This window comes from Massilia agrisoli (assembly GCF_020831365.1).
Lineage (GTDB): Bacteria > Pseudomonadota > Gammaproteobacteria > Burkholderiales > Burkholderiaceae_D > Telluria_A > Telluria_A agrisoli.
The window spans coordinates 1-56782 of the sequence record NZ_JAJHPV010000022.1 but is presented as its reverse complement, the minus strand read 5'-3'; the positions used below and the strand labels follow the sequence as shown (position 1 = coordinate 56782).

Below are 56782 nucleotides of genomic sequence, written 5' to 3'. Positions count from 1 at the left end.
CGCGACCTCGGTCGGCTTCATCGCAGGACTGGTTTTCAATTACGGCTACCATGCCACCGTCACCTTCACGGCACCGCCGTCGGGACGCAGCATGGGCCGCTACCTCGCGGTGGTGGCGATGAACTACCTGTTCACGCTGGCCTGCGTGGCCTTGTCGGTGCACCTGCTTGGGCTGGCGGTCGTCGGCAAGCTGCTGTCGCTGCCGCTGGTGGCCATCAACGGCTTCATTCTCGGCAAACACTGGATATTCAAATAACGTGGACCAGGACAATCTCGAACGCGAAGCCGCGCCGCCCCTGGTGGTCGACCTTGACGGCACGCTGATTCATTCCGACCTGCTGTGGGAAGCGCTGCTGCTGTTCATCCGCACCCGCTTCCTTGAGCTGTGGCGCCTGCCGTTCTGGCTATTGTCCGGCAAGGCGGGCTTCAAGCAGAAGCTGGCGCACGCCGTCATCCTTGACCCGGCCGCCCTGCCCTACGACCAGACCTTGCTGGCCATGCTGGCGGCCGAGCGCAGCCAGGGCCGCATCCTGGTGCTGGCCACCGGGTCCGAACGCCGCTTCGCCGACAGCATCGCCGCGCACCTCGGGCTGTTCGACCACGTCCACGCGACCGGCGACGGCATCAACCTGACATCGCACAACAAGGCGCGCCACCTGGCCAGCATCTACGGCGACAAGGGCTTCGACTATGTCGGCAACGCCAACGCCGACCGCGCCGTCTGGCTGAAAAGCCGCGCCGCCTACTCGGTGACCCAGCGGCCCTTCCACCTCGGCGACGGCCGTTCGACCGAGCAGATGGGCGCCGTGCGCGGCGGCTGGGGCATGGCCCTGGTCAAGGCGATGCGGCCGCGCCAGTGGTTGAAGAATTTGCTGGTGTTCGTGCCAATGCTGGCCGCGCACGAGATTACCGCCGTGGCGGCGCTCGATTCGCTGCTGGCCTTCGTGGCGTTTTCGCTATGCGCGTCCAGCGCCTACCTGCTCAACGATGCGCTCGACGCCACCGACGACCGCCTGCATGCGACCAAGCGCACCCGCCCGATCGCGGCCGGCACCTTGCCAATCTCAGTCGCGATGGTCGCCAGCCCGCTGCTGGCGGCCACCGCGCTGCTGCTGTGCGCCACCTTCAATCCGCTGCTGCTGGCGGCGGTGTTCCTGTATTTCGCGGCCACCTTGTGCTACTCGCTGTATCTGAAGCGCATCCTGATGATCGATATCGTCACGCTGGCGATCCTGTACAGCATGCGCATCCTCGGCGGCAGCGCCGCCACCGGTATCGAACCGTCGTTCTGGCTGCTGGCGTTCTCGTTCTTTATCTTCCTCAGCCTGGCCCTGCTCAAGCGCTTCAGCGAGCTATACAACCTCGAGCAGCAGGGCAAGCACAAGACGGCCGGGCGCGGCTACACCACCGCCGACAAGGGACCGGTCGGCATCATGGGCATCAACAGCGCCTTCGTGTCGGTGCTGATCTTCATCCTGTACGTGGAGTCGCAGAACGCGCTGCTGCAATATGAAACCCCGGCCTGGCTGGCCGGGATCGTGCCGCTGCTGGTGTTCTGGCTGGGGCGCCTGTGGACGCTGGCCTACCGCGGCCAGGTCAATGAAGACCCGGTCCTGTATGTCAGCCGCGACAAGGTCAGCCTGGCCGTATTGGCGCTATGCCTGGCGCTGGCCACCGCCGCGGCATTCTAGAAAGAGACCCAATGACTCCAGCCATGACCGGCTACCTGTGGTGCGCACTGGCGGCGCTTGCAAGCGCAATGGCCACCTTCTTGATCAAGCTGTCGAATAACCACGGGGCCGACTGGAACCTGGTGCGCCTCGCCTTCCTTGGCGGCGCCGGCGCCACCTACGCGCTCGGCTTCGTCTGCTATTCCGTGGCGCTGCAAAAGCTCGACATGAGCCTGGCCTACCCGGTGATGACAGGCATTGCGATGGCGATGGTGGCCGCGCTGGGCATCGCGGCCCTCGACGAGCCGCTCACCATCAGCAAGGTCGCGGGCATGGTGCTGATCGCGCTCGGCGCATTTGCGCTGTCGCGCTAGGCACAATCGTCGTTCCCGCCAATCGTCGTTCCCGCGAAGGCGGGAACCCATAGCATCCAAGCGCAGCTGGGCTATAGATTCCCGCCTTCGCGGGAATGACTTGGATAGTGCCTAGCGAGTACCTAATTCCAGGCTGGTGAAGGCGATGCCGAGCAGGCGGTCGTCCGTTCCGTAGCCGAGGGAACGCGGGGCCACCGGCTTGGGAATCTCGATGGTCACCAGCTGCTGCGCGCCATCGGTGTCGAACTGGAAGAAGCGGTCCTGCGCAGTGCCCGACAAGCGGAACGGCCTGCGCTGGCCGCCGACCACCAGCACAAACTCCTGGTCCGCATTCGGCGGGAAGGCATTGGCCCGCAGCAGGATGTTGAGCTTTTGCGGCAGCGGCCTGGCAAAGTGCAGGCGCACCAGCGGGCCATCCGACCACACGCCCCACGCCTCGGGATTGGCCAGGCCTTCGGTCTTTGCCAGCAGGCTGCGGTCGGGGCGCGCAAATTCAATTTTCGCCAGCGGCTTGTGATCCACCTTGACCTTGACCAGCGCGAATTCGGCGGTCTGCACTTCGGGCTTGATGTCGGCCGGCAGCGGATGGTCGCCCACGATCAGGACCCAGTCGCGCCCGGGAGCAAGGTCTTCGCGCGCGAACGGCACGCCTGGAAGCAGGTCGTGCGTCAGGGTGTCCGGGTTATCGATGTGGAACAGCGCGCGGGTCAGCCCGGCGCCCTCGCCCGCCACCGTCAGCTTGCTGGTTTGCTGGCGGTCGAGGTAATGGCGCGTCATCATGGCCGCCTTGTCGTAGTCATTGGGTGCCTGTGAACGCGCCTGGATGGCGCCCACGCTACGGTAGGCGTTCAGCGCAGTGAGCGGCAAGGCGAAGAACACGAACAGCAAAATGCCGGCCCTGCGCTGCAAGGTCCACACAGCCAGCGTCAGCACGGCCAAGCCGGCGGTCAGGTTCAGCAGCTGGGGAAACTCCTTGAGCACGGCCAGTTCGGGCGAGTCGACCAGGCCAATCGAGTACTCGGCCGGCAGCACGCGCGCGGCGTACAGCACCAGCGCGGCCAGCGGCAATGCCGCCACGGCGCGCAGCAGCAGGCCCTGGCGCGCGGCCGGCAGCGCCAGCGGGGCCGCGGCGATCAGCAGCAGTAGCGGAAAAGTGAAGTCGTAGTAGCGCTGGTGCAGCCGCACGCCTTCGAGCGGACCGGCCGACGCGATACTGGCGGTGAACATCACGGTCAGCGCACCGGCCGCGCACAGCATCAATACCCCGAAGACCTGGAGCGCGCGCTGCTGCGGGCTGGCTTGCGCGCGGGTGCGCGCATCGACAAGGTGCAGCACCAGCGTGGCCAGCGGCAGGGACATCAGCAGCGCCAGCGCCAGCATGTGCCCTTTCAGGCTCACCAGCGCGGCCGGCAGGATGCGCAGCAGCGAGTCCAGGTTCGATGCGCTGTTGGTCGCATGGGCGCCGTAGAAATTACCGAGCAGGTTCAGGCCCGCGCGGCCGGCCACCGCGTAGCCGATCGCCAGCCTGACCGCCACCATGGCGACGGCGGCCATCACCATCATCGTCAGCGCGCGCCGCAGCCAGCCGTCGTTGCGGTGGCGGGCGAGGCACAGGTAGAGCATGAAGGCCAGGTGCGCCGGCAGCAGGAACAAGGCGTGCACCTTGATGCCGCTCATCAGGCCGAGCACCGCGCCGGTGGCCAGCCCGTAGTGCAGCGGCGGCAGCGATGCACGCGCCAGCGCCACCCAGGCAAATACGCAGAAGACGAGGAAATACATCGTCTCGGGCATGAAGTAGGTCGTGAACGAGCTGATTGGCGCGAGCACGGCGGCCAGCGCCAGCACGGTGGCGCTGGCGCGGCCGCAGACGGTGCGCGCGGTCAGGTAGATGAAGGGGGCCGCGGCCACCAGCAGCGCGGCATTGAGGATGCGCGCGCAATCGAGGAAACCGGGGCCGCAGGCATTGGTCAGGCGGTACACGCCGAGGAACAGGTAGGAAGGCAGGATCGACTTGTCGAATGGCAGCAGGCGCGCGGCGCTGCTGTACAGCCACTCGTCGGCAAACACCATCGGGTACAAACCGGCATTGCGCCAGACCAGCTGCAAGAACACGGCGGCAAGCCCCAGCGGCAGCGCGTAACGGCCTATCCATTGGGTGATTTTCGTGTCCGGCCAGCGTGCTGTCATAAGGTTCCTCGAATCGATCGTGGATTCTATACCAACAGGCAACATCTGCGCACTGGCGACGGTCAATGCAGTACACTCCCGGTTCTGCAATTTTGCCAAATTCTTAATGAAACTCTTTTCACGCGCGTGGCACTTCCACCTGCTGCTGGCACTCATGCTGGCCGGCCTGTTTGCAGTGACGCCGCCCCGCATGGGTGGCGACGTGGTCGAGTATTCGCTGACCACCATCGCGATCGCATCGCATGGAACGGCCGACATAAGGCTGGAGGACATTGCGCGCGGGCGCGAGCTGCTGCCCCGCCTGAAAGAGCCGTACGACCTGCTTGAAAAAGGCATGCGCGAGAACGCGCAACAGCTGTACGCGGCCTTCACCCGGGGACGCGAGGGCAAGGTCTACGCGATCCACTTCTGGGGTTATCCGGCGCTGGCCGCGGGCCCGTTCAAGCTGCTGGGCGCCGTCGGCGCGTCGCCGCTCAAGGCCCTCCAGGCCGTGAATCTGGCCGCGATCTTCATCCTCGGGCTGGCGCTGAACCGCCTGTTCCGCTCGCCCGGCAAAGCCTTGTTCGGCGTCGGGTTGTTCATGCTGTGCGGCGGGGGCCTGTACTTCAACTGGTCCAGCCCCGAATGCCTGAGCGCCGCCTTCCTTCTCGCAGGCCTCGCCCTGTACATGAGCGGCGCGCCGCTTGCCGGCGCCGTGCTGGCCGGCCTGGCCGCACAGCAGAATCCGACCATCCTGGTGTTCTTCGGCTTTGCGCCGCTGCTGCACCTGCTGCTCGACTACGATGCGCGCCGCAGCCTGCGCGCCAACCTGATGCACGTGCTGCAGCGCCGCTACCTGCTCGGTATCGCAGCGGGCGTGGCGGTGTTTGCGCTGCCGATGCTGTTCAACCTGTACCAGTTCGGCGTCCCGAACATCATCGCCAAGCTGTTCTCCGACCCCGGCCTGATTGGCCGGGCGCGCCTGTTCTCGTTCTATTTCGACCTCAGTCAGGGCATGATCGTCGGCATCCCCGGCCTGGCCATCGCACTGCTGGCATGGGGCTGGCGCGCACATCCGGCCGGGCCGCGCCGCGAGCTGCTGATACTTGGCGCCGCCGCCCTGTTCACGCTGGCGCTGGCGGTGCCGGCGCTGGCGGTATTGAACTGGAACTCGGGCGCCGCCGGCGTGATGCGCTACGCGTTCTGGGCCGCGATGCCTTTGCTGTTCGTGTTCCTGCTGCGGCTGTCGCACCGGCCACGCTGGCCGGCATGGGTGATCCTGTTCGTCGTACTCGTGCAAAGCATCGCCATGCTCAGCGCGCGCAGCTACGACTATATCGAGTTCAGCCCGCCCGCAAAGTGGGTGATGCAGCATGCGCCGCGCATGTACCACCCGGAGCCGGAAATCTTCGCCGAGCGCCTGGGACGCCACGACAACTACATCTACCCCGACCAGATCCACCTGCGCACCAGCGCTGGCGCACCCGTGCAGACCCTGTACCACGGCGTCCACCCCGGCGTCGAACAGCGGCTGTGCGGGGTCGATGGCCAGCTGGCGCCGGATAACGACATCACCTACACCGCGCGCCACTGGCGCTATATCGATGGACAGGTACGTTGCATCTCGCAAGGCATGCCGCAGCAGTCGTTCCAGTACGAGCAGATCAGGGCCGGCGCCGGCGTCGCCCTGGTGTCAGGATGGGGCGGCGCGGAGGCGAATGGCGGCGACTGGAACGGCGCCTGGTCGCACGGCCCGCGTTCGGTTGCCGTGATCAGGCCAGCGATGGGAATGAAGCCGGCGACGGTGCTCATCCTCGGCCATTATTTCGAGGGCAATGCGCGCACTCGTGTCAGCATCAACGGGGTCGACCTCGGATGGCACGACCTGGCGAAGCCGCAGCGCCTGGCGCTTCCGGCGGGGGTGGCGGGCGACATCCGCATCGAGCTGGCCCACGAAGCGCCGCGCAAGCCCAGCGCGGCCGACGCGCGCGAGATGGCCTTGTTCCTCCGCCAGATAACCCTGCGCTGACCAGATGAAAAGATTAACTGCACTGCTACGCAACCGGCTTTGGGAGACCGGATTCGGCCTCGCCCTGCTGCTGGTGTTCGCGTACATCGCTGCGCGCCATGCCGGCACCTACCCATCGGTGTTCGCCGATGAGCAGATCTACAGCCATTTCGCCCGGCTGGTGCGGCTGGAGGACGTAACGATTCCGTCTTACCTGTACCTGTCGGCCTACGGCCTGACAAATGCCTGCGGCGATGCGTTCCTGTCCTGTGCGCGCTACCTCAACCTGCTGTTCTTCGTCGGTTCCGCGCCGTTCATCTACCTCGCTACGCGGACGGTTGCGCCGAAACCGGTAGCGATGCTGGCGGCGGTGCTGTGCGTCGCCGCGCCGACCAGCACCTACACCGGCTACTTCATGCCGGAGTCGATGTACTTCTTTGGATTTGCGGTACTGACCTGGCTGGCCCTTGCCCAGGACCGGATGCATTGGGCGGCGCGTGCTACGGCTGCCGGCGCGGTGCTCGGCCTGATGACACTGGTGAAGGTGCACGCGCTGTTCCTGGCGCCGTCGCTGGCGCTGTTCATGGCCTGGCTGGGCTGGAACCATAGCCGCGATGGCGCGGGCCTGGGACGCGGCGTGGCCGCTGCCGTGTTGAGCGTGGCGGCGGTTTTCGCCGCCAAGTTCATCGCCGGCTTCCTCTTTGTCGGCAAGGACGGGCTCCAGGTGCTGGGCAGCTTCTATGGCAACCAGGCCAGCGAGGGCGTCAGCGCCGGCGCCACCTTGCTAACCTTGCTTCCCGCAGCCTGGTTCAGCCTCCAGGGACACCTGATGTCGCTGGTGCTCTTGTTCGCGCTGCCGCTGGCCGCGCTGGCGTGGCACGGCGCCAGCCGCAACGCGCGCGCGGCCGCCGGACCGCAGGCCAGCGCCCTGATGGTCTACACGGTGCTGATGCTGGGCGCGGCGCTGGCGCTGACCGTGTTCTACACTGCGTCGACCGCCAGCTTCGGCCCGTTCGACGGCAAGCGCCTGCACGCGCGCTACTACACGTTCGCACTCATCCTGCCCGTGATGATCGCCGCGGCGCACAGCGCGGGCAGCTGGCGTCCTTCGCGCGCGGCGCTGCCGTGGGTGCTGGCGGCGCTGCTTGCCGCAGCCATCGTGTACGCCAGCGCGGCGCTGCCCGCTTCCTACCTGTTCCTGGTGGCGGACGGTCCGGAGATCGTGGCGCTTGGCCTGGGCAAGCCCGGCTCGATGGCGACCATGGTGCTGGCGGTTGAAATCGCGGTGCTGGCGCTGTGGGCGATGAGCCGCCGGCTCGGTAGCCTGGCCTTCCTGCTGGTGTTCATGCCGCTATATATCGTGAATGGCGAAATGACGTTTTCCACCTGGATGTCGCAGTACCGCCAGGCGAACGCCTACGACAATGCGGGACGCTACGCGCGCGAGCACCTGACGCAAGAGCAGCGCAACGGCGTGCGCATCGCCGGCGACAACCTGGGCGAACTGCTGCGCGCGCGCTTCCATGTGGATGCGCCCCAGGCCGACACCATGGTGCTGCCGGCCGGCTGGGAGATCGCACCCTATTCGCTCCCGGGCCGCAAGAGCTGGCTGCTGGTGGTTGGCGATTACAAGCTGCCGGCGGGCGTGGCCACTGTATTCAAGAATGCGCAGTTCGCGCTGGTGGCTGCGCCGTCGAACAACCGCGCGCTGGGCGAGGCGAAGCTGTCCGCACCGTTCGGCAATGGCCTGCTGGCCGGCGCCGACGGCCTGGCCGGGCCCGAAGGCTGGGGGCGCTGGTCCAACGACGACCAGGTGCGCCTGCATTTCGCGCAGCCGCTGCCGAAGCGCCTCAACCTGTTCCTGACGATGCAGGCGTTCGGCCCGAATGTGGGCAAGGATTTCGTGGTGCGCGTGGGCGGCGCGGAACAGCGCGTGAAGCTGGCGCCGCTGCGCCATGAGATTTTCCTGCAGTTCGATACGGATGGCCTGCAGAAGACCGTGACGATCGACGTGCCGCAAGCGGTGTCGCCAAAAGAGCTGGGATGGTCGGGCGATACGCGCCGGATTGGACTGGGACTGGAACGGGTGGAAATCGGAACGCCGGCAGACTGACGCAAGCAACTCCGTCGCTCCCGCGAAAGCGGGAGCCTATGCTTCACTTGCGGCTCAGGCGGGCCATGGGTTCCCGCATGAGCGGGAACGACAGTGGCTTACTTGGGGATGCCGCCCAACAGCGCGGCCAGCTTCTGCTTGGCCGGCTTGATCGACGAGGACGATGGCGTGGCCGCCTTGACCGGCTCAGGCGCTGCCGCTGGCTCGTACGGCTTCAGGAACCATGGATCGACCTTTTCGCGGCGCGGCATTGGCCCGCTCGAACGGCCGGCCGGACGCTCGGACGAAGAACGTCCTGCGCCTTCCGGTTCGCGGCGTGCACGGCGCTCCGGCGCGGCGTCGCGCGATGGACGCGCAGAACGTGGCGCAAAGCCTTCCAGCGTGCCGCGCGTGACGGTTTGCTTGATCAGCTTTTCGATATCGGCCAGCAGGCGCTCGTCCTTGTCCGAGTACACCGACAGCGCATCGCCCGACGCGCCGGCGCGGCCGGTACGGCCGATGCGGTGCACGTAGTCTTCCGCGTTGTACGGCAGGTCGAAGTTGATCACGCAAGGCAGGTCGGTGATATCGAGGCCGCGCGCGGCGACGTCGGTGGCGACCAGCACTTCGATCTCGCCCTTCTTGAACGAATCGAGCGCCGCCATGCGTTCCTGCTGCGTCTTGTCGCCGTGGATCGCGACGGCATTGATGCCGGCCTGCTCCAGGTGGCGCGCCAGGCGCGAGGCGCCGATCTTGGTGTTCGAGAACACGATGACCTGCTTCAGGTTGCGCTGGCGGATCAGGTGTTCGACCACATCACGCTTGGCGTCTTCGTCGACCTTGTAGACCACCTGGGTGACCTTGTCGGCGGTCGCATTGCTGCGCGCGACTTCGATGGTCACCGGGTTGGTCAGGAAGCTGTTGGCCAGCTTTTTGATTTCGGTCGAGAAGGTGGCCGAGAACATCAGGTTCTGGCGCTGCTTCGGCAGCATGTTGATGATGCGCTGCAGGTCGGGCAGGAAGCCCATGTCGAGCATGCGGTCGGCTTCGTCCATGACCAGGATCTGGACCTGGCCGAGGCTGACGTTCTTCTGTTCGACGTGGTCCAGCAGGCGGCCCGGCGTGGCGATGACGATCTCGACGCCGTTGCGCAGGATGACGGTCTGCGGCTTCATGTCCATGCCGCCGAAGACGACGGTCGAACGCAGCGGCGTGTGGCGGGCGTAGGCCTTGACGTTTTCCGCCACCTGCACCGCCAGTTCGCGGGTCGGGGTCAGGATCAGCGCGCGCACCGGGTGGCGCGCCGGCGACATGCTCGGACTGGCGTGCGCCAGCAGCAGCTGGATGATCGGCAGCGAGAAGCCAGCCGTCTTGCCGGTGCCGGTCTGGGCCGCGCCCATCACGTCGCGGCCTTGCAGCACCACGGGAATCGCTTCGGCCTGGATCGGGGTCGGGTGGACGTAACCCTGGTCGGACAGCGCGCGCAGGATCTCCGGCGACAGGCCGAAATCGGCAAAGCGCACGGTCGGCGCGCTATCGGGTTCTACGGTAATCGGTGTTTCAGACATAGCTCTCTTGTGCGATTGATGAATGTGCTCTGCGTCCGGCAATGCGGCGGGCACTGCCCTGGATGAAGGCCAACGTGGGGAACTCCAGAATGGGCGGGGACCTGGCCGCCGCCAAATGACGGGCCGGGGGCCGGCTTGCGTAGTGCCACGATCGCGCCAGCTGGGCAGGCGCTCGGACGTAGATACAATAGCAGCGCCCTAAACGATACCCTAATTCCCATCAACTGTATATCGAATCGTGTATTTTGAAAGAACCATTGCTTTAAGGATAACTTGGTTTACACTGCCCGTTTTGCTGTCCAGGCTGCTGTCTCCATCCTTATGTCATTCAAGCTCAAGGTTCCGCGTACCCTCGGCAACGCGATCGATTCCCACGATAACGGCTTCAACCTCGTCCGGCTGGCCTGCGCGCTGCTGGTGGTGGTCTTCCACGCTTTCCAGATGAACCTGGTCGCGCCGCGGCCCGACCCGATCAGCGCGCTGACAGTGCCCAATGCCGACCTGGGCAACATCGCGGTGGGCATCTTCTTCATTATCAGCGGCATGTTCATTACGCAAAGCTGGATGCGTGACCCGCACCTGCTGCGCTTTGCGCTGCGCCGGGTGGCGCGCATCGTGCCGGGGCTGCTCTTCTGCATGCTGGTCACCGTGATCACCGCGGTGGCGTTTTTCTCGGAACAGGGCTGGCGCGGCTTGCTGGGCGTGGAGCCGTGGCGCTATATCTTCGGCAATACGGTGCTGCACTGGCTGCAGTACAACATCCCGCCGGAGGAACTGGCGATCCCGGGCGTGCTGGGCGGGCAGTACATCAACGGCCCGCTGTGGACCTTGTACTGGGAAGGCCGGATGTATGTGATGGTCGCGCTGATCGGCCTGTCGGCGGCGATGCCGATGCGCACCTGGATGCGCGGCGCGGCGATCTTCCTGCTGCTGGCCGCCAACCTGTTTCCGACCGTGCTGTCGGGCTATATCTGGGAAGTGCGGATGTGGTCGCTGTTCCTGACCGGGATGCTGCTGCAGACGCTGGCGCCCAACCTGCGTATCGGCCTGCGCCACGTTGCGTGCGCGGCGGTGCTGATCGCCTTGAACTGGACCCGCTCGGAAGCGCTGACGCCCAGCCCGCTGACCTGGTTCGGCATCGCGCTGGCGATGGGCGCCGTGGCGTTGTGGCTGGGCACGGCACGGGTGGAGAAATTTGCGCACCTGCGGCGCCATGATTATTCGTATGGCGTGTATATCTATCACTGGCCGGTGCTGTTGATGATGCGGGCGGCGCTGCCGCCGGTGGATGCGCTGGCGTTGCTGACGGCGTCGCTGGCGGTGATCCTGCCGCTGGCGGTGCTGAGCTGGCATGTCGTGGAACGGCCGGCGATGGCGGCGGTCAGGCGCAGGCTGAAGCGCTAGCCACACGAAGGCGTTGACCGGACGTCGTTCCTGCGAAGGCAGGAACCCATGCACCGTATGAGCTGAGGTGATATGGGTCCCTGCCTTCGCAGGGACGACGTTGGTTTTGTGAGTTCGCGTTCAGGGCTGCTTAGCGTTTCCAGCCCCGGGCGCGGGCGGCTTCCTCCGCCTTGGCGTCCATCGTTTGGCCGGACATCCTTTCGTCGATGGCGTCGAGCACCATTGGCGGCATCGTACTGCCGGCCTGGCGGTACTCGCCCGCCGGGCCCTGGGCGGCCTGCGCCATTACCGGCACCTTCCATTCGGCCCCGTTGCGGCAGGCCAGCCCGGCCGCCGCGCCCATCATGAAGCTGCGGCAGTAGCCGCCATCTTTGGCCTCGAAACTGACGCCGATCTTCACCTTCGCATCCTGCGGCGAGGCGCCGGCCAGCTGGGTCGACAAGGCCTCTGCCAGGTCGCCCTGCGCCAGCAAGGCGCCGCCCGATGTGGCCGCCAGCTGCGGCTGGTCCTGCAGGCCGCTGACCCCAGCCCCGCCCACCAGCACGCCGACCATCAGCGCGGCCGCGATGCCGCCCCACTCTGCCCATGACCAGCGGCGTTTTTCCTGCGTCGACTCGGTGCGCGCGGCGCGCGCGGTGTTGAGCTGGATCACCTTGCCGGAGCGGGTTGCGTCCTTCAGCCGCTGCGGCACGGGTTCATCGGCAATCGGCGCGAACGCGGCAAACACGTTCGAGCGCATGGCCGAGTGCTGGCGGACCTTGGCGGCCAGGGTCGGGTCGGCGCGGATGGCGCGTTCGACCGCGCTGCGGGTGACGGGGTCGAGTTCGCCATCGGCATACGCCATCAGGGTTTCGTCGGAAAACTTCATGATACGTTCCTCGCTTGATCGGATAACAAACCCTGCAGGGCTTCGCGTGCGCGCGCCAACCGGCTCGTCAGGGTCCCCATCGGTACTTCCAGCACTTCCGCCGCCTCCTTGTAGGGCAGCCCGTCCACCAGCACCAGGCCGATCACGATCCGGTGGTCCTCGGACAGCAGGCTGATGGCTTTCTGGATCGCCATGCGCTGCTGGTGGGCCTCGGCATAATCGTCGCCGACGTGCTCGCCCGCTTCTTCGGGGGCGAATACGGCGTCGCGGCGGATACGTGAGCGGACTTCATCAATCCAGGCATTTTTCATGATCCGGAAGATCCAGCTGTCCAGCCGCGTACCCGCTTCCCACTGGTCAGTGCGGTTCAGCGCCCGTTCCACCGCGATCTGCACCAGGTCGTCGGCATCCTCGCGATTGAACGTGATGGTGCGGGCGAAACGGCGCAGGCGCGGCAGCAAGGCGGCAATCTGGGTAGGGAGCGATGTGGCGGTAAAAGTCATGGATAGCAGGTAAACGATCCGGCTAGGGATTTTATTCCCTGTCCCGAACGTTTACTCGTCAGGATTTCCGATTTCTCTATATTATCATCCGACCATGAAGCCCAATTATCCCTTCCGTGCGGCATCGGCTGCGTTAGCACTCACTCTTGCGCTGGGCGGCACCAGCGCTTCTGCGCAACTGCGCGTGCCGTCGCTTAACCTGCCCCTGCCCGACCGCCTCGGTCCGCTCGACACGAATGCGCTGCGCAGCCGCGGCGAACGACTGCTGGGTTCGGCCGACCTCGTCAACCTCGGCGAGTTGCGCCTCGGCCAGATCGGGCGCCTGCTGCGCCAGCACCGCGATGTGCTTGAGGCCGACCCGCGCGGCGAGCCGGTGGTGCGGCGCGAGATACTGGCGTGGGCGCCCAGCCCGGCGGGACTGGCCGCGGCGCGCAAGGCAGGCATGGAGGTGGTACGCGAACAGGCGCTGGACGCGCTCGGCGCGGTGGTGGTGCTGCGCGTTCCGGACGGCGCCGACCTGGCCGCCGAACTGGAAAAACTGCGCGCCCTCGACCCGGAAGGGTCCTATGACTTTAACCATATCTATACAGGCAGCTCAACGCTGCCACTCGATGCTGGGGCAAACGCCGGCACAGCCGGTGCAGGCCCGGCCCGCCAGACTGGCGGCAGCCCGGACCCGGCAAGGCCAGCGAGGGTCGGCCTCATCGACAGCGGCGTCGACGGCGGCCACGCGGTGTTTCGCGACGCAGACATACGGCGCTGGGGCTGCGGCGGAACCGCTCACCCCGCCCCGCACGGCACCGCGGTCGCCGCGCTGATGGTCGGCCAGTCGGCACAGTTTCGCGGCGTCGTCCCGTCCGCGCTGCTGTATGCCGCCGACATTTATTGCGACAGCGCCACGGGCGGTTCAGCAGACAAGATTGCCGGCGCGCTCGCGTGGCTCGCCAGCGAACAGGTTGGCGTCATCAACATCAGCCTCGTCGGGCCTCCTAATATCTTGTTAGAGCGGGTGGTGGCGACGATGGTTCGACGCGGGCATGTGCTGGTGGCTGCGGTGGGCAATGACGGGCCGGCCGCGCCGCCGCTGTATCCGGCAAGCTACCGCGGCGTGGTTGGCGTCACCGGCGTCGACAAGCGCGGGCGCACCTTGCCGGAAGCGGCGCGCGGCCCGCAGGTGATGTTTGCCGCGCCCGGCAACCAGATGGTCAGCGCGGCGATCGGCCGCCCGCCGTACCGCACCATGCGCGGCACCTCGTTCGCCGCGCCCATCGTCGCGGCCCTGCTAGCGCCTTCCGTCCCCGCACCGTCCGGCGCGGCCGCCAGGTCGGCCATCGATGCGCTGGCAAAGCAGGCTGGCGGCGGCGCATCGAATACGGTCAGCAACGAGACCGGTTACGGGGTGGTTGGAATGGCTTTCCGTAACGATCCGTCGGCCTTCCGCTAAATTTTTTAAAAAAATTTTCAAATCGATGGAATAAACCGCTGAGCTCGTACGTTTTCCTTTCAACAGCTGCAGATTGTCTGCGGCGCTTCCAAGGAGAACCAACATGAAACCAGTCACCATCGTCAAACAAGCTGTCCTCGTCCTGTCCATCGGCATGGCCTTCTCTGCCCAAGCGCAACTGCTGGGCCGCGGCGGCGCGCTTGGCGGTTCGGTCGGCGGCATGATCGGCGGCGCCGGCAACCTCGGCGGCCAGGCCGGCGGCATGGGCTCGATGGGCGGACAGGGCTCGCTGATCGGCAGCGCCCGCTCCGCAACCCAGGGACTCGATACCAGCCGGATGCGTCAATCGGCTAACGCTGGCGGCGACGCAAGCGGCAGCGGCTCGGGCAGCCTGGTAGGCAAGGTGGCAGGCGCAAGGCCGGGCGCCGACATGGCCGGTAATGCGGCGAAAGAAGTTGCGGCCGAAGGCAAGGCCAGCGGCAGCGGTTCGGGCGGCCTGTTCGGATGGTTCCGTGGCAGCAAGGACAGCGCAAGCCAGGCGGCCCCGGCGGCCCCGGCGGCAATGGACACCGCGCGCGGCGCGCAGGGCGCGGCCAACGGTTCGGGCAACGGCAATGCGTCGGTCGGGATCGATGCCAGCGGCAACGCAAACATGGTGGGCAATGCGGCGCAGGGCATGCGCGACGTGGCGCAGCCGATTGCCGCAGGTGCGCGCGAACAAGCCCGCAATACCCGCGACTACGCCAGCGCCAGCGCGGCGACCGCAGGCAGCGCCGTACGCGGCAGCAAGCAGGCCGCCGTCAATGGCGCGAACTCGGTTGAGGTGCAGCCGTCGCTAAGCGCAAGCGGCTCGGCAAGTGGAAACGGTTCGGCCAACGCCAGCGGTTCGAACTAAACCAGTTTGCGCGGCAGAGGGCCCGGGATGCCGGGTCCTCGCCAGCGCATTGGCGCAGGAATCAGGAAGTAATCAAGCCATGCTCGTCGAGCATGTCATGCAGCAGCTCGAGGCGGATCAGCGGATTGTCGAGGGTTAGCAGCATCTGCTTTTGCGATGCGGGAAGCGGCAGCAGGTCGCACCAGCGGTTCGACACCCATCCGCAATCATCTAACTGGAATGGCGGCAACAGCGGCCAGCGGTCTTCCGGAATATCTCCCAGCGATTCCAGCACACGGTCCAGCGCGTCAGCGGCGCCCTGCAGTTCAGAGGGAATGGGTACGGCATGGTCGTTCTCGAGCAGCTCCACTTCAGCTGTCCACAAACCATTGGGCCGGCGTTCGCTCGACACGATATGGAAGCGCGACGCGCCACGGCACATTACCTTGAGCAGGCCTGGCGTCGCCTCGAGGGTTTCCTGGACAGTAGCCAGTGTGCCGGCCTGTTCGAACTGCTCATCGCCTTCAGGCGTGCGCACTTCGGTGCCGTGCGTCAGCAGTACGACGCCGAAAGGACTGCCGCTGTCGATGCACTTGCGCATCATGTCGAGATAGCGCACCTCGAACACCTGCAACGGCAACACGCCGTCCGGAAAAAGGACTGTGCCTAACGGAAACAGGGGGATGGAAAGAGTAGCCATGCCCCATGATGACAGAATCGTGCACAACCCAAGCGCACGATTCCTTCATGCTTCAAGGATCGATAACCGCGGCGCAGGCATCCGTAGGCAGGGCGGCGGCATGGCCGACGACCGGAACCATCTTGATGACGGCTGAGCCGACCCGGCATGGCGCTGCCAGCACGCCGCAACCGCCGAGCACGGCCGGAAGCAGGAGCACTGCTGCAATTTTTACAATGGAACGATTTTTCATGACGCCCTTTAAGCCGAATGCGGAAAGCTCGATTGTATGAGGGCGTGCCAAGTGCCGACAAGCAATTCGAGGTAACAAAACGTTTATCTGCAACAGCCTATCCAGGCGCACTCAGCCGGATGGGGCGCTTGAGCAAAGTCAAAGGGTTTGGAGCGGCTGCGGTGCGGCCCGGTGCTGGTCGATATGATCGACCTGCTCCCCTACTTCAAACAGGAGGTACTCGATGAACTCTCTGAACCAGGCGACCGCGCTCGTGCTCGCAGGCAGCCTGTTATGTGCAGGCGCCGCCATGGCACAGGCAACGCAGGCAACCGAAACGGCGCAACCGCCGGTGACAAGCACGGCGGTGCCGGTTGCCGGCCGGACAGCACTGGGCGTGGCCGTCATCGAAATGGACGCCATCATCGCCGGGTGGAGCGTCAGGGAAGACCTGTTACGAAAAGCCGTCGTCAACGAGAAAAAAGAGCGAATCGGCGTTGTCGACGACATCATCATCACCCCCAGCCCGGGCGCCAGGATGAACGCCGCCAGCTTTGCGATTGTTGGCGTCGGCGGCTTCCTTGGCATCAAGCGGCACGATGTGGCCATCCCGATGGAGCAGCTCAGGCTCGAGGAAGGCCGCCTGGTATTGCAGGGCGCAACGCGGGAAGCCTTGAAAGCCTTGCCGCCGTTTGAGTACCGGCGCCGGTAATTCCTAGCGGCAGGCTGGGTCGGAACTGCCGAGGATGTCGCAGGCGCGCAGGTTACATTCGCCCGGTTCGTGGGGGCGCGCGCGGCAGGCTGCGACCGCGGCGTTCAGGCGCTCGGTAATGGAATCGCCGCGCCGGCGTGGCCAGGTCTGCGTTTTACCGCGCTGCGCGAGGGCTGTCGACTTCCTGGGCTTGGGCTTTTTCTTCACGGCGCCCTGTTTCGCCTTTGCTGGAGACGCTTTCGCTGGAGCCTTTGCGGGCGACGTGCGCTGCCGCGCTACAGCCGCTGGAGCCGCCGGGCTGGCACTGACAGCGGCGAGATCTGCGCTTCCCGCAGCCTCATTCGTCCGGCCGGCGCTTGCAGCTTGGACCTGCTCGGCGGCTGGCAGGAAGACCATATCGCTCGGCTTCTTTTCAACGATCGGCGCGACCGCAGGCGCGACCGGCACATCCATGCTGCGCGAACTGACTGCCAGCAGTTCCAGCGTTTTGTCGGTCTTGCGTTGCTGGGTGACGAACATGCCCGCCATGACGAGCGCGGCGGCGGCGCCAAGGCCAAGAATCCACAACAGCGACAGTTGCAGCCAGCGCGGCAACAGCGATTCCCTGACGTCGGGTTTGAAGCGCGAAAAGTCTGGTTCCGCCGCAAATGCCTGGCCTGGGTCCGAAGGGCCGGCGCCATCTGCCTGAGGCCGGTTTTGGTCGCTCTCCACGATCACACTCCTCAGTTGTCTATCGATCAATGTTCTGTCTGGTTCGATTCTAGAACAAATCGCAAAAACATGAGAACGCGACTGGCTGCGCGCGGCTGGCGATCGGTGATACGATTCCGCTGAGCCCGCCCGGGAATCCTTTCCGCCGCGACAGACCTGAAGACCCATGAAATTTGCGCTGAACCTGATAGGCGGAATTGCCGTCGTGCTCGCTATCGTCGGCATGTTCCTTCCGCTGCTGCCGACCACGCCGTTTTTATTGCTGGCGTCGGCATGCTTTGCGCGCGGCTCGACCAAGCTGCACAACTGGCTGCTGAGCAACCGGCTGTTCGGCGAATACATCCGCAACTACGAACAGGGACGCGGCATTCCGCTGCGCGGCAAGGTGGTGGCGCTGGCGATGCTGTGGGCGTCGATCGGCTACTCGGCGTACAGCGTGGGCAGCACGGCGCTGATCGCATTGCTGGTCAGCATTGCCATCGGCGTCACGATTTACCTGTGCGTGTTCGTCCCAACCCTGCGTACCGCCTGATAGCGGCGAGTGCATCAGCGTTGGCCAGCCGCCAGGTCCAGCGCATCGTCGAGGCGGTCGTTCCCCCAAAACATCTCGTCGCCGACAAAGAAGGTCGGGGCGCCGAACACGCCACGCTGCTGGGCTTGGGCGGTGCGTGCGCGCAAGGCTTGCTTGACATCGTCGCTCTCGGCTGCCGCCAGAATCGCCTGGCCATCCTGCCCGAGCGAATCGAGGATCTGGCTTAGCGCCGCGCTGTCCTCGATGTCGTGGTCATCCACAAAATTCAGGCGCATCACCCGGCGGATGAATTCGGCCTGCCACGGCTGTCCGTCGGCCAGGGTGGCTATCCGTGCCGGCAAAATACTGCGGCGCGGGAAGCTGGCCGGCCTGGTCCACCCCAGAGCGTACTTGCGGCACTGGCGTTCCATATCGGTCCAGACATAAGCGCCCTTCAGCTTCTGGGTGACGAAGGGCGAGTTGTCCATGCCGATCGATTTGAACACGGGCCCGAGCAGGAACGGCCGCCATGCGACCGGCACGCCGCGCGCGCGCGCCAGCTCCTCGATCCGCATCACGCTCAGGTAGCTGTAGTTGCTGGCAAAGTCGAACCAGATTTCGATGTCCATGCGGTCTCCTTTTTTCAAGCTGGATGCGAAAGTGCGTCAATAGCCCGCGCCGGGAATCGCGCAAGATTCATCTGCTGCAGGCTTACCAGATTGACAAATAATACATCTTCCGCGATAGTGCAATTTGTTTCCACCAGTCACTAAATCTTCTCACCATGAGTTACGAATTCAACCCTGAAAATCCGATCTTCGAGTTTCCCAATCCGTACAAGGTGGAGAACGTTTTCCGCATCGGCGCGGGCGCGCTGATGGTGCTGGTGAGCTGCATCATCCTGCTCGACGTGCGCGCGCGGCTTGCGCAGGGTTTCGGCGGAAAGGAATTTGTGGTCGCGGCGATTGCCGTGGCCTTGCTGGTGTTCGGCATCCTCCAGCTTGCGCAGGCATTCATGCAACTGCGCTTCTTCTTCGGCCGCGACCGGCCGCAGGACCTGGCGCCGCGCGTGGCGGCGGATACGGACGGCAACAGCATCAGGGCCGACCACCTCAAGGAGCTGCTGCGCCAGAACGCGATGAGTTTCGAAGAACCAAAAGGGCCGCTCAACGGCCTGCTGTATTCGATGCTGCCGCACCTGATCTTCGCACCGCTGGTGTTGCAGCACACGGCGCAGGCGCAGTTCTACCGCTTCCTGTCGCTGGCCGTCACCCTGGCCAGCCTGCTGGTGTGCTGGTTCTTCTTTGGCCAGGGCGCGGCCAGCGGCTGGATCGGCATTGCCTATGCGCTGTTCGCTGCCCAGCAAGTCCTCAAGCCGCTCGCGCGCCACAACACGGCCGCTGCTGGCCCGATGGACACGTCGACCGCCATCGGCCTGCGCAGCCTGGTGGTTCTGATCGTGCTCGCGCTGCTGGGCCCTGCCCTGCTGGGCCTGGGCGCGTCCCTGCTGCCGGACCTGCACGGCTTCTCGATCAATGGCGCGCTGGCACTGGGCCTGCTGTGCGCGCTGCTCGGCTGCGCCGCGTTCGGCGTGGCGCTGAACAACCAGCTGGAACCCGCACCGCAAGCGATCGGCTCGGCGCGCGCCAGCGAAACCCTGACCATCAACGCCCATCCGAACAAGCTCATCGAAGAGATCGACCGTGTGCTGATGGAACGCTGGTACAGCCGCATTCCGAACCGCCGCTATACGCGCCGTTCGCCTGTTATCAACGGCGAGCAGGGACAGTTCTCCGCCGACCTGCTCGAGGAAACCCAGCCGCGGCCGCAGCCGAACCGCACGGCCGAAGGCGTCGCGCATGCAATGGCCACTCCGCAATTCCGCTGGCTGGTCATCCTGACCGCGTTTGCGGCGCTGTGCATGGTTGCGGGCACCGTTGCCACGCTGATGTTCAGCAAGGGAGTGCTTGCCGGGAAAGTCAACACGACCATCGCCGCGATCGCGCTGTTCCAGCTCGCCGTCGGCGTGTTCTGCTTCCGCGCCGCCCACGTGCTGTGGGGCCGCTTCGATTTCGTGTCCGAACTGATGTGGGTGGAGCTGTCGGGCAGCTATGAATCGGCCAGGGTGAATGTGGGCAACCAGCTGAGCGGCCAGGTGCAGACGCAAAAGAGCGTGATCAATGTCGAGGCGATGACGATGCGCGTATGGGTGTCCGAGATCGATACGGTTATCTTCGGCAAGGACGCGGGGCGCCAGTTGATTCGCATGCGCGGCAGGCAAGATGCCGCCAACGAACTGTCGGCACACCTGAAAGCCTTTGGCGAGACCCGCTCGATGGTGGTTGCGCCGACCTCGACCGCGGACCTCGAACGCGCGCGCCAGGTGGGCGCCACCGGCCAGGCCGTTACCGCAGGGGTTTCCGCTGCTGCGCTGGCGATGGAAGCGGGCGAGTCCGACCTGGCGCTGGCGACCAAACCCGCCGTCGAGTCGGCGCCGCGTCCACGTTTCTGCACAGGATGCGGCGTCGCGCTGGTGCCGCAGATGCGTTTCTGCGGCGAGTGCGGAACTGCGGCGGGAGTGTGATGTCGCTCTCGTTCCAGGCGCGCTACCCTGCGACTGGTTGAAGCTTTATAAGGGCAAGGGCAAGCGGGCAATGGCCCGCTTCAAGGCGTCAAAACAGGCCGGGTCGAGCGCGGTGCCGACAGTTTGCTCCATCATCTCGAGTGCTTTTGGGATAGGAATCGCGCCGCGGTAAGGACGTTCCGCGGTGATCGCATCGAAGATGTCGGCAGTCGTGATGATCCGCGTTTCGATGTTGATCTCGTCTGCTTTCAGCCCGCGCGGGTAGCCGGTGCCGTCGAGCCGCTCGTGATGGGCGCCGGCTACCAGCGCCAGCTCCTGGAAGGCGCTGATCCGCGAAAGAATGCGCTCCGAATACTCGGCATGCTGTTTCACCGCATCCCATTCCGACCGGTCGAGCGCGCCTGCTTTGTCGAGCACGCTGTTGCTGACGCCGAGCTTGCCGACATCGTGCAGCAAGGCGCCGCGGCGCAGCCACCGGCGCCGTTGCTCGGACAGGCCGAGCGCTTCGCCGATCATGTCGGTGTAGAGCGCGACCCGCGCGCTGTGGCCGCTTGTGTACGGGCTTTTGGAGTCGACTACCTGGCCGATGGCGGTGGCAATATCGTCGAGGTAATCTTCATCGAGCGGCACTTCGTGGCCCGCAGGGACAAGCGCCACCACGGCGCTATCGACTTCGGGCGACGCGAGGGTCGCCCAGAACTGCTCGCTTTTCGCGACCGCCTCGAACGAAGCAACCAGCATCGGGTCAAACCAGGTACCTGCACGCGCGCGTGCCTCGGCAAGCGCGGCGTCTCGCCCGTCAGCGGTGTGGAACACGTCGATCACTTGCGCCAGCAGTGCAATGCGCGCGTAGACGGGAATCTCCGCGCCCACCAGCGCGGCGGGCCTGCCCTTGCCGTTGTAATGCTCATCCAGGGAGAAGATGCCGCTTGAGACGGCCTCGGGAAAACGCAGCAGCCGGGCAATTTCAGCACCCCGCTGGCAACGGGTGGCGATGAGTTCCTGTGCAATCTCGCTGCCATTGCGCAAAATGCCCAGCACGCTGCGGAAGCGTTCGGCCAGGCCCGCCTTCAATCCCGTGTGGCTAAAGACGAACGACAACACCTGCGGCAGGCTATCGCCGACGGTCTTGAAGTCACGCTTGAACTGGATGTCGTCCGTCAGGTACAGCTCGCAAATGCGCGCCGCATTGCTGCTGCAGCCCAGGTCCTTGAGCAGCAGCGTGTAGTACAGCTCCCATAACTCACTATCCGGCAGCCCGGCCTGCTGGCCGATGTGCATTCCGATCCAGCAGCAGCGCACGCAATGGCCAGCCGGCTGCCCCTCGGTAATGTCGAGCGCATAGCTCATTGCGCCGATGATTTCCGACAGCTGAATGGCGTCGCCAGCCGGCAACCGGGCGACAGCAGAGGCGTCGAGGGCTTGGAGCATAGAAATGAATTTTGCGTTAAGGCAAGGAATTCATTATATGCCGCTTGCATCGCCGTCGGCAGGCGATGCACAAAGTGTCGTTTATTTGCCAGTGGGCGATTCCGGCTGCTTTTGGCTGTCGAGCTTCACCGCGTCAATGCTCATGCCGGACGTCTTGCACATGCCCTCGCAGGCCAGGTCGAAGCGCCAGCTGTGCCGTGGACAGACCACATGCAGTTCGTCGTCGATGGTGGCGTAGGCCAGGTCGCCGCCCTGATGCGGGCAGTAGCGGTTGATTTCGTATTTTTGCCCCTGGTGTTCGATCACGATTCGCTCCCTGGACAGGTTCAGGTTGCGGATCAGCGATTCGGCGAGGTTGGATTCGTCGGCAAACAGGAAGATGTTGACGATGGTGTTGTACACATCGGGCAGCCGTTCGATGCTGGCGCGCAGGCTCAAGGCAATGTCCTGCCAGCGATCTTCGCCGCACATCAGCGAAAAGTATTTGGTGCTGGCGCTCAGGACGAGGCAAGGCGTTTGCGGCTCCTGCGCTTGGGACAGCGCGTTGCCGACCAGGTCTACCACCAGGGATTGGGATTTTTCGCTGCCCCAGCGGAAGGCAATGGAGGGCGTCCCGGGCGGCAAGGCAATGCTGGCGATCAGGCTCAACCGACGCCGTAGCACATCGGCAAAGCGCTCGACCGAAAAGTTGTCCTCAATTCCCTCCCAAACGTCAGGGTGCGACGCAGCGTACTGGTTAATCTCTGCAGGCGTCGGCGCTGCGATCGGCAGCCGGTTGGCATGCTCATCGACCCGCTCGCCCGGCCTCGGATAGAGCACGTTCTGGATGCGGTTCTGGGCAAGGTATTTGTCGAGCTCATCCTGGTGTACAAAAATCGTTCCGGCGCCAGCATTCAAGGTAGGATCGAGGAAAGGGAAAAACGCAGGGCCGGCGGCAGGGACGAAGAAGCGCGGGCCAAGAATCTTTATGCCGCTGAGGACATTACGCAACTTGCTGAGCACCTTTTTCGTTGCCACAAGGCGTCGCTGGTCTTCGGGTAGAACAAAACATGATGGATGCCAGTTTGCACCGGAAAATTGTACCGAGTAGTAGTCAATTTTCGGTAATTCATTCTTCAATAATGAAAGACGATCGAAAATCTTACAGTCATTTTGGTTAAAAAAGGTGAAGCCCGGAGTTGCCACAAAAATTGCGGCGTCATGGTTGATGCCACTGTCATCGATGAAAATACGGAACTGGATGTCTCCACCGGCCTGCTCACCTTCCGCCAGTTCGACCGTGCGCATGTTCATCTGCCCTAGCGCTTCGAGCAGATACTTGTCCTTGTATGCTGGAATGAAAATGGTGCAATCCGGATGGCTCGACAAGGCGGCGAGCGTCGACTTATCGAAATGGTCCTGGTGCTCATGGCTCAGGAAAATACTCAGCTTTTTTTCGGCACAGCGTTTCTTCACAAGCTCGCGCAGATGTCCATTCGGGGGCCACTGATGCCAGCTTCCAAAGAATGCCCCGATATCGTTGAGCCAGGGGTCGAGCAGCAATGCTTCGCGGTCGGTTTCGATCAGGAAGCAGTTGTGCCCCCAAAACGTGAAGTCAGCGTTCATGGATAGTTACCGGGGAGTGTTGAGAATGGCAGTCCGCCTACAGGCTAGTCTGCGGGCCCAGGCAGGCGGTTGACGGCGCATAAGTGACGCTGCGGGCCACAGGCCTGGTTTGATGGAGCACAAACAACTAGCGGCGCAAGCTCACCACCGTGCGCCTTCGTAAAACCGGAACAGATTGTCTTTGGTGTTTTCGATCCAGTTGGTCTCAAATTGGCGCGGATGGCTGAGGAAGCAGATCCGGCGGTACTGGCCAAGAGCCTCATCTGGCGAACTCGGATGGTAATACTTGGGATGTGGGCGGTCCGCGACGTAGAAGTTGAAGCTCTGCAGCAGCGCGGGATCGTAGGCCTCGCATCGGATGCCGCAGTGTTCGCGCAGCTGCTGGTCTTTAAGCAACTCGGTGTTATTCAGCTTGAGCCGCCGGTTGGCGAAGTCGCCGTGGCTCGCCACCGTGGTCATCTTGGTGCCGAGCCGCTGCTCGATGGAGCAGAAATTGCGTGTGAAGGTGTCGCGGATCTCCGGCATCCGGGCATGGATGCCAGCTGGATCGCGGATGCGGTGTTTTTTCGCGAAAGTGGCGAGTTCTTCGTAGTGATAGCTGGCCTCGCTGCCATATTCCTCAATTTCACGCATCAGCTTGAAATCCAGCGTGGAGAGGCGGAAGTAAAAGGTCGACTTGATCTTGTACTTTTTTTCCACCTCAAACAGCTTTCTTGCGGTGCGAAGATCGGTATCGATGTCATGCCGGTGCACCACGACCTTCCGGCCGTCCTGCACCTCGCCATTGGAAATGGCATCGAAATACTCGCGCACCGACGTCTGCGCGTAGCCCATGTCGCGCGCCGCAACAATAAAACGCTCATAGCCCGGCAAGCGCGAAGGCATAAAGTAGTCGCTATACAGCCGGCTAGCCAGATTTGTCATTGGATAATGTGCTCCGCGCGCAGGGTCCCTGACATTATCGCGGGGCTCACTATGGTCGGGTTGATAAGCATCAATCCGGCCCTTGGCTGGCATTCCCCTTCAACCGGGGATGAAAAAAGCCCCGACGATTTCTCGTAAGGGCTTGATTTCAGTACACGAAGATTCTGGTGGGCCTCCCGTGAGTCGAACACGGCACCAACGGATTATGAGTCCGCTGCTCTAACCAAGCATGAGCTAGAGGCCCCTGGAGGGTTCCGTTACCTCATGGGCGAGGACGCATACCGGGCTCTGACGCTCAGTATGGGTTCCCGCTTTCGCGGGAACGACGGTGAAAATTTGGAAGGGGCGAGGATAGAATCTCTGCCTCGCCCCGTCAAGGTTTAATTGCCTTCGAGGAAGCTCTTCAGCTTGTCCGAGCGCGATGGGTGGCGCAACTTGCGCAGCGCCTTCGCCTCGATCTGGCGAATCCGCTCACGCGTCACGTCGAACTGCTTGCCCACTTCTTCCAAGGTGTGGTCCGTCGACATCTCGATACCGAAACGCATGCGCAGCACTTTGGCTTCGCGCGGAGTCAGCGAATCGAGCACGTCCTTGACCACGCCACGCATCGAGGCGTGCAGCGCCGCATCCGATGGCGCCAGCGTATTGTTGTCTTCGATGAAGTCGCCCAGGTGGGAGTCGTCATCGTCGCCAATCGGCGTTTCCATCGAGATCGGCTCTTTGGCGATCTTCATGATCTTCCGGATCTTATCTTCCGGCATTTCCATCTTGATCGCAAGCGTCGCCGGATCAGGCTCCGCACCCGTCTCTTGCAGGATCTGGCGGGAGATGCGGTTCATCTTGTTGATCGTCTCGATCATGTGCACCGGAATACGAATCGTGCGCGCCTGGTCGGCGATCGAACGCGTGATCGCCTGGCGGATCCACCACGTTGCGTAAGTCGAGAACTTGTAGCCGCGGCGGTATTCGAACTTGTCCACTGCCTTCATCAGGCCGATATTGCCTTCCTGGATCAGGTCGAGGAACTGCAGGCCGCGGTTGGTGTATTTCTTGGCGATCGAAATCACGAGGCGCAGGTTGGCCTCGGTCATTTCGCGCTTGGCTTTGCGCGCCTTCATTTCACCCGCCGCCATCTGGCGGTTGATGTTGCGCAGGTCCGGCAGCGGCAGCACGACGCGCGCTTGCAGGTCGATCAGGCGCTGCTGCAGTTCCTTGATCGTCGGGATGTTGCGCCCGAGGATGGCGGAGTACGCGTGGCCGGCGTTCACTTCGCCGTCGACCCAGTCAAGATTGGTTTCATTGCCTGGGAAGACCTTGATGAAGTGGGCGCGCGGCATGCCGCACTTGTTCACAGCAACGTCGAGGATCTGCTTTTCAATGTGGCGCACTTCGTCGACCTGGCCGCGCAGCGTGTCGCACAGCTTTTCGACGACCTTGGCGGTGAAGCGGATGCCCAGCAGTTCGTTGGAAATTGCTTCCTGCGCCTTAACGTAGGCCTTCGAGTTGTAGCCGTCCTTTTCGAACGCCTTGCGCATCTTGTCGAACTGCACCGAGATGACTTCGAATTTCTCCAGCGCTTCGGCTTTCAGCGCTTCGAGCTGTTCCGCGGAGTAACCAGCCGCGCCAGAAGCAGTGGTTTCTTCCTCCTCGGCTTCTTCTTCGCCTTCGGCTTCTTCGTCATCTTCGTCTTCGTCCGACGCAGTCGGCGCCGCGCCCGGAGGTGTGGTGGCTTCACCGTCTTCGTCGACCATGCCGTCGACGATTTCGTCGATCTTGATTTCGTCGTTCTGGATGCGGATGGCGGCGGAAATGATCTCGGCGATCGTGACCGGGCAGGCGGAGATCGCCTGGATCATGTCCTTCAGGCCGTCTTCGATGCGCTTGGCGATTTCAATTTCGCCTTCGCGGGTCAGCAGTTCGACCGAGCCCATCTCGCGCATGTACATGCGGACCGGGTCGGTGGTGCGGCCAAAGTCGGAGTCCACCGTCGACAGCGCCGCTTCCGCAGCGGCTTCGGCTTCGTCGTCGCTGGTGACGGTGGCAACGTTATCGGACAGCAGCAGGGTTTCGGCATCGGGCGCGTGTTCATACACAGCGATGCCCATGTCGTTGAAAGTGCCGATGATGCCTTCGATCGCTTCCGGATCGACAATGTTCTCAGGCAGGTGGTCGTTGATTTCCGCGTAGGTCAGGAAACCACGTTCCTTGCCGAACTTGATCAGGGTCTTGAGCTTGGTGCGGCGGCGCTCGAGCTCTTCTTCCGAAGCCTCGGTGTCGGACGAGAAGGCATCCTTCAGCAGCGCTTTTTCCTTGGCCTTGCGGTCCTTGGCCTTGGCCTTGTCGACCGCCTTGAGCTCGGCGCGTTCGACCGCGTTCAGCGCGGCGACTTCGTCGTTCTCGGGCTGGAACTCTTTTGGCTTGCGGCCGCGCCGCCCCGGTACCTTTACGGTTGGCAGCACATAGCCCGACGTGTCGATGGCTGCCAGGGCGGCGGCATCGGTGGTCTGGCTGACCGCGGGCGGCGCAGCGGGTGCGCGTACGTCCGCTTTGTCTGCTTTATCCGCTTTGGCGGAGGCTCTCGTCGGCTTTGCAGCCACTTTGGATTCGGGTTTCTTGATTGGCACAGGCGCTTTCGATGTCACAACGACTAGCTTTACGATGGTTTAAGTAAAATTTGTTGCTGGCCCTACGTTCCGGACCCGCCTTGCGGGCCAGTCCGGCATTGCTGCACTCGTTACACCTTTACATCACCTTGCAGGCAGATCCGCGCATCGCCGCACGCCTTATGCCGCGGCCGGCATCGGCCTGGCGGCGGAAGTCGGCTGCAACAGAACGGCGGACGGGGGCAAGGGCCGTAAGTGGTTGATTGGCATTTTCGCCGCGAGGCGCTTCGCGCCTTCTCAACCAAAGCTGGCCCTGGCCGCCGGCGCCATATCCGCGCCGATCAAGAGCCTAACTTATAGGAAGAACATTCACTTCCAGTTAAAAAATAAGCTTTCTAAGAATACAACACTTAGCGTTTTATTATAGCACGCACCCCGGCTTTTTCCAGTCACTAACGCCCACCCTCCAAGGCGGGTTGACGCAGCTAGCGCGCCGCCAGTTCTGCTTGTGCTTCTCGCAACAATTGATCCTGCATCGCGGTGATCTCGCGGTATCGAATTCCAACCTGATCTGAGGTCAAACCCGATGAAAACAACTGATTGAGCTCGTGTTTTAATGCGTCCATCTTGATCTGCCTCACAGCTCCAGCAAGCCATAATTTAACGCTGTCAAAATCGGACTCGGGCTCCGAAGCAATTTCGGCGATCAGGCCGTCGTAATCCGGGCCCTCGTCCTTAAGGTGCTGGGACAAGGCGGCAAAGCCGCCGTTCGGCCCCAGTGCCTGCGCTGCCGCAACCAGTTGCAGCAACCGTTCGGCCGATTCCGGCCCGAAATGGTTAAACGCCTGGAGGGCCGACTCGTCCAGCTCAAGCGCGAGCGGCGGGTGGGCGACCAGGTGGCGCATGATCTGCGCCTCCAATCCCACCGGTTGCGGCCTGCCCTGCCGTGGCGGCGCCTTGCGCGCAACCGCAACGGGCTTGGCCAGTTCGAACAGGCCCTCGATCTCGGCCGGGGTCGATTCCGTCAGGCCAGCCAGCCCGCGTACGATCTGCAGGCGGAGCGCCGATGGCGCCATCGATTGCAACAAGGGCTTGGCATCGAATTGGACACGCGCGCGCCCTTCGGGTTCCGACAAGTCATGTTCAGCCGACACTTCACGCAGCAGGAATTGCGACAGAGGCATGGCCTCGTGGATTTCTTGCTCGAACGCATCCGCACCGCGCTCGCGCACGAAGCTGTCCGGGTCGTGTTCTTGCGGCAGGAACAGGAATTTGATGATCTTGTCGTCGGTTACTTGCGGCAGGCAAGCCTCAAGGGCGCGGCGCGCGGCTTTGCGGCCGGCCTTGTCGCCGTCGAAACTGAAAATGACAGTATCCGTCTGGCGCAGCAACTTTTGTACGTGGGTGCTGGTGCAGGCGGTACCGAGCGTCGCGACCGCTTGCGGAAAGCCAAGTTGCGCCAGGGCGACCACGTCCATGTAGCCTTCCGTCACCAGCACGTAGCCGGCGTCGCGGATGGCCTGGCGCGCCTCGAACAGGCCGTACAGCTCAAGGCCTTTCTGGAACAGCGGCGTTTCCGGCGAGTTCAGGTATTTCGGCTCACCCGAATCGAGCACGCGGCCGCCGAAGCCGATGACCTGGCCTTTGACGTTGCGGATCGGGAACATGATGCGCTCGCGGAAACGGTCATAGCGCTTCTGCTTGTTGCCTTCTTCGTCGACCTTATCAATGACAAGGCCGGATTCGACCAGCGCCAGCGCATCGTATTCCGGGAACACCGAGCGCAGGTTATCCCAGCCGCCCGGAGCGTAGCCCATGCCGAAGCGGGCACAGATTTCACCGGTGAGGCCACGTTTTTTCAGGTATTCGATCGCGTTGGGCGCAGTGCGCAGCTGGCCGCGGTAAAAGTCGCAGGCGCGCGTCATCGCGTCGGACAGGGCCAGCGCCTGGGCCTGGTTCTGGGCACGCTGGGCCGGGGGAATCTTGTCATCCGCATCGGGCACCACCATGCCGACGTTCTGGGCCAGGTCCTTGACCGCATCGACGAAGCCCATCCCAGAGTATTCGATCAGGAAACCGATCGACGTGCCGTGGGCGCCGCAGCCGAAGCAATGGTAGAACTGCTTGGTTGGGCTGACGGTAAAGCTGGGGGATTTTTCGTTATGGAACGGGCACAAGCCCTGATAATTCGCGCCGCCCTTCTTCAGCTGCACGTAGCGGCCGACAACATCGACGATGTCGACGCGGTTGAGGAGGTCGGTAATGAATGATTGTGGAATCACGTTTGATGAACAGTCTTTGTCTTAGGTCAGACTATACCGCCGGGCACGTTGCAGCGTTGAGCTGAAACAATACGCGACATCGATTTATTCCTCGAGCGATCGTGGGACGCCCCTAAAAATCTTTCCAAATTTGGGGACAGACCCCAATTCAAGCAATCTTCCAGTTTACCGGTGGTCTGACCCCGAATTTGGAAATTCACCGGTGGTCTGACCCCGAATTTGGAAATTCAATCAAAGCAATCTTCCAAACTACCGGTGGTCTGACCCCGAATTTGGAAATTTTCAGTCACCGCCAATTGGGGTCTGTCCCCGGGGACGGATCCCGGTGCTAGAGCGCCGGTCTTGGGTTTTTCGGACCGCCGGTCTTTTGGAGCGCTGGCTTAGCCGCCGCTCAGGGCTTTCTTGACGAGGCCCGATACCACCGTCATGTCGGCACGGCCAGCCAGCTTTGGCTTGACGATGGCCATGACTTTGCCCATGTCTTGCGGGCCCGCGGCGCCAGAGGCGGCGACGGCCGCTGCTACTTCGGCGGCAACTTCTTCGTCCGACAGGCCGGCAGGCATGTAGGCGGCGAGGATGGCGAGCTCGGCTTTCTCGATGTCGGCCAGGTCCTGGCGGTTGCCGGCTTCGAACTGGCTGATCGAGTCCTTGCGCTGCTTGATCATCTTTTCGACGATCGCCAGCGTCTGGGTGTCGTCGAGCTCGATACGCTCGTCGACTTCCTTGCGCTTGATTTCAGCGATCAGCAGGCGAATGGTCTGCAGCCGTCCCGCTTCTTTCGCGCGCATTGCCGTCTTCATGTCTTCGGTGATTTGTTCTTTTAAGCTCATGTCATCCTCGCGTCGAGTGGCCGCATTCGGCCAGGCCACGTTGGCCAAGTAAAAATAGCAAAACCCGCTGCGGTAAACCGGAGCGGGTCTGCGACTGTTCAAGACAATCCATCCGGCGCGGCGGATAGCCAGTCACCGGACCAGTCTTGACGAAGTGTCTTAGTACAGCTTCTTTGGCAGTTGCTGGCTGCGAATGCGCTTGTAGTGGCGCTTTACGGCAGCTGCCAGCTTGCGCTTGCGCTCAGCCGTTGGCTTTTCGTAGAACTCGCGTGCACGCAGTTCGGTCAGCAGACCAGTTTTTTCGATAGTGCGCTTGAAGCGGCGCATGGCTACTTCGAACGGCTCGTTTTCTTTAAGGCGAATAGTGGTCATGTAAAAATCAAACCGTTAGATTTAGATGGGAAGAACGAGATTCTAGCAGCATTTCAAACTGATGGGAAGCTTTTCGATTTCATGTTTCGCAAGCGCCACACTGAAAACCTCATTCACCAACTGCCTGCCCTGCCGCAACACCAGAGGCCCAGGCCCATTGGAAATTATATCCGCCCAGCCAGCCGGTGACGTCCACCGCCTCGCCGATGAAGTACAGGCCGGGCACTTTGTTGGCCATCATCGACTGCTGCGACAGCTCGCGCGTGTCGACGCCGCCCAGGGTCACTTCGGCCTTGCGGTAGCCTTCCGAACCGGTCGGCACGATCGCCCAGCGGTTGATGGCGTCGCCCAGCTTGCGCAGCTTGGCGTCCTGCATGTCGGCCAGGCGCGCGTCCGGCTCGAAGCCGTTGGCTACCAGCAGGCCCTCCGCCAGCCGTACCGGCAGCCATTGCGACAGCACGTTGCCGAGCTGCTTCTTGATGGTGCCCTTGCCCTCGATCAGGACCTGGGCCACGTCCATGTCCGGCAACAGGTTGAGCACGATCGGCGTGCCCGGCTGCCAGTAGCTGGAAATCTGCAAAATGGCCGGACCGGACAGCCCGCGGTGGGTGAACAGCAAGTCTTCGCGGAAATGGCCGCGCTTGGCGCCCTTCCCTTTGCCGGAGCCCGTCGCCACTTCGACTTCCAGCGCGATGCCCGACAGCGGCGCGAATGCCTCCCAGCTTGGGCCGTCGAAGGTCAGCGGCACCAGGCCGGGGCGCGGTTCGATGATGTTCAGGCCGAACTGGGTGGCGATGCGGTAGCCGAAGTCGGTGGCGCCGATCTTCGGGATCGACAGGCCACCGGTGGCAATGACCAGGCTGTCGGCCAGGATGTCGCCGGTGTCGGTCGCGACCAGGAAGCCTTCGGAGGTGTTCTCGACGGACCCAACCTGGCAGGGCATGCGCCAGGTCACCAGGCCCTCGGCGCACTCGTCCTTCAGCATCTGGATGATCTGCTCGGCGGAATCATCGCAAAACAGTTGCCCACGGTGTTTCTCGTGGTAGCCGATGCGGTGTTTCTTGACCAGCGCGAGGAAGTCCTGCGGCGTGTAGCGCGACAGCGCACTCTTGCAGAAGTGCGGGTTCTCGGACAAGAAGTTGGCCGGTCCCGCATTAATGTTGGTGAAATTGCATCGGCCGCCGCCGGAGATGCGGATCTTTTCAGCCAGCTTGGCCGCGTGATCGATCAGGACGACGCGCTTGCCACGCTGGGCGGCAACTGCCGCGCACATCATGCCGGCCGCGCCCGCGCCGATCACTGCTACATCGAATTGTTTTGCCATCTGGTGCTAAGTTCCGCGAGTTACAAAAGGAGTGATTGTAAACCGGGCGGGGCTCAGGCCTTCAATGCTTTCGCTACTTTCAGGCATTGCTGCACCTGCTCGAGGATCGGCTCCGGCACGGGAACCTCGCCACGCAGCGCCTGCGCAATCCATTCGGCGGTGCTTGCCGCGTCGCGGGCCGATGGCATTTCCGCCAGTTCGTCGGTCGGGTCGCCCTTTTGCACCAGCAGGATGCCTTCGCCGGCGTGGAACCACTCGATTTGCTGGCCACGGTTGGCATTGGCCACCGTTTCGCCTTCCGTCCCGCGCATCAGGAAGGCGTCGCCGCGCCCTTCCGGAGCTGCGGTGGTGAAGTATTCGCTCAGCATCTCAAGGTATTCGGGATGGGTATAAGAAACCAGGCGCAGCGCGGGACCGGCGAACGGCTGGAGGATCTTGACCAGGGTATGGGTCGAGTTGCGCACGCCAAGCACGCGCCGCAGCGCCAGCAGCCGCGCCATTTTCGGCGCCAGCGTTTCGATCGGCATGAAGCAAGGTTCGCGGCGCGCCACCGCCGCTGCGAGGTCCGCTGCCGAGCTTGCAGGCGCGAAGCCCATCGCCGCGAGGATCTCCGCGGTTGTCACCCGGCCCGGGTCGGTGCTGACGCCATGCACCAGCACCGGCACGCCTTCGCGCGCAAGCAATAGCGCCAGCAAGGGCGTCAGGTTGGCCAGCTTGCGCGCGCCGTTATAGCTGGGAATCAAAATCGGCGCGTACTCGCTTGCCGGCACCGGCAGCAGCGGGAACGAAGCCTCCGCCGCTTCCAGGAACCCGGCGATCTCATTGACCGACTCGCCCTTGAAGCGCAGCGCCAGCACCACCGCGCCCATCTCCAGGTCGGATACCCTGCCGTCGAGCATCGCTCCGTACAGCGCCCGCGCGTCGTCGCGCGACAAGCTGCGCGCGCCTTTTTTGCCACGTCCAATTTCTTTGATGAAATGAGCGGCGGGAAAAGATTCAAAATTTGTCGTCATTCAGGAAGCTTACACCGGGTAGTTTTTAATCGGGCGGGGATTTTGGCCTGGTGCAATGCAGCACGCGGAAATTCGTACTACACTGGCAGGTCACCACTGGAAACTTCCTACCCAAAAAGCTGACACCAATGATCACGCCAGATATCGAAAATAGTAACGTCAGTTCGTTCGCGCTGATGCCGTCGCCCGAACAGCTGCACGCCATGCTGCCGCTCTCCGACGCCGCTTTCCAGACCGTGATGCGCGGCCGCGAAGCGCTGCGCAACATTCTCGACCGCAAGGACAAGCGCATGTTTGTCGTGGTCGGCCCGTGCTCGATCCACGATCCGGTTGCCGGCCTCGACTATGCGCGCCGCCTGAAGAAGCTGCAGGAAGAAGTGGCCGACACCATGCTGCTGGTCATGCGCGTGTACTTCGAAAAGCCGCGCACCACCACCGGCTGGAAGGGTTATATCAACGATCCGGATATGGATGACTCCTTCCGCGTCGACGTGGGGATGAGCAACGCGCGCAAGTTCCTGATCGACGTGTGCGAACTCGGCTTGCCGACCGCCACCGAAGCGCTCGACCCGATTTCGCCGCAATACCTGGGCGACCTGATCGCCTGGACGGCGATCGGCGCGCGCACCACGGAATCGCAGACCCACCGCGAGATGTCGTCGGGCCTGTCGACGCCGGTCGGCTTCAAGAACGGCACTGACGGCGATATCAGCATTGCGATCAACGCCATTTTGTCTTCGGCGCATCCGCACTCCTTCCTTGGCATCAGCAGCCAGGGCACGGTGTCGATCGTGCGTACCAGCGGCAATGCGTATGGCCACGTGGTGCTGCGCGGCGGCGATGGCCGTCCGAATTACGATTCGGTGTCGGTGGCGATTGCCGAGCAGGCGCTGGCCAAAGCCAAGCTGCCGGCCAACCTGGTGGTCGACTGCTCGCATGCAAACAGCTACAAGAAGCCCGAACTGCAGCCGCTGGTGATGTCGGATGTAATCCAGCAGATCAAGCACGGCAACAAGTCGATCGTCGGCGTGATGATCGAGTCGAACATCGTCGGCGGCAACCAGAAGATTCCCAACGACTTGTCGGAGCTGAAGTATGGCTGCTCGGTGACGGATGGGTGCATTGATTGGGAGACGACTGAGGCAATGCTGAAGGCGGCGCACCAGGAATTGCTGCAGCGTCCCTAAACATCGTCGTTCCCGCGAAGGCGCGAACCCATACTGAGCTTCGCAGCAAGCGAAGTATGGATTCCCGGCTGCGCGGGAAAGACGAGGTGTACCTTACAATGTCGTCTTTCTAGCTCCACTTCTTGTTCCCCATGATCGTTCTCGGCGTCGAATCCTCCTGCGATGAAACCGGCCTTGCGTTGTACGACACGCAACGCGGCCTGCTGTCGCACGCACTCCACTCGCAGGTTGCGATGCACGAGGAGTACGGCGGCGTCGTGCCCGAACTGGCCTCGCGCGACCACATCCGCCGCGCCATCCCGCTGCTCGAACAAACCCTGTCCAAAGCCGGCATCGAAGCGTCCAGCATCGACGCCATCGCCTACACCCAGGGCCCGGGCCTGGCGGGCGCGCTGCTGGTCGGTTCCTCGATCGCATGCAGCCTCGGCCTGGCGCTCGACAAGCCGGTGCTCGGCGTGCACCACCTCGAAGGCCACCTGCTGTCGCCCCTGCTGGCCAGCGATCCGCCGCAGTTCCCCTTCATCGCCCTCTTGGTTTCCGGCGGCCACACCCAGCTGATGCGGGTCGACGGCGTCGGCAAGTACACGCTGCTGGGCGAAACGCTGGACGACGCGGCCGGCGAAGCCTTCGACAAGTCGGCCAAGCTGCTTGGCCTCGGCTACCCCGGCGGCCCGGCCATTTCGCGCCTTGCCGAATTCGGCAACCCGGACGCCTACAAGCTGCCGCGCCCGATGCTGCACTCGAAAGACTTCAACTTCAGCTTCTCGGGCCTGAAAACCGCGGTGCTGACGGTGGTGAAGAACCACGAAGAAAAAGTGATCGCGAACATTTGCGACCAGGACAAAGCCGACATCGCGCGCGGCTTCGTCGACGCCATCGTCGACGTGCTGACCGCAAAATGCGTGAGCGCCCTGCGCCACTCGGGCCTCAAGCGCCTGGTGATCGCCGGCGGCGTCGGCGCCAACTCGCAGCTGCGCGCCTCGCTCAATGCGGCGGCCGAGAAAAAGAAATTCCGCGTCTACTACCCGGAGCTGGAATTTTGCACCGACAACGGCGCGATGATCGCTTTCGCCGGCGCAATGCGCCTGCAGATCAACCCCGACGCCGCCCAGCGCGACTACGCGTTCAACGTCCGTCCACGCTGGCCGCTGGACGAAATTGAAGCGGCATAGAAACAACCGTTGTCGTCCTCATAAGGTGTCACGCTGTTCGCCTAAAAATGGCAAACTCCCCGGGTCGTGTTTTTCCGGAGGTGGCGTATGCGTGTTGTTAGCTGGAATATTCACTGGGGCTGCGGCAAGGATAGCCGAATCCGCATCCATGCGATCATCGATGTCCTGCGCAAGTTAAATCCCGATATCATCTGCCTGCAAGAAGTCGCGGCGAATCATCCCGAACTGGAAGGCAATGCCAGCGCCAACCAGTTCCGCCAGCTCGCAGGCGCCTTCGGGGGCTACCAGCCAGTGCTGGAGCCGACCAGCGAGATCTACCAGAACAACATGCCGCGCCAGTTCGGCAACCTGCTGCTGTCGAAATACCGCATCACACAAGTCCATCGCCACTCGCTGCCGTGGCCGCCCGACCCTGCCAACCCCGGCATGCCGCGCGGCCTGATCGAAGCCGTGGTCGAAGCGCCAGGCGGCAAGCTGCGCGTGCTGACCACCCACCTCGAATACTATTCCCAGGTCCAGCGGATGGCGCAGGTCAGGCACATCAAGTACCTGCACTGGGAAGCGTGCGAACGCGCCCGCCTTTACCAGCCAAACTCCGGGCTCGACGCGCCCTTCCAGCTGGGTTTTCGTCCGGGCAGCGCGATCTATTGTGGCGACTTCAACTTCACGCCTGATTCGGCGGAGCACGCAGAGATGCTGGCGACCGACGACAGCATTGCCCTGCCCCTGGTCGACGCATGGGCCCACACGCATCCCGACACGGCGCGCGCGCCGACTGCCGGCCTGCACGGTTTCAAGTGGCCTGACCGCCCGGATTGCTACGACTATTTCTTCGTGACAGAAGACCTGGTGCCGCGCCTGAACGAGGTAACGGTGCAGTCCGAAACCGCGGCGTCGGACCACCAGCCGATCGTCATCGACCTCACTTAATCGCGCCCGGTGCGGATTCGGCGGATGCGGCTTCGCCTTATCCGCCCTACGTTAACGTGGGGCATTTCGTAGGGCGGATAAGGCGAAGCCGCATCCGCGTGCGTGCAAATCCGGGGCGTGGTCAGGACTGCGCGGCAATCGTCCTTAACGCCTGCTCGAACACTTCCGGCGGCTGTCCGCCAGAGATCAGGTGGCGTTCGTTGATAATGACCGCAGGCACCGAATTGATGCCAGCGCGCAGGTAATATTGTTCGCGCTCGCGCACGTCGGCAGCGTAGGTATCCGACGCCAGGATGCGCTCCGCTTCCGCCCGATCGAGCCCGACCTCCCCCGCCACCCGCGCCAGTACCGCATGGTCGCCCGGATTCTCGCCCTTGGTAAAGTAAGCCTCGAACAGCGCTGTCTTCAGCGCATACTCGCGCCCCTGCGTATCCGCCCAGTGCAGCAGGCGGTGCGCGTCGAAGGTGTTATAGATGCGGCTGCGCGCTTCCATATTGAAGTCGAAACCCAGTTCGGCCGCGCGCGAACGGATCATTTCGCGGGTTTTGGCGCCCTGTTCTTCCGTGGCCCCGTATTTCTGGGCCAGGTGCTCGCCGATGTCCTGCCCGCCCGGCGCCATGGCCGGGTTTAGTTCAAAGGGCTGGAAATGAATCTCGGCGCCAACCGCATCTTTCGCGCGGTCCAGCGCCTGTTCGAGCGACTTGAGCCCGATGACGCACCACGGGCACGAAATATCGGACACGAAATCGATTCTGATCTGCTTGCTCACACCGCACCGCCTTTCTTGAAATTACTTCCATTCTGGCATAGGCACAGCGGAGCAAGCGCGCATTACCCCGGCCTTACTTCTTCTTTGCCGATGCCTTCGCAGCGGCGCCGGACTTGCTGCCGATCCGGCTTTCCTTGCCAGCGAGCAGATTCGAAATGTTTTTGCTGTGACGGAACAGCAGCAGCGCGCTCATGGCGGCAACGGCGAACAGAATCTCGTCGGCGCCAAACAGCAGGCCGTAGTAGAACGGCGCGAACACCGCCGCGATCAGCGCGGCCAGCGAGGAGTAGCGGAAGGCGTAGGCCACGATCAGCCAGGTCGCCAGCGTCGCCAGTCCCAGCCACACGTTCAGTCCAAGCAGCACGCCCAGCGCGGTCGCGACGCCCTTGCCGCCCACAAAGCGGAAGAACACCGGCCACAGGTGGCCGATGAAGACGGCCAGCGCAACCAGCGCGATGCCAGTGTCGTCGATGCCGAAGCGGTCAGCCAGGCGCAGCGCCAGCCAGACCGCGAACCAGCCCTTGGCCGCGTCGCCGATCAGGGTGGCGATGGCGGCCTTCTTGTTGCCGCTGCGCAGAACGTTGGTGGCGCCCGGGTTGCCCGAGCCGTAAGTGCGCGGGTCGGACAGGCCGAACAGGCGGCTCATCACAACGGCAAACGAAACAGAGCCGATCAGGTAGGCGGCGATAACAAACAAAACTGTATTCATGGTGTCTCTCTTTTTATAGTCCGGGCTCAAGGCCGGGCGTGATTATATACAGTCGCTATTCCAAAGCACACTGGACCGGCTTTGCACCCAGCAACGCCACCACTGCCTGGGGATCGATGCCGACCAGGTAGCCGCGCCGCCCGCCATTGATATAGATCTTTTCCAGCGCCAGGATGCTTTCCTCGACATACACCGGCATCGCCTTCTTGGTGCCGAACGGCGAGGTGCCGCCGACCATGTAGCCGGTATGCCGTTGCGCCACCTCGGGCTTGCACGGCTCGACCGACTTGCACGGGATCGCGCGCGCCAGGTTCTTGGTCGAGACCTTGCAGTCGCCGTGCATCAGGACGATCAAGGGACGCGCCGCTTCGTCCTGCATCACCAGGGTCTTGACCACGTCATGCTCGGGCACGCCAAGTTCGCGCGACGACACCGCGGTGCCGCCGTGCTCCTCATAGTCGTACGGGTGTTCGGTGAAGGCAACCTGGTGTTTGCGCAGGAACTGGGTCGCCTGTGTTTCTGAAATATGCTCTTTGCGGGCCATGCGTGTTACGCTAAAGGTTCATTGAGGAGTCTTATTATGCAGCAAGAGATTCGCTTTGCCACCTTCAATGTTTTCAACCTCGCACCGCCCGGTGCGCGTTTGTATGACAACCTGCTGCCCTCGACGCCCGAGGAGTATGAGGCCAAGGTCGCATGGACCGCGCGCCAGGTCGACCTGCTCGATGCCGACGTGATCGGCTTCCAGGAGATCTTCTCGCAGGCTGCGCTGCGCGAGGCCTTGTCGCGCACGCATAAATACCGCAATGCGCACCACATCGGCTTCGACCCCGACCCGGCTGCCCCGCGCCTGACCCCCAGCGTGGCCCTGGTATCGCGCCTGCCGCTGGCCGGACCGGCCACGCCTTACCTGCTGTTCCCGCCCGGTATTGCCCTGCCGCCAGGCAGCCGTGATGCCGACCGCTTTACCCGCGCCGTGGTCCACGCGCCGATCGCCGTGTCGCCGGACTGCATCGTCGATGTGGTCGTGGTGCACCTGAAGTCGCGCAGGCCCGACTACCGCAACGGCGACACCGGCGAGGACGCCCAGGTGTACGCCATGGCCTGCCTGCGCTCACTGGTGCGGCGCGGCACCGAGGCGGTTGGCTTACGTGTGATGCTGAGCAACATGGCGAAGGCCAACAAGCGTCCGCGCGTGGTGCTGGGCGACTTCAACGATGTCGCCGATTCGGTCACGACGGCCATCGTGCAGGGGGTGGGCGCGCCGCTGGGCGACCGCATGTACGACGCCTACGACCTCCAGCGCAGCCAGGACCGGATGCGCCATGTCGGCTTCTCCAGCATGCATGACGGCCGCTACAGCACCATCGACCATATCTTGCTGTCGGAAGACTTCAATGGCGCCCTGCCGAACGCGATCGGCGAGGTTATCGAGGTGAACTACCTGAACGACCACCTGGTGCTGGCCTTGCCGGAGGCGTCCGACCACGGCCAGGTGCTGGCGCGCATCCGCCTGTTCGATGAAACCCACGGGCTTATCGATGCGGGCGTGTAAGGTCCGGGTCGGCTGACGCCCTGCCGGCGTAGAAGCCCTGGTACTCGTCGCAGCCGTGCCGTCGCAGGAAGTGCAATTGTTCTTCGGTCTCGACGCCTTCGGCGATCACGCGCAGCTTCAGCCCCCGCGCCACCGCGATGACGGCGGGGATGATTCCCGCATCGCCAGGGTCGCGCAAGATTTCGCCCACCAGGGTGCGGTCGATTTTCAGTTTTGACAGCGGAACCTGGCGCAGGAAGGACAGGTTCGAGCAGCCGCTGCCGAAATCGTCGATGGTCAGCTGGACGCCGCGCTGCCCCAGTGCGTGCACGGCGCCGATGGTCGCCTCGTCCGCGCTCATGATGACATCCTCGGTGATCTCGAGGTCAAGGTAGCGCGCTTCCAGCCCGGTGCGCGCCAGCACCCGGTCGACGCAAGCCAGCAGGTTGTTATGGAAGAATTGTGTGCTGGAAAGGTTAACGGCGACAGACACGGCATGGCCCGCGTCGCGCCAGCGCCTGGCCCGTGCGCATGCCTGCTGTAATACCCACTCGCCGATCGGCACGATCAGTCCGCTTGCTTCAGCCACTGGCAGGAATTCGTCCGGGCCAAGCAGGCCGCGTTCAGGGTGGCGCCAGCGCAGCAGCGCCTCGAGCCCCACCACCTTGCCGGATTCGACGCTGATCTCGGGCTGGTATTCGATGATGAATTCCTTGCCGGCCAGCGCCCGGCGCAGGTTGTTCTCCATCTGCACGCGCTGCACCACGTGGGCGTTCATTTCCGGGCTGAAGAAGCGGAACGCGTTGCGCCCGTCGTGCTTAGCGTGGTACATGGCCACGTCGGCATGCTGCATCAGCGTGTCGATGTCGGCCCCGTCCGCCGGATAGATGCTGATGCCGATCGACACGCTGACGCTCATTTGCTGTCCCGCCACATTGATGGGCTGGATGATGGAATGCATGATGGTCTGGGCCACGTGGGCGGCCTGGTCGACGCCGCCAATGTCGGCCAGCACCACGACAAATTCGTCGCCTCCCTGGCGGCTGACCGTGTCCACCCCGCGCACGCAGCGCATCAGGCGTGCCGCGGTTTCCTTCAGCACGTGGTCGCCGGCCTGGTGGCCGAAGCCGTCGTTGATGGCCTTGAAGCGGTCGAGGTCGATAAACATGACCGCCACCCTGGTGTGCTGGCGCCGCGCGGCGGCCAACGCCTGGCGCAGCCGGTCGAGCAACAGCACGCGGTTGGGCAGGTCGGTCAGGAAATCATGCTCGGCAAGGTGGCGGTTTTGCTCCTCCACGCGCTTGCGGTCGGTGATGTCGCACAGGATCGCCATGTAGTCGGCCAGTTCGGGGTTGCTGCTGCGGATCGCCGTCAACGCGACCCAGCAAGGAAACTCCTGGCCATCGCGGCGGCGGGTCCAGATTTCGCCTTCCCAGTGGTCATGCCGTTCGACGTATTCCCAGATCTCGTCGTAGAAGTCCTGGTCGTGCACGCCCGAGCGCAGGCTGGGCGCTTGGCGTCCCACCACGTCATCCGGCCCATAACCCATCAGTTGCGAGAAGGCCTGGTTGACGGCGATGACCGTATAGTTGCGGTCGAGCACCACGATGGCGTCGCGACAGTTTTCAAACACCTGCGCCGCCATCATCAGGGTGCGTTCGGACGCCTTGCGCACGGTAATGTCGCGGATGGTGGCGTACGCCATCGAAGCATGGTCGAGCATCAGCGGCGTGAGTTGGACCTCGCCCCAGAAGCCGCTGCCGTCGGGCAGCTTGTATTGCCATTCGTAACGTCCTTCCACATCGGCCAGCGATTGCGCGGCCTGCCCGGGCCGCTCGCCTGCGGCCAGCAACGGGGGCGCGAAGTCCGGCAAGGTGCGCCCGACCAGCTGTTGCTTGGAACTGCAGTGGAACAGCTGTAGCGCGGCCGGGTTGGCGTCGACCACCACGTTGTTCCGCAGCAGCACCATCGCATCGCCGGCCAGCGCGAACAGTTCCTGGAAACCGGGACTGTCCGGCAGCCCTGCCTCATGCGCCTTGCGCTCAGTAATGTCGACTTCCATACAGAACAGCTGCTGCGGCTCGCCATTGTGATGCACGGGAAAGTGGGTGGAATACATCCAGCGCGTGCTGCCGTCGCGCAGGCCGACCTCCCAGTCGCGCGCCTGCGGTTCGCCGGTTTCCCAGACCGACTCGAGCACGGAGGCAAATTCGGTTTCGCTGTGATGCGACGCCAGGCTCACCAGCGGCTTGCCCAGCGCCTCATTGACGCTGATACCGAACATTTCGGTGCAGCGGCGGTTCCAGAAGCGCACCACGCCATTGCGGTCGATGCTGTGGATGCCCACGGTCGGCGCCAGTTCGATCGCTGCAACGAAGCGGTACAGTACGTCGATGGCCTCGCGCCCGGGCCCATCCGGTTCGAGCTGTCGAGGCGTGGACTTTGGGCTGGCAATCACGGCACATCCTTTAATAAGCAGTGAGCGCACTAGTCGCGCACTTCAAAGCCCATTTTGCGGCACCGAAATCGCCCTGCGCTTGCGCACACGCAAAGCGGCGACCCTTGCACTTTCCGGCTTCCATCAAAACCGCCCGCGCCGACGTTTCGTCCCGTTTTTTTGCATTCCAGCGGATCGAAATCGCTTCCTGTCGCATTTCGTTGGCGCGCGAGGCCCGGCTTTTCTAGAGTGTCAACATGCGCGTGGAGCTCCATCCTGGTTTCCAGGGCGGAGCACATGCGCGACCGCTGCCGTTCAACCGAACACACAAGAAGAACGAATATGAAACTCGAAAACCTGCCTCCGGCCGCCCCTTCCATCAAGACTGTCAGCAAAAAACGCTGGCGCGCCCCCGTGATCGCCGTTGCCGCGCTCGCCATTGGCGGCGCCGGCTGGTATGCCATGCAGCCGCCCAAGCCCGCCGCCGCGCCGGTCGCGGCCAAAGCCGGGGCGAATGGCGAGCCGAAGGTCGACGTCTACGAGCTGTCGCCGCGCGACGTCGCCAGCATCGCCCAGGGCGAGCTGCGCATCAAGCTGCCGCTGTCAGGCTCGCTGACCCCGCTGGCCCAGGCCACCGTCAAGTCGAAGGTGTCGGGCGTGGTGACCGGCGCCACCATCGAAGAAGGCACCGCCGTCACCCGGGGCCAGGTACTGGCGCGGCTCGACCAGGCCGACCAGCGCGCGCGCGTCGCGCAGCAGCAGGCGGTGCTGGACGAAGCCAATGCCCGCCTCGACCTCGCCGTCAAGAACAACACCAACAGCGAGGCCCTGCTCAAGCAGAGCTTCATCTCGCAAAACTCATTCGACGCGACCTCCAACGCAGTGGCGCTGGCGCGCGCCAGCGTCAAGGCCGCCCAGGCCCAGCTTGACCTCGCGCGCAACGCCCTCAACGACACCGTGATCGTCGCGCCGATGTCCGGCGTGATCAGCAAGCGCCACGTGCAGGCCGGCGAAAAGCTCTCGCCCGACATGCCGGTGTTTTCGATTGTCGACCTGCGCCAGCTGACGCTCGAAGCGCAGGTGCCGGCCTCGGACATCCCGCAGGTGAAGGTAGGCCAGGAAGTCGCGTTCAGGGTCGATGGCTACCAGGACCGCAGCTTCAGCGGCAAGGTCGCGCGCATCAATCCGACCACCGAGGCAGGTTCGCGCTCGATGATGGTCTACATCAGCGTGGCCAACGCCGACGCCGCCCTGCGCGGCGGCATGTTCGCCAAGGGCAGCCTGACCACCACCAAGTCGGCGCCGTCGCCGCTGCTGCCGCTGGCCGCGCTGCGCAAAGAGAACAACCGCGACGTGGTCTACACGCTTGAAAACGGCAAGGTCGTGTCGACGCCGGTCACGCTGGGCCTGCGCAACGAAGACGACGGCATGGCCGAAGTCACCGGGGGCCTGGCGGCAGGCGCGCGCGTGCTGGTTGCGAAGCTCGATGGCGTCAAGCCGGGCAGCAAGGTCAAGGTCGACGCGCCCGCCACCAAGGCGGCCCTGGCAGCGGCCGCGGGCGCGAAAGGCTAAGCCATGTGGATCACTAAAACCAGTATCAAGAATCCGGTGTTCGCCACCATGGTGATGGTGGCGCTGGTCGTGCTCGGCCTGTTCTCGTACCGCAGCCTGGGTGTCGAAGCGATGCCGAACGTGGCGCTGCCGTTCGCATGGGTGGAAGTGGCTTATCCGGGCGCCTCGCCAGAGCAGGTCGAGAACGACATCACGCGCCAGCTCGAAGACACCATCAACACCGTCAGCGGCGTCAAGACCATCCGCAGCAATTCATGGGAAGGCCGCGCCGGCGTGTCGATCGAATTCAACCTGTCCACCGACATGGACAAGGCGATGATCGACATGCGCGACAAGATCGGCCGCGTGCGCCCTGCCTTCCCGAAGGAAGCGAAGGAACCGTTCATCGTGCGCGCCGAAGGCGACAACGAGCAGGCGGTGGTCGAGCTGAGCCTGATGTCCGACACCCGCAGCGTGCGCGACCTGTCGACGCTCACCGAGCAGGTCATCACCAAGCGCCTGCAGGGCGTGGCCGGCGTGGGCCAGGTGCGCGTCAACGGCAAGACCAACCGCCAGGTGCTGGTCAATTTGAAGCCCGAAGCGCTGTCGGCGCAAAACGTCGGCGTCGACGAAGTGCTGCGCGCGATCCAGGCCACCAACACCAACCTCCCGGCCGGTAACATCAGCTACGGCGCGGCCGAGCGGCTGGTGCGGGTCGAGGGCAAGATCAAGGATGCACGCGGCTTCAACAAGATCATCGTGGCGCGCCGCGCCAGCGGACCGGTCTACCTCGAGCAGGTGGCCGAGGTGGTCGACGGCGAGCAGGAAGAAATGTCGATCTCGCGCATCAACGGCGTGCGCGCCATTACGCTGGAAGTGACCAAGATCCAGGACGCCAACGTGGTCGAAGTGGGCACCGGCATCAAGCGAGCGGTCGAGAAAATGCAGAAGACCCTGCCGGCCGATATCAAGCTGGCCGTGCTGGAAGACCAGTCGCAGCGCGTGCAGAGCCAGCTCGACAACGTCAAGCGCACCATCATCGAAGGCGCGATCCTGACGATGCTGATCGTGTTCCTGTTCCTGCACTCGTGGCGCAGCACCGTCATCACCGGCCTGACCCTGCCGATCTCCGTGATGGCAAGCTTCATCGCGATGAAGTACTTCGGCTTCACGCTCAACTTCCTGACCCTGATGGCCCTGTCCCTGTGCATCGGCCTGCTGATCGACGACGCCATCGTGGTACGCGAGAACATCGTGCGCCACCACGACATGGGCAAGAACCACGTCGATGCGGCCAACGACGGCACCAACGAGATCGGCCTGGCCGTGATGGCCACCACCTTTGCGATCGTCGCCGTGTTCGTGCCGGTGGCTTTCATGGACGGCATCATCGGCCGCTTCTTCCTCCAGTTCGGCATTACCGTCGCGGTAGCGGTGCTGGTGTCGCTGTTCGTCTCGTTCACGCTCGACCCGATGCTGTCGTCGGTGTGGCGCGACCCGGTCAAGAACCGCTTCAAGTACGTGCCGTGGCTGGGCCACCTGATGGAAAAGGTCGAGCAAGGCATCACCCGCGTGCACGTCTGGTACGGACGCGTGCTGGAGCTTGCCCTGCGCTGGCGCAAGTCGACCCTGACCCTGGCGCTGGCCCTGTTCATCGGCAGCCTGGCCCTGATGCCGATGGTCGGTGGCGAGATGTTCCCGGAAACCGACAATGGCTACATCCAGCTGCGCTTCAAGACCCCGGTGGGTTCCAGCCTTGACTACACCAACGCCAAGGTGAACCAGGTCGAAGCGGCGCTTGGCGAATTCAAGGAAATCGACAAGGTGATCACCACGGTGGGCACCTGGGATGGCCGCAATACCGCGCAGGTCAACCTCAAGCTGACCGATGTGAAGAAAACCAAACGCCGTTCGCAGAAGGAACTGGAACAGCTGATCCGCGCCCGCCTGCAGCCGATCGCCGGCATCACGATGTCGGTCGGCCAGAAGCCGATCTTCATCGCGATCCTGGGCCAGGACGAGGCCAAGCTCGATGCGGCCGCCCATCGCCTGATGGACAAGATGCGCAAGATTAAGGGCGTGGTCGATATCGAATACAGCCAGGAAGGCGCGAACCCGGCGACCATCGTCAAGATCAACAACGAGCTGGCCAGCGACCTCGGGCTGTCGACCCAGCAGATTGGCCTGGCGCTGCGTCCCTTCGTCGCGGGTGACCAGATCAGCCGCTGGCTGGCGCCGGACGGCCAGAACTACGACGTCAACGTGCAGCTGCCGAAGTCGGGCCGCCAGAAGGTGTCCGACCTGGCCGACCTGTCGCTCGCCTCCAGCAAGCGCGACGCTGACGGCAACCCGGTCATGGTGCCACTGCGCCAGGTCGTCGAGTTCGTGCCGTCGACCAGCCCGCAAGTGCTCAAGCGCCAGGCGCTGGAACGCCGGGTGGCCGTGTACGCCGCCATTGAAGGCCGCCCGAACGGGGACGTCAACAGCGAAGTGAAGAAGGCGATGGATAGCATCGAACTGCCTGAAGGCGTGCGCTTCGACGTCGGCGGCGAGGCCGAGCAGATGGCCGAAACGCTGGGCGGCGCAGCCAAGGCGCTGGGCATTGCGATCATCTTCATCTACCTCGTGCTGGCCTCGCAGTTCGGCAGCTTCCTGCAGCCGATCGCCATCATGGTGTCGCTGCCGCTGTCGATGATCGGCGTGCTCATTGCGCTGCTGGTGACGGGCAGCACGCTGAACATCTTCTCGGTGATCGGTATCGTGATGCTGATGGGACTGGTGACGAAGAACGCGATCCTGCTGGTCGACTTTACCAACCACGGCCAGCGCCACGGCAAGAGCCAGCATGACGCGATCCTGGACGCAGGCCAGGTACGGCTGCGCCCGATCTTGATGACGACGCTGGCGATGATCTTCGGGATGCTGCCGATGGCGATCGGCATGGGTGACGGCGGCGAATCGCAGGCGCCGATGGGACGCGCGGTAATTGGCGGCGTGATCACGTCGACCTTGCTGACCCTGGTGGTGGTGCCGGTGGCGTATACCTACCTGGACAACCTCGGCAGGAAGGCGGCGCGCTGGTTCAAGGGCGCGCCGGATAGCGAAGAAGAACAGGCCGCGCTGGCCGAGGCGGCGTGACCGCCTAGCCATGATCGGTAGGGCGGATAAGCGCAAAGCGCAAAGGAGTATCCGCTTGCAAGCGAATACCGTTTCGCAGGCGAATCGCATGCGATTCGAAACCCCTGCTCCACCATCCGCCGATTCGTTCGCGTGACTACGAACAAAATCGGCGGATGCGCGCGACGCGCTTATCCGCCCTACGATGTAACAGCCCGGTATTAAGCCTGGCCTTGCTCTTCCTGCGTTTCCTCTGGCGTGTCGCCTTCTTCCGCGGCCTCTGGCTCGCCCCTGAGCTTGGCCTCTGCTTTTTTCCGGGCCTTTTCTTCAGCCTTTTTCTTCTTCTCTAATTCCCGCTGCCGTTTCTCATACGAGAAATTGGTCTTAGCCATGCGTCACCTCTCAGGTTAATGGGATAGTAAACACTGCCCCCCGTTGCCATTATGACGCAGTTATGCGGAAGGCATTTGAATTAACCACGTGGATGATGCTCTGCGTGCAGCTGTTTCAGCCGTTCGCGCGCAACGTGGGTGTAGATTTGCGTTGTGGAAATATCTGAGTGGCCAAGCAAGAGCTGCACCACCCGCAGGTCGGCGCCATGGTTGAGCAGGTGGGTGGCGAAGGCGTGGCGCAGCGTGTGCGGCGACAAGGGCGCCGTGATGCCAGCCCTGGCCGCGTGCTTCTTGATCACCACCCAGAACATCTGGCGCGTCATCGGCCCGCCGCGCGCGGTGACGAACAAGGCGTCGTCGACCTGGCCGTCCAGGATCACCCCGCGCGCCTCGCTGACATAGCGTTCGATCCAGCGCCGCGCTTCCTGGCCAAACGGCACCAGCCGCGTCTTGCTGCCCTTGCCGGTGATGCGCAGCACGCCGTCGTTCAGGCTCAGCTCGACCAGTTTGAGGGCTACCAGTTCCGATACCCTCAGCCCGCTGGCGTACATCAGCTCCAGCATGGTGCGTTCGCGCAGGCCCAGCGGCGTGCTGACATCGGGCGCGCCCAGCAGCGCCTCTACCTGCGCCTCGCTCAGGGTGTGCACAAACCGGGTCGGCTGTTTGGCCGAGGCCATGTGCAGGCAGGGATCGCCGTTCACCTGCTTGTTACGCAGCGCCAGCTGGTAAAAGCGCTTGAGCACCGACAGGCGACGGTTTGCCGAACTGGGCTTCGACTCCGCGTGGCGGTCGGCGAAATACGCGGCGAGGTCATGCGGTTGGACCGCATACAGCGAGTCGTTGCCGGGACGCTTGACCTCCAGCCAGCGCGCGAACAGGCGCATGTCGCGCCGGTACGCCTCAAGCGAATTCTTGGCCAGCCCCTGTTCCAGCCAGAGGTTGTCGCAGAACTCGTCGATCAGGGCCAGATTGCTTGCTGTTGCCATGGAGAATCAGTGACGCCTTCATGGCGGAGCAGCCAGCGCTTGACGCTCAGGTGGAAGCCGTTTTCGTCATCGTGGTTGGAGAAGCCGCCGAGGCCGCCAGCCGCGGTTACGCGGTGGCAAGGGATGATCAGCGGGAACCAGTTGGCGCCGCATGCCTGGCCGACGGCGCGCGGGGCCGAGCCGATGTGCTTGGCGATCTGCCCGTAGGTGCGCACGGTGCCGCGCGGAATCGATGAAATCGCGCCCCATACCTTTTGCTGGAATGCGCTGCCCGCGGCGGTCAGGGGCAGGTCAAACTGGAAGTCGGGGTCGGCGAGGTAGCGCTGCACCTGGGTGGAAGCCTCGTCGGCCAGCGCGTCGGTAGCGTCCTTCTCATGGAAGTGCGGCGGCAAATACACCAGCTCGCGGATGACGCCGGCGTCGGTGCGGATACCGATCGCGCCGAACGGCGCTGCGACGATGGCGCTGAAGATGTCACTGCCTTGCTGTGGTTTCATGCCCGCAGTTTAGCGCAGCGGCGGGGCGCAAGCCAAAAAAAACGCTATGTCACCGTTAAGTGTGGAAGCGCTACACCCTCGTCGTTCCCGCGCACGCGGGAACCCATACTGAAGACGATCAGTAATAAACCGATTCGACCTCCAGCGCATACATAGTATGGGTTCCCGCTTTCGCGGGAAGTCGGGTCCGCCAGTGGCGGGCACGACGTGCTCAATTCCATACCTAACGGTGACATAGCCAAAAAAAACGCACCCCACGGGGTGCGCTTCAAATTTGGTCACGTTTCCGGCTGTCGGTCATGCCAACGGCATTCTGTAAAACGCGCGTCTCCTCGATATATCTCCGGTATGGACTACCGTGCTTTTATCTACTACTCCCCAAATCGAATCCTTGTGCCCCCATCTGCATGGGTGGCTAATGTCGGAGGCAATAATAGCCTATCTGGAATCCCAGGTTGTGGCTTTTTGTACACTTGCGGAATTTTTCATTTAGTCGTAAAGGACTTATTTTGCCGCCCGGGTAATCGCCTCGATCAGGTCCTTGCCGATGCGGTTTTCCATCTGCTTATGAACAGGCAGCAGCGCCTTGCGCCATGCGGCCTGCTCCTGCGGGCTCAGGCTGTGCACCACCGTTTTGCCGGCCCGCCTGATCGCCTCCATCGCCAGGTCGTTGTCGCGCTGCGAGATCTGCTTTTCGTAGGCGGTGGCTTCACGCATCGCCTGTTCCAGCGAACGCCGCACGTCCGACGGCAGGCCGTCCCAGAACTTTTTGTTCACGATCACCGCATAGCCCAGGTAGCCGTGGTTCGACAGCGTGACGTGCTTCTGCACCTCGTGCATCCGCTGCGTGAACATGTTCGACGGCGGGTTTTCGGTGCCGTCCACCACGCCAATGCGCAGCGCCTGGTACACCTCGGAGAACGCCAGCACCTGCGGGTAAGCCCCAAGCGCGCGCATCTGCGCGTCGAGCACCTTGGACGACTGGATGCGCATCTTCAGGCCACGGAAATCGGCGGGCATGCGCAAGGGCTTATTGGCCGACATCACCTTGAAGCCGTTGTCCCAGTACGCCAGCCCGGCAATCCCCTTCGGTTCGAGCTTCTTCAGCAGCGCCCTGCCGATCGGGCCTTCGGTCACCTTGTACAGCGCCGCCTTCGACGGGAAGATGTAAGGCAGGTCGAAGGCTTCAAATTCCTTGACGCCCAGCGGGCCGAACTTGGCCAGCGACGGCGCCAGCATCTGCACCGCGCCAAGCTGCAGCGCTTCGAGTTCTTCCTTGTCCTTGTACAGCTGGCTGTCCGGGTACACCTCGACCTTGACGCGGCCCTTGCTGTATTTTGCCGCCAGCATGCCAAAGCGCTCCGCCGCCTGCCCTTTGGGCGTGTCCGGCGCAACCACGTGGCTGAACTTGATGACGATGGGCGCAGCAGCCCACGCGTTGAAGCTCACCGCGGCGGCCAGCACGGCCAGCATGGCTTTCAGCTGCATCATGTCTCCTCAAACGGTGGAACTCCACACTATCCCCCATTCTGCACTGCTATTATGGAAAACCACAATAGCCTGTCACGCCGGAACCATTCACAGTACAGCATGGATACCCTGCTCCCCCCTTCCCGCCTCCAGCTTGCCGGCCCGCTGCGCTGGGCACTGCCGGTCACGCTGGTATTGCTGTTCCTCGCCGTGCTGCTGTGGCTTCCGTGGCAGGCGCGCCAGATGGAGAGCAACGAACGGCAGGAGCAGCTGATTGCCGACACGCTGTGGGTCGAGCAGGCGATCCGCTTCGAGCTGGACCGCAATGCCGAGAGCCTGGAAAACCTGGGCGCCGAAATCGCCGTTGGCGGCATCGAGCCCGCGGCAGTCCAGGCGCGCCTGGACCAGATGCGCAAGGTGGCGCGCGAGCTGACGCGGGTGGCCTGGCTTGACGAGGCCGGCCAGGTACGCGCTTCGTCGGGCACGCCGGTGGCCACCACGCCGGCCTCGCGCGAGGCGGCGCTGCTGGCGCACCAGACCGGCAATGGGCGCTACAGCCGGCCGGCCAGCGCCGGCGGGGCCGGCGCGCAAATGGACTACCACCTGCCCATCACGCGCGACGGCTTCCACGCCGGCAGCCTGGTCGTCAGCTATGACCTCGACGCCCTGCTGGACGAAACGGTGCCCTGGTGGTTCGCGCAGGACAACGCGGTTGCCCTGCTCGACGCCGACGACAAGGTGGTGGCGCGGCGCGAGTCGGCCGGCCCGGGGCGCGGCGTCTACACGCACAATCGCCCGCTTGACCTGAACGGCGCCGAACTGCTGCTGGCCACGAACAGCGTCAAGGCGGCCCCGCGCCTGCTGCCCAACCTGCTGGTCGGCTCGGTCGTGCTGCTGGCGCTTGGCCTGCTGGCCAGCCTGGCCGCGCTGTGGCGCGACGTCACGCGCCGCCTCGCCGCCGAAGGCGCACTGCGCCAGCAGATGGCGTTTCGCACCGCGATGGAAAATTCGATGGTCACCGGCCTGCGCGCGCGCGACCTCGAAGGCCGCATCACCTACGTCAACCCGGCGTTCTGCCGCATGGTCGGGCTGACCGAAGCGGAACTGGTCGGCCGCGCGCCGCCGATGCCTTACTGGGCGCCGGAAGTCATCGGCGAATACCAGCAGCGCTTTGCGGAAGTCTTGTCGGGTAACGTGACGCCGCAGTTCGAAACCGTGTTCCAGCGCGCGGACGGGCAACGCATCCCGGTGCTGATTTTCGAAGCGCCGCTGATCGGCGCCGACGGCCAGCACACCGGCTGGATGGGATCGATCCTCGACATCTCCGAACGCAAGCACGCCGAAGAACTGCACCGCCAGCAGCAGGAAAAGCTGCAGGCCAGCTCGCGCCTGGCGACGATGGGCGAAATCTCGTCGATGCTGGCGCATGAACTGAACCAGCCGCTGGCGGCCATTTCCAGTTACACCTCCGGTGCGCTGAACATGCTGTCCGGCGACGGCGGCAAGCCGGTCGACGCCGACACCTTGCGCCCGGCGCTGGAGCAGGCAGGCCTGCAGGCGCAGCGCGCCGGCCAGATCATCCGCAGCGTCCACCAGTTCGTAAAAAAGCGCGACCCGGTGCGCCAGCTGGTCGAGATTCCCGCCGTGATCGAGGGCGTGCGCGAGCTGATGGAGCTGCAGGCGCGCAGGTTCTACGTGGCGGTCCAGATCCACGCCGACCCTGCGCTGCCGCCGGTGCGTGCCGACCGCATGATGCTCGAACAGGTGCTGCTGAACCTGACCCGCAACGGCGTCGAGGCGATGCAGGACATCGCACCCGAGCGGCGCATCCTGCGCATCGAGGCGCGCGCGGCGAACGGCCGGGTCGAGGTATCGGTGATCGACAACGGCCACGGCATCCCGGACGACGTCAACGCGCGCCTGTATTCGCCATTCTTCACGACCAAGGCCGAAGGCATGGGAATGGGACTGTCGATCTGCCGCACCGCGATCGAATTCCACGGCGGCACCTTGAACCACCGGCCCAACCCGGGCGGCGGGACAGTGTTCACGTTTTCGTTGCCGGCCGAGGTGGGCGTGGCCTAAGATGCTGGCAGCGGCACATTGAAATAATACGGAGACTTCCATGTTGCACATCGTTGACGACGAAGACGTCATTCGCGACTCGCTCGCCTGGCTTGCCCGCTCGCGCGGCATCGAAGCATGCGGCTATGCGACGGCGCAGGCCTTCCTCGAGAGCGCCGGCGCGCGCTTTGCGCCCGAAGGCGACTGCGTGCTGCTGGACGTGCGCATGCCGGACATGAACGGCGTCGCGGTGTTTGACCAGCTCGGCGCGCGCGGACTGACGGCGCGCATGCCGGTGATCTTCCTGACCGGCCATGGCGACGTGCCGATGGCGGTCGACAGCCTGAAGCGCGGCGCCTTCGACTTTGTCGAAAAGCCCTTCAACGACAACCAGCTGATGGACCGCGTACAGGAAGCGCTGGCAGCATCGCGCCACGCGGGCGAGGCGGCGCAGGTGCAGGCGCGGCTGGCGGCATTGTCGGCGCGCGAGCGCGAAGTGCTGGAAAAGATTTTGGCAGGAAAAATGAACAAGGTCGTGGCCGACGAGCTGGGTATCAGCATGCGCACGGTGGAAGTGCACCGTGCAAATATTTTCGAGAAGATGCAGGTGAAAACGGCTGTGGAACTGGCCGGCTTGCTGAAATAAGCGCCCCCGTCATTCCCGCCTCTCCCGTCATTCCCGCCTCTCCCGTCATTCCCGCCTCTCCCGTCATTCCCGCGAATGCGGGAATCCATACGGCAACCGCACTCACCCTCAACATGGATTGATGTTGGCCACAGCCCCGAATCGTGCGCAGCCTGATTGCTGATACCATCGTTGAGGCGGACTCGGGACCACATGTCCGCAATACATGTCAACCATAAATGGCTATTCAGATGAGTGAAAAAACTATTGCGGACAAGATGTATTTGAAGAACGCCAAATCGCTGGCGATTCTTAACGGCATAGCGCATCCACGCGTGGTCGAGCAGTTGCCACAGTCCCTGATTGTCGAAGGCGACACCCCGGCCGACGTGGTGCTGTTGTTCGCGCTGAACCGGGACCAACTGGAAAAGTTCCTCCCGGAAGCCCTCGCCCGCCTCGGCGAAAAGGGTTCGCTGTGGATTGCCTATCTGAAGCAAACCGCCTCAAAAGCCACCGACATCAACCGCGACAGCATCAACGCTTACGCCAAGGAAAATGGGGTCACCGGCGTGGCGATGATTTCAATGGACAGCGACTGGTCCGCCCTGCGCCTGAAACGCCTCTGAGCTCAGGCGTGGCGCGCCAGCGCCCACGCCACATGTTCGCGCACCATTTCCGAAGGATGCTCCGCGCGTGAGCGCAAGGCGGCCACGATGGCCGCATCGCCGCGTGCGCCGTCGGCTGCATTGCCCAGCCCCACAGCGATATTGCGCAGCCAGCGCTCATGGCCGATGCGCCGGATCGGGCTGCCTTCGAGGCGGCGGTTGAACTCCTCTTCTGTCCAGGCGAACAGCTCGACCATGCTGGCACTGCCCAGGCCGTTGCGCTCGTCGAAATCCGGCACCGTCGCGCGCTGCGCGAACTTATTCCACGGACACACGGTCTGGCAGTCGTCGCAGCCATACACGCGGTTGCCGATCAGCGGCCGCAGCTCTTCCGGGATGCTGCTCTTGAGTTCAATGGTCAGGTAGGAGATGCAGCGCCGCGCATCCAGCTTGCCCGGGCCGAGGATGGCGCCGGTCGGGCATACGTCGATGCAGGCCTGGCACTGCCCGCAATGGGCGCTGGCAGGCGGATCGACCGGCAGCGGCAGGTCGACCAGTATCTCGCCGAGGAAATACATCGAGCCGGCCTCGCGGTTCAGCATCAAGGTGTGCTTGCCGCGCCAGCCCAAACCGGCCTTTTCCGCCAGCGGCAGTTCCATCACCGGGGCCGAGTCGGTAAATACGCGGTAGCCATATTCGCCGATGGCCGCCGTCACGCGGTCGGCCAGCTGCTGCAGGCGGCTGCGGATGACCTTGTGATAATCGCGGCCGCGTGCATACATCGAGATGACGGCCGTGTGCGGATCGCGCAGCCGCGCGGTCTCGGCTTCGCGCCAGTTGGCGGGGGTGGTTTGCGGCAGGTAATCCATGCGCGCGCAGATCGCGCGCACCGTGCCAGGCACCAGTTCGGCCGGACGCGCGCGCTTCATGCCGTGGCTTGCCATATAATCCATCTCGCCATGGCGGCCTTCGTCGAGCCAGGCCTGCAAGCCCGCTTCGGCATGCGACAGGTCGACGTCGGCAATGCGCACATCGGCAAAGCCAAGTTCCGCGCCCCATTCTTTGATGGCGCGCGCAAGTTGCTGGAGGTCGGGTTGTGAGTGTTGCATGCTCGGCAGGATTAAAATAGCGCCAGCCGGATCAGGCAGGACTTAACCTCACATTCTATTCGATGCAGCATTTGAAGACCCATCTCCCCGACGAATCAGCCACCGCGGCGCTTGGCGCGGCCCTCGCGCGCGCCATCGCGCCCGGCCTCGTCATCCACCTGCACGGCGACCTCGGCGCCGGCAAGACGGCGCTCACCCGCGCGCTGCTGCACGCCGCCGGCCATGTCGGCCCCGTGCGCAGCCCGACCTACACGCTGTCCGAGCCCTACCGCATCGAACTGGGCGGCGCGGCCGTCAACGTGGTTCACTTCGACCTGTACCGCATGTCGAGCCCGGAGGAATTCCTCGACGCCGGGTTCCGGGAAGATTTCAATGGTCATAACATTTGTATCGTCGAATGGCCGGAGAAAGCCGAGCCGGTGTTGCCTGCGCCCGACTTGAATGTGTCCTTAAGTGTTTCCGGGCAAGGTCGTGATGTAGAATTGCAAGCGTTGTCCCCCTTGGGCCTGTTATGCCTCGACCGCCTCGAACTCCCCCGCTCCCGGTGACCACGAAACCGGTCAACCGCCGTACGATCCTCAAAGCCGGCGGCACGCTGCTGCTGTCGGTACTATCGCCCCTGCCGGCCGCGGCGGCGCAGATCCTCGCGGTACGCGTCTGGCCCGCCGCCGACTACACCCGCGTCACGCTGGAGAACGACAGCGACCTGAAGGCAAGCCACTTTATCGTGCCCGACCCGGACCGGCTGGTGGTCGACATCGAGGGCCTGATCCTGGACCCGACCCTGAAAAGCCTGGTCGCGAAAATCGAATCGGAAGACCCGTACATACGGCAGGTGCGCGTGGGCCAGAACCGGCCCAACGTGGTGCGGCTGGTGTTCGACCTGAAGGAAGAAATCAAGCCGCAGGTGTTTACGCTGGAGCCGGTGGGCGCGTACAAGCACCGCCTGATCTTCGACCTGTACCCGGTCGCGCCGGTGGACCCGATCGCCCAGATGATCGAAAAAGGCGAATGGATGCGCGACGACCTCGCGCCAGCGGGCCGGCCAGAACTGCCCGCCGCGGCAGCGCCAGCCGACCCGCTCGCAAAGCAGAAATCCGAGATGCCGGCAATGGCGGTGGTGACACCGGAAGTGGTCGCCCCGGTCAAGCCGGCGGCGCCGCGGGCGGTGAAGCCCGAGGTGGTGCGCATGGTGACGATCGCGCTCGACCCCGGCCATGGCGGTGAAGACCCGGGCGCCATCGGCTCGGCCGGCACGCGCGAAAAAGACATCGTGCTGGCGATCGCCAAGCGCCTCAAGTTCAAGATCGAGGAACAGCCGAACATGCGCGTGATGCTCACCCGCGACGGCGACTACTTCGTCCCGCTCGGCACCCGCGTTGAAAAAGCGCGCAAGGTGCAGGCGGACCTGTTTGTCTCGATCCACGCGGACGCGTTCATGAAGCCGAGCGCGCGCGGCTCCTCGGTGTTCGTGCTGTCCGAAAAGGGCGCCACCTCCAGCGCGGCGCGCTGGCTGGCGAACAAGGAGAACCTGGCCGACTCGATCGGCGGCGTCAACATGAAGACGCATGACCGCCATCTGGCCAGCGTGCTGCTCGACCTGTCGACGACCGCCCAGATCAACGACAGCATGAAGCTTGGCAAAGCGGTACTGAGCGAAATCGGCGGCTTCGCGCGCCTGCACAAGGCGTCGGTGGAACAGGCCGGATTTGCGGTGCTCAAGGCGCCGGATATTCCGTCGATCCTGATCGAGACGGCCTTTATCTCGAACCCGGAAGAAGAAGCCAAGCTGCGCGACAACGGCTACCAGGACCAAATCGCGTCGGCAATCATGAAGGGCATCAAAAACTACTTCGCCAAGAATCCGCCGATGGCAAAAAGCCGGATCAGCTAAAGGGAGCGCACATGACGGCAATTTCGATGGTCGATTACGGCGCACTGCCGGCAGTGCGGATCGAAGGCCCCGGCGGCGCGGCGGTGATCGTGACGCTGTATGGCGCGCACCTGGTTTCGTGGAAGACCGCCGACGGCCAGGAGCGCATTTTCTGCAGCGCCAGGTCGTCGCTGGACGGCAGCCGTGCAATCCGCGGCGGCGTACCGGTTATCTTCCCGCAGTTTGCGGCGCGCGGCACTGGCATGCGCCACGGTTTCGCGCGCGTCAGCACGTGGCGGCTGGTCGGCAGCGGTGACGGCTTCGCGGAATTTTCGCTGGCTGAAGGGGACCTCGCGCCGGCCATCGCCGCGGCCTGGCCCTATTCATTCGCGCTGGCGCTGCGGATCGAAGTGCTCGCTGATGAACTGCGCTTCTCGCTGGAGGTGCGCAACCCTGGCGCACAGGCTTTCCCCTTCGCGGCCGCGCTGCACACCTACTTCATGGTCGACCGGATCGCCAATGCCGCCATCGACGGCGTGCAGGATGGCGAGATGATCATCACCGACAAATACGACCATATCCACTTCGGCATTACCGAAGCGATCGTCCTGCGGTCCGGGATGGGGGCCTTGAAGCTGGAGCAGCAGGGTTTCCCGGATGCCGTGGTGTGGAATCCGGGCGCGGCCGATTCGGCGGCGCTGGCCGATATGGAGGGGGACGAGTACCAGCACTTTGTGTGCATCGAGCCTGCGCTGGTCGAGCCCATCGAGCTGGAAGCCGGCGGCATCTGGACCGGGCAACACCAGGTCAGCGTCATCGCTGCCTGAAGCGCTGGAACGGCGGATGCGCGCTGCGCGCTTATCCGCCCTTGTATCTTGTTCGAGTTAGTGGTTAGCTACTACTAACTGAGGTGAGGACCAGCTTGGATCCGCCCTGAAGGCTTGACCTTGCAATGTAGATGAAGCCCTTCA

General features: G+C 63.6%; 49 protein-coding genes and 1 tRNA gene (1 of these 50 cut by a window edge). 23 read left to right on the top strand and 27 right to left on the bottom strand.

What is annotated here, in order from left to right:
* The 3 genes in view from LMJ30_RS21230 to LMJ30_RS21220 are tightly spaced (at most 11 nt apart) and all read left to right on the top strand, a layout consistent with a single transcriptional unit that may run on beyond the window.
* A protein-coding gene (locus LMJ30_RS21230; RefSeq protein ID WP_229434579.1) for a GtrA family protein crosses the window boundary here: on the top strand, positions 1-256 show its 3' portion. 122 nt of this gene lie to the left of the window's left edge; only the last 256 of its 378 coding nucleotides appear in the window; its start codon lies beyond the left edge, outside the window; the stop codon is at positions 254-256.
* A gap of 1 nt (position 257) precedes the next feature.
* Positions 258-1691 (top strand): UbiA family prenyltransferase, encoded by a 1434-nt coding sequence (locus LMJ30_RS21225; protein WP_229434578.1) that lies wholly within the window; start codon positions 258-260, stop codon positions 1689-1691.
* 11 nt (positions 1692-1702) lie between these two features.
* A complete protein-coding gene (locus LMJ30_RS21220; protein ID WP_229434577.1) occupies positions 1703-2044 on the top strand; it encodes a DMT family transporter in 342 nt (113 codons plus the stop codon).
* Between the two features lie 111 nt (positions 2045-2155).
* Here the strand turns inward: LMJ30_RS21220 and LMJ30_RS21215 are convergent, their stop codons facing one another.
* Positions 2156-4231: a DUF7024 domain-containing protein gene (locus LMJ30_RS21215; RefSeq protein WP_229434576.1), complete on the bottom strand. Its 2076-nt coding sequence runs from the start codon at positions 4229-4231 to the stop codon at positions 2156-2158.
* 106 nt (positions 4232-4337) lie between these two features.
* Between LMJ30_RS21215 and LMJ30_RS21210 the strand changes: the two genes are divergently transcribed.
* Complete coding sequence (locus tag LMJ30_RS21210; RefSeq protein ID WP_229434575.1) at positions 4338-6239, top strand: hypothetical protein; 1902 nt, start codon at positions 4338-4340, stop codon at positions 6237-6239.
* A gap of 4 nt (positions 6240-6243) precedes the next feature.
* Positions 6244-8331 (top strand): DUF7024 domain-containing protein, encoded by a 2088-nt coding sequence (locus LMJ30_RS21205; RefSeq protein WP_229434574.1) that lies wholly within the window; start codon positions 6244-6246, stop codon positions 8329-8331.
* Between the two features lie 98 nt (positions 8332-8429).
* Here the strand turns inward: LMJ30_RS21205 and LMJ30_RS21200 are convergent, their stop codons facing one another.
* Positions 8430-9878, bottom strand: coding sequence for a DEAD/DEAH box helicase (locus tag LMJ30_RS21200; RefSeq protein ID WP_229434573.1), 1449 nt, complete (start codon positions 9876-9878; stop codon positions 8430-8432).
* Positions 9879-10199: 321 nt separating this feature from the next.
* On the opposite strand from LMJ30_RS21200, the gene LMJ30_RS21195 reads away from it, so the two are divergent.
* Complete coding sequence (locus LMJ30_RS21195) at positions 10200-11282, top strand: acyltransferase family protein (protein ID WP_229434572.1); 1083 nt, start codon at positions 10200-10202, stop codon at positions 11280-11282.
* A 130-nt stretch (positions 11283-11412) separates the two neighbouring features.
* Here the strand turns inward: LMJ30_RS21195 and LMJ30_RS21190 are convergent, their stop codons facing one another.
* Both LMJ30_RS21190 and LMJ30_RS21185 read right to left on the bottom strand, forming a co-directional pair.
* Positions 11413-12150, bottom strand: coding sequence for an anti-sigma factor family protein (locus LMJ30_RS21190; protein ID WP_229434571.1), 738 nt, complete (start codon positions 12148-12150; stop codon positions 11413-11415).
* Positions 12147-12653: an RNA polymerase sigma factor gene (locus tag LMJ30_RS21185; protein WP_229434570.1), complete on the bottom strand. Its 507-nt coding sequence runs from the start codon at positions 12651-12653 to the stop codon at positions 12147-12149. Before LMJ30_RS21185 ends, LMJ30_RS21190 begins: the two co-directional genes overlap by 4 nt.
* 94 nt (positions 12654-12747) lie before the next feature.
* On the opposite strand from LMJ30_RS21185, the gene LMJ30_RS21180 reads away from it, so the two are divergent.
* The gene (locus tag LMJ30_RS21180) at positions 12748-14097 is read left to right on the top strand and encodes a S8 family serine peptidase (protein ID WP_229434569.1); all 1350 of its coding nucleotides are present in this window, start codon (positions 12748-12750) and stop codon (positions 14095-14097) included.
* A gap of 103 nt (positions 14098-14200) precedes the next feature.
* Positions 14201-14992: a hypothetical protein gene (locus tag LMJ30_RS21175; protein ID WP_229434568.1), complete on the top strand. Its 792-nt coding sequence runs from the start codon at positions 14201-14203 to the stop codon at positions 14990-14992.
* A 61-nt stretch (positions 14993-15053) separates the two neighbouring features.
* Here the strand turns inward: LMJ30_RS21175 and LMJ30_RS21170 are convergent, their stop codons facing one another.
* Both LMJ30_RS21170 and LMJ30_RS21165 read right to left on the bottom strand, forming a co-directional pair.
* On the bottom strand, positions 15054-15671 hold the full coding sequence (locus LMJ30_RS21170) for an LON peptidase substrate-binding domain-containing protein (RefSeq protein ID WP_229434567.1): 618 nt from the start codon (positions 15669-15671) through the stop codon (positions 15054-15056).
* Between the two features lie 52 nt (positions 15672-15723).
* Entirely contained in the window at positions 15724-15903 is a 180-nt protein-coding gene (locus LMJ30_RS21165) for a DUF6726 family protein (RefSeq protein ID WP_229434566.1), read from the bottom strand.
* 223 nt (positions 15904-16126) lie between these two features.
* Here LMJ30_RS21165 and LMJ30_RS21160 point away from each other — a divergent pair, with 223 nt between their 5' ends.
* Positions 16127-16594 (top strand): PRC-barrel domain-containing protein, encoded by a 468-nt coding sequence (locus LMJ30_RS21160; protein ID WP_229434565.1) that lies wholly within the window; start codon positions 16127-16129, stop codon positions 16592-16594.
* 3 nt (positions 16595-16597) lie between these two features.
* Here the strand turns inward: LMJ30_RS21160 and LMJ30_RS21155 are convergent, their stop codons facing one another.
* Positions 16598-17305, bottom strand: coding sequence for a hypothetical protein (locus LMJ30_RS21155; protein WP_229434564.1), 708 nt, complete (start codon positions 17303-17305; stop codon positions 16598-16600).
* A 166-nt stretch (positions 17306-17471) separates the two neighbouring features.
* Here LMJ30_RS21155 and LMJ30_RS21150 point away from each other — a divergent pair, with 166 nt between their 5' ends.
* A complete protein-coding gene (locus LMJ30_RS21150; protein ID WP_229434563.1) occupies positions 17472-17837 on the top strand; it encodes a YbaN family protein in 366 nt (121 codons plus the stop codon).
* A 14-nt stretch (positions 17838-17851) separates the two neighbouring features.
* Here LMJ30_RS21150 and LMJ30_RS21145 read toward each other — a convergent pair whose 3' ends face one another.
* Entirely contained in the window at positions 17852-18445 is a 594-nt protein-coding gene (locus tag LMJ30_RS21145) for a 2-hydroxychromene-2-carboxylate isomerase (RefSeq protein ID WP_229434562.1), read from the bottom strand.
* Between the two features lie 155 nt (positions 18446-18600).
* Here LMJ30_RS21145 and LMJ30_RS21140 point away from each other — a divergent pair, with 155 nt between their 5' ends.
* Complete coding sequence (locus LMJ30_RS21140; RefSeq protein ID WP_229434561.1) at positions 18601-20400, top strand: hypothetical protein; 1800 nt, start codon at positions 18601-18603, stop codon at positions 20398-20400.
* A 45-nt stretch (positions 20401-20445) separates the two neighbouring features.
* Here LMJ30_RS21140 and LMJ30_RS21135 read toward each other — a convergent pair whose 3' ends face one another.
* The 10 genes from LMJ30_RS21135 to ybiB form a co-directional block, all read right to left on the bottom strand.
* A complete protein-coding gene (locus LMJ30_RS21135) occupies positions 20446-21831 on the bottom strand; it encodes an HD-GYP domain-containing protein (RefSeq protein WP_229434560.1) in 1386 nt (461 codons plus the stop codon).
* Positions 21832-21912: 81 nt separating this feature from the next.
* Positions 21913-23436 (bottom strand): Rieske 2Fe-2S domain-containing protein, encoded by a 1524-nt coding sequence (locus LMJ30_RS21130; RefSeq protein ID WP_229434559.1) that lies wholly within the window; start codon positions 23434-23436, stop codon positions 21913-21915.
* 141 nt (positions 23437-23577) lie between these two features.
* Positions 23578-24360 (bottom strand): polysaccharide deacetylase family protein, encoded by a 783-nt coding sequence (locus tag LMJ30_RS21125; RefSeq protein ID WP_229434558.1) that lies wholly within the window; start codon positions 24358-24360, stop codon positions 23578-23580.
* A gap of 165 nt (positions 24361-24525) precedes the next feature.
* Positions 24526-24604, bottom strand: a tRNA-Ile gene (locus LMJ30_RS21120).
* A 136-nt stretch (positions 24605-24740) separates the two neighbouring features.
* Positions 24741-26984 carry an RNA polymerase sigma factor RpoD gene (gene rpoD, locus LMJ30_RS21115; protein WP_229434557.1) on the bottom strand — a complete coding sequence of 748 codons (2244 nt, stop codon included), beginning with the start codon at positions 26982-26984 and terminating at the stop codon, positions 24741-24743.
* A gap of 464 nt (positions 26985-27448) precedes the next feature.
* The gene (dnaG, locus tag LMJ30_RS21110; protein ID WP_229434556.1) at positions 27449-29245 is read right to left on the bottom strand and encodes a DNA primase; all 1797 of its coding nucleotides are present in this window, start codon (positions 29243-29245) and stop codon (positions 27449-27451) included.
* Positions 29246-29625: 380 nt separating this feature from the next.
* On the bottom strand, positions 29626-30075 hold the full coding sequence (locus tag LMJ30_RS21105; RefSeq protein ID WP_229434555.1) for a GatB/YqeY domain-containing protein: 450 nt from the start codon (positions 30073-30075) through the stop codon (positions 29626-29628).
* A gap of 159 nt (positions 30076-30234) precedes the next feature.
* Positions 30235-30447 (bottom strand): 30S ribosomal protein S21, encoded by a 213-nt coding sequence (gene rpsU, locus LMJ30_RS21100; RefSeq protein ID WP_005665410.1) that lies wholly within the window; start codon positions 30445-30447, stop codon positions 30235-30237.
* Positions 30448-30556: 109 nt separating this feature from the next.
* Positions 30557-31771 (bottom strand): BaiN/RdsA family NAD(P)/FAD-dependent oxidoreductase, encoded by a 1215-nt coding sequence (locus tag LMJ30_RS21095; RefSeq protein ID WP_229434554.1) that lies wholly within the window; start codon positions 31769-31771, stop codon positions 30557-30559.
* Positions 31772-31824: 53 nt separating this feature from the next.
* Positions 31825-32784, bottom strand: coding sequence for a DNA-binding protein YbiB (gene ybiB, locus LMJ30_RS21090; RefSeq protein WP_229434553.1), 960 nt, complete (start codon positions 32782-32784; stop codon positions 31825-31827).
* Between the two features lie 128 nt (positions 32785-32912).
* Here ybiB and LMJ30_RS21085 point away from each other — a divergent pair, with 128 nt between their 5' ends.
* The 3 genes from LMJ30_RS21085 (at position 32913) to LMJ30_RS21075 (ending at position 36073) form a co-directional block, all read left to right on the top strand.
* Positions 32913-33971 carry a 3-deoxy-7-phosphoheptulonate synthase gene (locus tag LMJ30_RS21085; protein WP_229434552.1) on the top strand — a complete coding sequence of 353 codons (1059 nt, stop codon included), beginning with the start codon at positions 32913-32915 and terminating at the stop codon, positions 33969-33971.
* Positions 33972-34102: 131 nt separating this feature from the next.
* Positions 34103-35143: a tRNA (adenosine(37)-N6)-threonylcarbamoyltransferase complex transferase subunit TsaD gene (gene tsaD / locus LMJ30_RS21080; protein ID WP_229434551.1), complete on the top strand. Its 1041-nt coding sequence runs from the start codon at positions 34103-34105 to the stop codon at positions 35141-35143.
* Positions 35144-35230: 87 nt separating this feature from the next.
* Complete coding sequence (locus LMJ30_RS21075) at positions 35231-36073, top strand: endonuclease/exonuclease/phosphatase family protein (RefSeq protein WP_229434550.1); 843 nt, start codon at positions 35231-35233, stop codon at positions 36071-36073.
* A 121-nt stretch (positions 36074-36194) separates the two neighbouring features.
* Here LMJ30_RS21075 and LMJ30_RS21070 read toward each other — a convergent pair whose 3' ends face one another.
* The 3 genes from LMJ30_RS21070 to ybaK all read right to left on the bottom strand — a co-directional run bounded on the left by LMJ30_RS21070 (position 36195) and on the right by ybaK (position 38095).
* Positions 36195-36842: a DsbA family oxidoreductase gene (locus tag LMJ30_RS21070; protein ID WP_229434549.1), complete on the bottom strand. Its 648-nt coding sequence runs from the start codon at positions 36840-36842 to the stop codon at positions 36195-36197.
* Positions 36843-36915: 73 nt separating this feature from the next.
* Positions 36916-37551, bottom strand: coding sequence for a glycerol-3-phosphate 1-O-acyltransferase PlsY (gene plsY, locus LMJ30_RS21065; RefSeq protein ID WP_229434548.1), 636 nt, complete (start codon positions 37549-37551; stop codon positions 36916-36918).
* A 55-nt stretch (positions 37552-37606) separates the two neighbouring features.
* Positions 37607-38095, bottom strand: a complete 489-nt coding sequence (gene ybaK, locus LMJ30_RS21060) for a Cys-tRNA(Pro) deacylase (protein WP_229434547.1) — start codon at positions 38093-38095, stop codon at positions 37607-37609.
* Positions 38096-38131: 36 nt separating this feature from the next.
* Between ybaK and LMJ30_RS21055 the strand changes: the two genes are divergently transcribed.
* Complete coding sequence (locus LMJ30_RS21055) at positions 38132-39106, top strand: endonuclease/exonuclease/phosphatase family protein (protein ID WP_229434546.1); 975 nt, start codon at positions 38132-38134, stop codon at positions 39104-39106.
* Here the strand turns inward: LMJ30_RS21055 and LMJ30_RS21050 are convergent.
* A complete protein-coding gene (locus LMJ30_RS21050) occupies positions 39087-41543 on the bottom strand; it encodes a sensor domain-containing protein (RefSeq protein WP_229434545.1) in 2457 nt (818 codons plus the stop codon). The two genes, LMJ30_RS21055 and LMJ30_RS21050, sit on opposite strands and share 20 nt — an antisense overlap.
* 321 nt (positions 41544-41864) lie before the next feature.
* Here LMJ30_RS21050 and LMJ30_RS21045 point away from each other — a divergent pair, with 321 nt between their 5' ends.
* Both LMJ30_RS21045 and LMJ30_RS21040 read left to right on the top strand, forming a co-directional pair.
* Positions 41865-43094: an efflux RND transporter periplasmic adaptor subunit gene (locus tag LMJ30_RS21045; protein ID WP_229434544.1), complete on the top strand. Its 1230-nt coding sequence runs from the start codon at positions 41865-41867 to the stop codon at positions 43092-43094.
* A 3-nt stretch (positions 43095-43097) separates the two neighbouring features.
* Complete coding sequence (locus LMJ30_RS21040; protein WP_229434543.1) at positions 43098-46211, top strand: efflux RND transporter permease subunit; 3114 nt, start codon at positions 43098-43100, stop codon at positions 46209-46211.
* A 200-nt stretch (positions 46212-46411) separates the two neighbouring features.
* On the opposite strand, the gene LMJ30_RS21035 is transcribed toward LMJ30_RS21040, so the two are convergent.
* The 4 genes from LMJ30_RS21035 to LMJ30_RS21020 form a co-directional block, all read right to left on the bottom strand.
* A complete protein-coding gene (locus LMJ30_RS21035; RefSeq protein ID WP_229434542.1) occupies positions 46412-46582 on the bottom strand; it encodes a hypothetical protein in 171 nt (56 codons plus the stop codon).
* Between the two features lie 80 nt (positions 46583-46662).
* Positions 46663-47568: a site-specific tyrosine recombinase XerD gene (xerD, locus tag LMJ30_RS21030; RefSeq protein WP_229434541.1), complete on the bottom strand. Its 906-nt coding sequence runs from the start codon at positions 47566-47568 to the stop codon at positions 46663-46665.
* Positions 47541-48065, bottom strand: a complete 525-nt coding sequence (locus LMJ30_RS21025) for a methylated-DNA--[protein]-cysteine S-methyltransferase (RefSeq protein ID WP_229434540.1) — start codon at positions 48063-48065, stop codon at positions 47541-47543. The genes xerD and LMJ30_RS21025 overlap by 28 nt, the downstream gene beginning before the upstream one ends.
* Positions 48066-48569: 504 nt before the next feature.
* Entirely contained in the window at positions 48570-49553 is a 984-nt protein-coding gene (locus tag LMJ30_RS21020; protein ID WP_229434618.1) for a TRAP transporter substrate-binding protein, read from the bottom strand.
* A 102-nt stretch (positions 49554-49655) separates the two neighbouring features.
* Between LMJ30_RS21020 and LMJ30_RS21015 the strand changes: the two genes are divergently transcribed.
* The 3 genes from LMJ30_RS21015 (at position 49656) to LMJ30_RS21005 (ending at position 52850) form a co-directional block, all read left to right on the top strand.
* On the top strand, positions 49656-51620 hold the full coding sequence (locus LMJ30_RS21015; protein WP_229434539.1) for a sensor histidine kinase: 1965 nt from the start codon (positions 49656-49658) through the stop codon (positions 51618-51620).
* A gap of 40 nt (positions 51621-51660) precedes the next feature.
* Positions 51661-52245: a response regulator transcription factor gene (locus tag LMJ30_RS21010; protein WP_229434538.1), complete on the top strand. Its 585-nt coding sequence runs from the start codon at positions 51661-51663 to the stop codon at positions 52243-52245.
* 218 nt (positions 52246-52463) lie between these two features.
* Complete coding sequence (locus LMJ30_RS21005) at positions 52464-52850, top strand: DUF3052 family protein (RefSeq protein WP_229434537.1); 387 nt, start codon at positions 52464-52466, stop codon at positions 52848-52850.
* A 2-nt stretch (positions 52851-52852) separates the two neighbouring features.
* On the opposite strand, the gene queG is transcribed toward LMJ30_RS21005, so the two are convergent.
* The gene (gene queG / locus LMJ30_RS21000; RefSeq protein ID WP_229434536.1) at positions 52853-53938 is read right to left on the bottom strand and encodes a tRNA epoxyqueuosine(34) reductase QueG; all 1086 of its coding nucleotides are present in this window, start codon (positions 53936-53938) and stop codon (positions 52853-52855) included.
* A 62-nt stretch (positions 53939-54000) separates the two neighbouring features.
* On the opposite strand from queG, the gene tsaE reads away from it, so the two are divergent.
* From tsaE to LMJ30_RS20985, 3 genes are read left to right on the top strand one after another with little or no spacing between them, the layout of a single operon-like run.
* Entirely contained in the window at positions 54001-54486 is a 486-nt protein-coding gene (gene tsaE / locus LMJ30_RS20995; protein ID WP_229434535.1) for a tRNA (adenosine(37)-N6)-threonylcarbamoyltransferase complex ATPase subunit type 1 TsaE, read from the top strand.
* Complete coding sequence (locus tag LMJ30_RS20990; protein WP_229434534.1) at positions 54450-55832, top strand: N-acetylmuramoyl-L-alanine amidase; 1383 nt, start codon at positions 54450-54452, stop codon at positions 55830-55832. Before tsaE ends, LMJ30_RS20990 begins: the two co-directional genes overlap by 37 nt.
* 11 nt (positions 55833-55843) lie before the next feature.
* Positions 55844-56638: a D-hexose-6-phosphate mutarotase gene (locus LMJ30_RS20985; protein ID WP_229434533.1), complete on the top strand. Its 795-nt coding sequence runs from the start codon at positions 55844-55846 to the stop codon at positions 56636-56638.
* Positions 56639-56782: the final 144 nt, after the last annotated feature.

Excerpts from the sequence above, each read along its gene's own strand:
- LMJ30_RS21220 (WP_229434577.1), top strand. The coding sequence starts at position 1,703 with ATGACTCCAGCCATGACCGGCTACCTGTGGTGCGCACTGGCGGCGCTT.
- LMJ30_RS21215 (WP_229434576.1), bottom strand. The coding sequence starts at position 4,231 with ATGACAGCACGCTGGCCGGACACGAAAATCACCCAATGGATAGGCCGT.
- LMJ30_RS21210 (WP_229434575.1), top strand. The coding sequence starts at position 4,338 with ATGAAACTCTTTTCACGCGCGTGGCACTTCCACCTGCTGCTGGCACTC.
- LMJ30_RS21205 (WP_229434574.1), top strand. The coding sequence starts at position 6,244 with ATGAAAAGATTAACTGCACTGCTACGCAACCGGCTTTGGGAGACCGGA.
- LMJ30_RS21200 (WP_229434573.1), bottom strand. The coding sequence starts at position 9,878 with ATGTCTGAAACACCGATTACCGTAGAACCCGATAGCGCGCCGACCGTG.
- LMJ30_RS21195 (WP_229434572.1), top strand. The coding sequence starts at position 10,200 with ATGTCATTCAAGCTCAAGGTTCCGCGTACCCTCGGCAACGCGATCGAT.
- LMJ30_RS21190 (WP_229434571.1), bottom strand. The coding sequence starts at position 12,150 with ATGAAGTTTTCCGACGAAACCCTGATGGCGTATGCCGATGGCGAACTC.
- LMJ30_RS21185 (WP_229434570.1), bottom strand. The coding sequence starts at position 12,653 with ATGACTTTTACCGCCACATCGCTCCCTACCCAGATTGCCGCCTTGCTG.
- LMJ30_RS21180 (WP_229434569.1), top strand. The coding sequence starts at position 12,748 with ATGAAGCCCAATTATCCCTTCCGTGCGGCATCGGCTGCGTTAGCACTC.
- LMJ30_RS21175 (WP_229434568.1), top strand. The coding sequence starts at position 14,201 with ATGAAACCAGTCACCATCGTCAAACAAGCTGTCCTCGTCCTGTCCATC.
- LMJ30_RS21170 (WP_229434567.1), bottom strand. The coding sequence starts at position 15,671 with ATGGCTACTCTTTCCATCCCCCTGTTTCCGTTAGGCACAGTCCTTTTT.
- LMJ30_RS21165 (WP_229434566.1), bottom strand. The coding sequence starts at position 15,903 with ATGAAAAATCGTTCCATTGTAAAAATTGCAGCAGTGCTCCTGCTTCCG.
- LMJ30_RS21160 (WP_229434565.1), top strand. The coding sequence starts at position 16,127 with ATGAACTCTCTGAACCAGGCGACCGCGCTCGTGCTCGCAGGCAGCCTG.
- LMJ30_RS21150 (WP_229434563.1), top strand. The coding sequence starts at position 17,472 with ATGAAATTTGCGCTGAACCTGATAGGCGGAATTGCCGTCGTGCTCGCT.
- LMJ30_RS21145 (WP_229434562.1), bottom strand. The coding sequence starts at position 18,445 with ATGGACATCGAAATCTGGTTCGACTTTGCCAGCAACTACAGCTACCTG.
- LMJ30_RS21140 (WP_229434561.1), top strand. The coding sequence starts at position 18,601 with ATGAGTTACGAATTCAACCCTGAAAATCCGATCTTCGAGTTTCCCAAT.
- LMJ30_RS21135 (WP_229434560.1), bottom strand. The coding sequence starts at position 21,831 with ATGCTCCAAGCCCTCGACGCCTCTGCTGTCGCCCGGTTGCCGGCTGGC.
- LMJ30_RS21130 (WP_229434559.1), bottom strand. The coding sequence starts at position 23,436 with ATGAACGCTGACTTCACGTTTTGGGGGCACAACTGCTTCCTGATCGAA.
- LMJ30_RS21125 (WP_229434558.1), bottom strand. The coding sequence starts at position 24,360 with ATGACAAATCTGGCTAGCCGGCTGTATAGCGACTACTTTATGCCTTCG.
- LMJ30_RS21105 (WP_229434555.1), bottom strand. The coding sequence starts at position 30,075 with ATGAGCTTAAAAGAACAAATCACCGAAGACATGAAGACGGCAATGCGC.
- rpsU (WP_005665410.1), bottom strand. The coding sequence starts at position 30,447 with ATGACCACTATTCGCCTTAAAGAAAACGAGCCGTTCGAAGTAGCCATG.
- LMJ30_RS21095 (WP_229434554.1), bottom strand. The coding sequence starts at position 31,771 with ATGGCAAAACAATTCGATGTAGCAGTGATCGGCGCGGGCGCGGCCGGC.
- ybiB (WP_229434553.1), bottom strand. The coding sequence starts at position 32,784 with ATGACGACAAATTTTGAATCTTTTCCCGCCGCTCATTTCATCAAAGAA.
- LMJ30_RS21085 (WP_229434552.1), top strand. The coding sequence starts at position 32,913 with ATGATCACGCCAGATATCGAAAATAGTAACGTCAGTTCGTTCGCGCTG.
- tsaD (WP_229434551.1), top strand. The coding sequence starts at position 34,103 with ATGATCGTTCTCGGCGTCGAATCCTCCTGCGATGAAACCGGCCTTGCG.
- LMJ30_RS21075 (WP_229434550.1), top strand. The coding sequence starts at position 35,231 with ATGCGTGTTGTTAGCTGGAATATTCACTGGGGCTGCGGCAAGGATAGC.
- plsY (WP_229434548.1), bottom strand. The coding sequence starts at position 37,551 with ATGAATACAGTTTTGTTTGTTATCGCCGCCTACCTGATCGGCTCTGTT.
- ybaK (WP_229434547.1), bottom strand. The coding sequence starts at position 38,095 with ATGGCCCGCAAAGAGCATATTTCAGAAACACAGGCGACCCAGTTCCTG.
- LMJ30_RS21055 (WP_229434546.1), top strand. The coding sequence starts at position 38,132 with ATGCAGCAAGAGATTCGCTTTGCCACCTTCAATGTTTTCAACCTCGCA.
- LMJ30_RS21045 (WP_229434544.1), top strand. The coding sequence starts at position 41,865 with ATGAAACTCGAAAACCTGCCTCCGGCCGCCCCTTCCATCAAGACTGTC.
- LMJ30_RS21040 (WP_229434543.1), top strand. The coding sequence starts at position 43,098 with ATGTGGATCACTAAAACCAGTATCAAGAATCCGGTGTTCGCCACCATG.
- LMJ30_RS21035 (WP_229434542.1), bottom strand. The coding sequence starts at position 46,582 with ATGGCTAAGACCAATTTCTCGTATGAGAAACGGCAGCGGGAATTAGAG.
- xerD (WP_229434541.1), bottom strand. The coding sequence starts at position 47,568 with ATGGCAACAGCAAGCAATCTGGCCCTGATCGACGAGTTCTGCGACAAC.
- LMJ30_RS21025 (WP_229434540.1), bottom strand. The coding sequence starts at position 48,065 with ATGAAACCACAGCAAGGCAGTGACATCTTCAGCGCCATCGTCGCAGCG.
- LMJ30_RS21020 (WP_229434618.1), bottom strand. The coding sequence starts at position 49,553 with ATGCAGCTGAAAGCCATGCTGGCCGTGCTGGCCGCCGCGGTGAGCTTC.
- LMJ30_RS21015 (WP_229434539.1), top strand. The coding sequence starts at position 49,656 with ATGGATACCCTGCTCCCCCCTTCCCGCCTCCAGCTTGCCGGCCCGCTG.
- LMJ30_RS21010 (WP_229434538.1), top strand. The coding sequence starts at position 51,661 with ATGTTGCACATCGTTGACGACGAAGACGTCATTCGCGACTCGCTCGCC.
- LMJ30_RS21005 (WP_229434537.1), top strand. The coding sequence starts at position 52,464 with ATGGCTATTCAGATGAGTGAAAAAACTATTGCGGACAAGATGTATTTG.
- queG (WP_229434536.1), bottom strand. The coding sequence starts at position 53,938 with ATGCAACACTCACAACCCGACCTCCAGCAACTTGCGCGCGCCATCAAA.
- tsaE (WP_229434535.1), top strand. The coding sequence starts at position 54,001 with ATGCAGCATTTGAAGACCCATCTCCCCGACGAATCAGCCACCGCGGCG.
- LMJ30_RS20990 (WP_229434534.1), top strand. The coding sequence starts at position 54,450 with ATGCCTCGACCGCCTCGAACTCCCCCGCTCCCGGTGACCACGAAACCG.
- LMJ30_RS20985 (WP_229434533.1), top strand. The coding sequence starts at position 55,844 with ATGACGGCAATTTCGATGGTCGATTACGGCGCACTGCCGGCAGTGCGG.